General features: G+C 53.3%; 54 protein-coding genes and 4 tRNA genes (1 of these 58 running past the window's edge). 37 read left to right on the top strand and 21 right to left on the bottom strand.

The features are described 5' to 3' along the window. The 6 genes from wecG to OGY15_RS14215 all read left to right on the top strand — a co-directional run. Positions 1 to 438: the 3' portion of a lipopolysaccharide N-acetylmannosaminouronosyltransferase gene (gene wecG, locus OGY15_RS14240; protein ID WP_286539708.1), read on the top strand. It extends 303 nt beyond the left edge of the window; only the last 438 of its 741 coding nucleotides appear in the window; its start codon lies beyond the left edge, outside the window; the stop codon is at positions 436 to 438. A 277-nt stretch (positions 439 to 715) separates the two neighbouring features. Beyond that, positions 716 to 2,101 (top strand): bifunctional threonine/serine APC transporter ThrP, encoded by a 1,386-nt coding sequence (gene thrP, locus OGY15_RS14235; RefSeq protein ID WP_286539705.1) that lies wholly within the window; start codon positions 716 to 718, stop codon positions 2,099 to 2,101. A gap of 102 nt (positions 2,102 to 2,203) precedes the next feature. Continuing rightward, a tRNA-Arg gene (locus OGY15_RS14230) sits at positions 2,204 to 2,280 on the top strand. 56 nt (positions 2,281 to 2,336) lie between these two features. Then, a tRNA-His gene (locus OGY15_RS14225) sits at positions 2,337 to 2,412 on the top strand. A 20-nt stretch (positions 2,413 to 2,432) separates the two neighbouring features. Further along, a tRNA-Leu gene (locus OGY15_RS14220) sits at positions 2,433 to 2,518 on the top strand. 41 nt (positions 2,519 to 2,559) lie between these two features. Next, positions 2,560 to 2,636: transfer RNA gene (locus OGY15_RS14215), tRNA-Pro, on the top strand. A gap of 405 nt (positions 2,637 to 3,041) precedes the next feature. Here the strand turns inward: OGY15_RS14215 and hemY are convergent. Genes hemY through hemC form a run of 4 tightly spaced genes read right to left on the bottom strand, consistent with a single transcriptional unit; the run spans position 3,042 to position 7,113 of the window. Beyond that, positions 3,042 to 4,241 (bottom strand): protoheme IX biogenesis protein HemY, encoded by a 1,200-nt coding sequence (gene hemY, locus OGY15_RS14210; RefSeq protein ID WP_151217300.1) that lies wholly within the window; start codon positions 4,239 to 4,241, stop codon positions 3,042 to 3,044. A gap of 2 nt (positions 4,242 to 4,243) precedes the next feature. Further along, positions 4,244 to 5,413 (bottom strand): uroporphyrinogen-III C-methyltransferase, encoded by a 1,170-nt coding sequence (gene hemX, locus OGY15_RS14205; RefSeq protein ID WP_210905533.1) that lies wholly within the window; start codon positions 5,411 to 5,413, stop codon positions 4,244 to 4,246. Positions 5,414 to 5,434: 21 nt separating this feature from the next. Continuing rightward, positions 5,435 to 6,175, bottom strand: a complete 741-nt coding sequence (gene hemD / locus OGY15_RS14200) for a uroporphyrinogen-III synthase (RefSeq protein ID WP_151217251.1) — start codon at positions 6,173 to 6,175, stop codon at positions 5,435 to 5,437. Continuing rightward, positions 6,172 to 7,113: a hydroxymethylbilane synthase gene (hemC, locus tag OGY15_RS14195; protein ID WP_151217250.1), complete on the bottom strand. Its 942-nt coding sequence runs from the start codon at positions 7,111 to 7,113 to the stop codon at positions 6,172 to 6,174. The genes hemD and hemC overlap by 4 nt, the downstream gene beginning before the upstream one ends. A gap of 391 nt (positions 7,114 to 7,504) precedes the next feature. On the opposite strand from hemC, the gene cyaA reads away from it, so the two are divergent. After that, complete coding sequence (gene cyaA / locus OGY15_RS14190) at positions 7,505 to 10,051, top strand: class I adenylate cyclase (RefSeq protein WP_040230071.1); 2,547 nt, start codon at positions 7,505 to 7,507, stop codon at positions 10,049 to 10,051. A 40-nt stretch (positions 10,052 to 10,091) separates the two neighbouring features. Here cyaA and cyaY read toward each other — a convergent pair whose 3' ends face one another. Further along, positions 10,092 to 10,412 carry an iron donor protein CyaY gene (gene cyaY / locus OGY15_RS14185; RefSeq protein WP_151217248.1) on the bottom strand — a complete coding sequence of 107 codons (321 nt, stop codon included), beginning with the start codon at positions 10,410 to 10,412 and terminating at the stop codon, positions 10,092 to 10,094. A gap of 138 nt (positions 10,413 to 10,550) precedes the next feature. Between cyaY and lptM the strand changes: the two genes are divergently transcribed. The 8 genes from lptM to corA all read left to right on the top strand — a co-directional run bounded on the left by lptM (position 10,551) and on the right by corA (position 17,484). Next, positions 10,551 to 10,754: an LPS translocon maturation chaperone LptM gene (gene lptM / locus OGY15_RS14180; protein WP_003017937.1), complete on the top strand. Its 204-nt coding sequence runs from the start codon at positions 10,551 to 10,553 to the stop codon at positions 10,752 to 10,754. 48 nt (positions 10,755 to 10,802) lie between these two features. Next, positions 10,803 to 11,627: a diaminopimelate epimerase gene (dapF, locus tag OGY15_RS14175; RefSeq protein WP_151217298.1), complete on the top strand. Its 825-nt coding sequence runs from the start codon at positions 10,803 to 10,805 to the stop codon at positions 11,625 to 11,627. Continuing rightward, positions 11,624 to 12,331 carry a DUF484 domain-containing protein gene (locus OGY15_RS14170; protein ID WP_151217245.1) on the top strand — a complete coding sequence of 236 codons (708 nt, stop codon included), beginning with the start codon at positions 11,624 to 11,626 and terminating at the stop codon, positions 12,329 to 12,331. The genes dapF and OGY15_RS14170 overlap by 4 nt, the downstream gene beginning before the upstream one ends. Continuing rightward, on the top strand, positions 12,328 to 13,230 hold the full coding sequence (gene xerC / locus OGY15_RS14165) for a tyrosine recombinase XerC (RefSeq protein ID WP_114681699.1): 903 nt from the start codon (positions 12,328 to 12,330) through the stop codon (positions 13,228 to 13,230). The genes OGY15_RS14170 and xerC overlap by 4 nt, the downstream gene beginning before the upstream one ends. Further along, on the top strand, positions 13,230 to 13,946 hold the full coding sequence (gene yigB, locus OGY15_RS14160; protein WP_151217244.1) for a 5-amino-6-(5-phospho-D-ribitylamino)uracil phosphatase YigB: 717 nt from the start codon (positions 13,230 to 13,232) through the stop codon (positions 13,944 to 13,946). Before xerC ends, yigB begins: the two co-directional genes overlap by 1 nt. Before the next feature lie 64 nt (positions 13,947 to 14,010). Then, entirely contained in the window at positions 14,011 to 16,173 is a 2,163-nt protein-coding gene (gene uvrD / locus OGY15_RS14155; protein WP_003017922.1) for a DNA helicase II, read from the top strand. Between the two features lie 148 nt (positions 16,174 to 16,321). Next, positions 16,322 to 16,378, top strand: coding sequence for a YsgD/CorL family protein (gene ysgD, locus OGY15_RS14150; protein WP_212723238.1), 57 nt, complete (start codon positions 16,322 to 16,324; stop codon positions 16,376 to 16,378). A gap of 155 nt (positions 16,379 to 16,533) precedes the next feature. Next, positions 16,534 to 17,484: a magnesium/cobalt transporter CorA gene (gene corA, locus OGY15_RS14145; RefSeq protein WP_003017920.1), complete on the top strand. Its 951-nt coding sequence runs from the start codon at positions 16,534 to 16,536 to the stop codon at positions 17,482 to 17,484. Positions 17,485 to 17,525: 41 nt separating this feature from the next. On the opposite strand, the gene rarD is transcribed toward corA, so the two are convergent. Beyond that, complete coding sequence (rarD, locus tag OGY15_RS14140; RefSeq protein ID WP_210905530.1) at positions 17,526 to 18,419, bottom strand: EamA family transporter RarD; 894 nt, start codon at positions 18,417 to 18,419, stop codon at positions 17,526 to 17,528. A gap of 51 nt (positions 18,420 to 18,470) precedes the next feature. Then, a complete protein-coding gene (gene yigI / locus OGY15_RS14135; RefSeq protein WP_003017917.1) occupies positions 18,471 to 18,938 on the bottom strand; it encodes an acyl-CoA thioesterase YigI in 468 nt (155 codons plus the stop codon). 165 nt (positions 18,939 to 19,103) lie between these two features. Here yigI and pldA point away from each other — a divergent pair, with 165 nt between their 5' ends. The 3 genes from pldA to rhtC all read left to right on the top strand — a co-directional run bounded on the left by pldA (position 19,104) and on the right by rhtC (position 22,576). Further along, positions 19,104 to 19,973: a phospholipase A gene (gene pldA / locus OGY15_RS14130; RefSeq protein WP_003017916.1), complete on the top strand. Its 870-nt coding sequence runs from the start codon at positions 19,104 to 19,106 to the stop codon at positions 19,971 to 19,973. 88 nt (positions 19,974 to 20,061) lie between these two features. Beyond that, positions 20,062 to 21,891, top strand: coding sequence for an ATP-dependent DNA helicase RecQ (gene recQ, locus OGY15_RS14125; RefSeq protein WP_151217238.1), 1,830 nt, complete (start codon positions 20,062 to 20,064; stop codon positions 21,889 to 21,891). Between the two features lie 64 nt (positions 21,892 to 21,955). Beyond that, a complete protein-coding gene (gene rhtC / locus OGY15_RS14120; RefSeq protein WP_151217236.1) occupies positions 21,956 to 22,576 on the top strand; it encodes a threonine export protein RhtC in 621 nt (206 codons plus the stop codon). 44 nt (positions 22,577 to 22,620) lie between these two features. On the opposite strand, the gene rhtB is transcribed toward rhtC, so the two are convergent. Further along, the gene (gene rhtB, locus OGY15_RS14115) at positions 22,621 to 23,241 is read right to left on the bottom strand and encodes a homoserine/homoserine lactone efflux protein (RefSeq protein ID WP_003828938.1); all 621 of its coding nucleotides are present in this window, start codon (positions 23,239 to 23,241) and stop codon (positions 22,621 to 22,623) included. A gap of 110 nt (positions 23,242 to 23,351) precedes the next feature. Here rhtB and pldB point away from each other — a divergent pair, with 110 nt between their 5' ends. The 3 genes from pldB (at position 23,352) to OGY15_RS14100 (ending at position 26,159) form a co-directional block, all read left to right on the top strand. Continuing rightward, positions 23,352 to 24,368 (top strand): lysophospholipase L2, encoded by a 1,017-nt coding sequence (gene pldB / locus OGY15_RS14110; protein WP_003017911.1) that lies wholly within the window; start codon positions 23,352 to 23,354, stop codon positions 24,366 to 24,368. 15 nt (positions 24,369 to 24,383) lie between these two features. Then, a complete protein-coding gene (yigL, locus tag OGY15_RS14105; RefSeq protein WP_151217234.1) occupies positions 24,384 to 25,184 on the top strand; it encodes a sugar/pyridoxal phosphate phosphatase YigL in 801 nt (266 codons plus the stop codon). A gap of 75 nt (positions 25,185 to 25,259) precedes the next feature. Next, positions 25,260 to 26,159, top strand: coding sequence for a carboxylate/amino acid/amine transporter (locus OGY15_RS14100; protein ID WP_003844634.1), 900 nt, complete (start codon positions 25,260 to 25,262; stop codon positions 26,157 to 26,159). Here OGY15_RS14100 and metR read toward each other — a convergent pair. Then, a complete protein-coding gene (gene metR, locus OGY15_RS14095) occupies positions 26,047 to 27,000 on the bottom strand; it encodes an HTH-type transcriptional regulator MetR (RefSeq protein WP_003841224.1) in 954 nt (317 codons plus the stop codon). The genes OGY15_RS14100 and metR overlap by 113 nt on opposite strands. A 117-nt stretch (positions 27,001 to 27,117) precedes the next feature. Between metR and metE the strand changes: the two genes are divergently transcribed. Further along, positions 27,118 to 29,379, top strand: coding sequence for a 5-methyltetrahydropteroyltriglutamate--homocysteine S-methyltransferase (metE, locus tag OGY15_RS14090; RefSeq protein ID WP_187260257.1), 2,262 nt, complete (start codon positions 27,118 to 27,120; stop codon positions 29,377 to 29,379). 37 nt (positions 29,380 to 29,416) lie between these two features. On the opposite strand, the gene OGY15_RS14085 is transcribed toward metE, so the two are convergent. The 9 genes from OGY15_RS14085 to OGY15_RS14045 all read right to left on the bottom strand — a co-directional run bounded on the left by OGY15_RS14085 (position 29,417) and on the right by OGY15_RS14045 (position 38,689). Further along, positions 29,417 to 30,310 (bottom strand): LysR substrate-binding domain-containing protein, encoded by an 894-nt coding sequence (locus tag OGY15_RS14085; protein WP_151217230.1) that lies wholly within the window; start codon positions 30,308 to 30,310, stop codon positions 29,417 to 29,419. 77 nt (positions 30,311 to 30,387) lie between these two features. Beyond that, positions 30,388 to 31,611: a cytosine permease gene (locus OGY15_RS14080; protein WP_200110929.1), complete on the bottom strand. Its 1,224-nt coding sequence runs from the start codon at positions 31,609 to 31,611 to the stop codon at positions 30,388 to 30,390. Positions 31,612 to 31,636: 25 nt separating this feature from the next. Then, positions 31,637 to 32,029 (bottom strand): allophanate hydrolase-related protein, encoded by a 393-nt coding sequence (locus OGY15_RS14075; RefSeq protein WP_252839013.1) that lies wholly within the window; start codon positions 32,027 to 32,029, stop codon positions 31,637 to 31,639. A 15-nt stretch (positions 32,030 to 32,044) separates the two neighbouring features. After that, a complete protein-coding gene (arcC, locus tag OGY15_RS14070) occupies positions 32,045 to 33,004 on the bottom strand; it encodes a carbamate kinase (protein WP_151225761.1) in 960 nt (319 codons plus the stop codon). Further along, entirely contained in the window at positions 33,001 to 34,422 is a 1,422-nt protein-coding gene (locus OGY15_RS14065) for a YlbE family protein (RefSeq protein ID WP_151225763.1), read from the bottom strand. Before OGY15_RS14065 ends, arcC begins: the two co-directional genes overlap by 4 nt. Then, complete coding sequence (gene fdrA / locus OGY15_RS14060) at positions 34,419 to 35,978, bottom strand: acyl-CoA synthetase FdrA (protein ID WP_151216373.1); 1,560 nt, start codon at positions 35,976 to 35,978, stop codon at positions 34,419 to 34,421. Before fdrA ends, OGY15_RS14065 begins: the two co-directional genes overlap by 4 nt. Before the next feature lie 90 nt (positions 35,979 to 36,068). Continuing rightward, complete coding sequence (locus OGY15_RS14055; protein WP_210905526.1) at positions 36,069 to 36,929, bottom strand: oxamate carbamoyltransferase subunit AllH family protein; 861 nt, start codon at positions 36,927 to 36,929, stop codon at positions 36,069 to 36,071. Between the two features lie 4 nt (positions 36,930 to 36,933). After that, positions 36,934 to 37,602 carry a cysteine hydrolase family protein gene (locus OGY15_RS14050; protein ID WP_151216371.1) on the bottom strand — a complete coding sequence of 223 codons (669 nt, stop codon included), beginning with the start codon at positions 37,600 to 37,602 and terminating at the stop codon, positions 36,934 to 36,936. A gap of 280 nt (positions 37,603 to 37,882) precedes the next feature. Then, positions 37,883 to 38,689: a dienelactone hydrolase family protein gene (locus tag OGY15_RS14045; RefSeq protein WP_286539694.1), complete on the bottom strand. Its 807-nt coding sequence runs from the start codon at positions 38,687 to 38,689 to the stop codon at positions 37,883 to 37,885. A 265-nt stretch (positions 38,690 to 38,954) separates the two neighbouring features. Here OGY15_RS14045 and udp point away from each other — a divergent pair, with 265 nt between their 5' ends. The 9 genes from udp to tatD all read left to right on the top strand — a co-directional run bounded on the left by udp (position 38,955) and on the right by tatD (position 46,897). Further along, positions 38,955 to 39,716: a uridine phosphorylase gene (gene udp / locus OGY15_RS14040; protein WP_057064426.1), complete on the top strand. Its 762-nt coding sequence runs from the start codon at positions 38,955 to 38,957 to the stop codon at positions 39,714 to 39,716. A gap of 159 nt (positions 39,717 to 39,875) precedes the next feature. After that, on the top strand, positions 39,876 to 41,288 hold the full coding sequence (gene rmuC / locus OGY15_RS14035) for a DNA recombination protein RmuC (protein WP_502872301.1): 1,413 nt from the start codon (positions 39,876 to 39,878) through the stop codon (positions 41,286 to 41,288). A gap of 94 nt (positions 41,289 to 41,382) precedes the next feature. After that, on the top strand, positions 41,383 to 42,138 hold the full coding sequence (gene ubiE, locus OGY15_RS14030) for a bifunctional demethylmenaquinone methyltransferase/2-methoxy-6-polyprenyl-1,4-benzoquinol methylase UbiE (RefSeq protein WP_003017897.1): 756 nt from the start codon (positions 41,383 to 41,385) through the stop codon (positions 42,136 to 42,138). Between the two features lie 13 nt (positions 42,139 to 42,151). Beyond that, the gene (gene ubiJ / locus OGY15_RS14025) at positions 42,152 to 42,757 is read left to right on the top strand and encodes a ubiquinone biosynthesis protein UbiJ (RefSeq protein ID WP_286539691.1); all 606 of its coding nucleotides are present in this window, start codon (positions 42,152 to 42,154) and stop codon (positions 42,755 to 42,757) included. Further along, positions 42,754 to 44,394 (top strand): ubiquinone biosynthesis regulatory protein kinase UbiB, encoded by a 1,641-nt coding sequence (gene ubiB, locus OGY15_RS14020; protein ID WP_151220035.1) that lies wholly within the window; start codon positions 42,754 to 42,756, stop codon positions 44,392 to 44,394. The genes ubiJ and ubiB overlap by 4 nt, the downstream gene beginning before the upstream one ends. A 78-nt stretch (positions 44,395 to 44,472) precedes the next feature. After that, complete coding sequence (tatA, locus tag OGY15_RS14015; RefSeq protein WP_003017888.1) at positions 44,473 to 44,727, top strand: Sec-independent protein translocase subunit TatA; 255 nt, start codon at positions 44,473 to 44,475, stop codon at positions 44,725 to 44,727. A gap of 3 nt (positions 44,728 to 44,730) precedes the next feature. Beyond that, the gene (gene tatB / locus OGY15_RS14010; protein WP_151220034.1) at positions 44,731 to 45,279 is read left to right on the top strand and encodes a Sec-independent protein translocase protein TatB; all 549 of its coding nucleotides are present in this window, start codon (positions 44,731 to 44,733) and stop codon (positions 45,277 to 45,279) included. 2 nt (positions 45,280 to 45,281) lie between these two features. Continuing rightward, a complete protein-coding gene (tatC, locus tag OGY15_RS14005; protein ID WP_003017884.1) occupies positions 45,282 to 46,073 on the top strand; it encodes a Sec-independent protein translocase subunit TatC in 792 nt (263 codons plus the stop codon). 41 nt (positions 46,074 to 46,114) lie between these two features. Next, a complete protein-coding gene (gene tatD, locus OGY15_RS14000; protein WP_151220033.1) occupies positions 46,115 to 46,897 on the top strand; it encodes a 3'-5' ssDNA/RNA exonuclease TatD in 783 nt (260 codons plus the stop codon). Positions 46,898 to 46,901: 4 nt separating this feature from the next. Here the strand turns inward: tatD and rfaH are convergent, their stop codons facing one another. Beyond that, positions 46,902 to 47,390: a transcription/translation regulatory transformer protein RfaH gene (rfaH, locus tag OGY15_RS13995; protein ID WP_151220032.1), complete on the bottom strand. Its 489-nt coding sequence runs from the start codon at positions 47,388 to 47,390 to the stop codon at positions 46,902 to 46,904. Positions 47,391 to 47,594: 204 nt separating this feature from the next. Here rfaH and ubiD point away from each other — a divergent pair, with 204 nt between their 5' ends. Both ubiD and fre read left to right on the top strand, forming a co-directional pair. Then, complete coding sequence (ubiD, locus tag OGY15_RS13990; RefSeq protein ID WP_187254155.1) at positions 47,595 to 49,088, top strand: 4-hydroxy-3-polyprenylbenzoate decarboxylase; 1,494 nt, start codon at positions 47,595 to 47,597, stop codon at positions 49,086 to 49,088. A 40-nt stretch (positions 49,089 to 49,128) separates the two neighbouring features. Next, positions 49,129 to 49,830, top strand: coding sequence for an NAD(P)H-flavin reductase (fre, locus tag OGY15_RS13985; RefSeq protein WP_151225768.1), 702 nt, complete (start codon positions 49,129 to 49,131; stop codon positions 49,828 to 49,830). Positions 49,831 to 50,014: 184 nt separating this feature from the next. Here fre and fadA read toward each other — a convergent pair whose 3' ends face one another. Continuing rightward, positions 50,015 to 51,178, bottom strand: a complete 1,164-nt coding sequence (gene fadA, locus OGY15_RS13980) for an acetyl-CoA C-acyltransferase FadA (RefSeq protein WP_151220031.1) — start codon at positions 51,176 to 51,178, stop codon at positions 50,015 to 50,017. 9 nt (positions 51,179 to 51,187) lie between these two features. Continuing rightward, the gene (fadB, locus tag OGY15_RS13975; RefSeq protein ID WP_286539680.1) at positions 51,188 to 53,377 is read right to left on the bottom strand and encodes a fatty acid oxidation complex subunit alpha FadB; all 2,190 of its coding nucleotides are present in this window, start codon (positions 53,375 to 53,377) and stop codon (positions 51,188 to 51,190) included. A gap of 189 nt (positions 53,378 to 53,566) precedes the next feature. Here fadB and pepQ point away from each other — a divergent pair, with 189 nt between their 5' ends. The 4 genes from pepQ to hemG are packed head-to-tail and all read left to right on the top strand — an operon-like array spanning position 53,567 to position 57,559. Next, a complete protein-coding gene (gene pepQ, locus OGY15_RS13970) occupies positions 53,567 to 54,898 on the top strand; it encodes a Xaa-Pro dipeptidase (RefSeq protein WP_286539678.1) in 1,332 nt (443 codons plus the stop codon). Continuing rightward, a complete protein-coding gene (locus OGY15_RS13965; RefSeq protein ID WP_151220028.1) occupies positions 54,898 to 55,512 on the top strand; it encodes an IMPACT family protein in 615 nt (204 codons plus the stop codon). The genes pepQ and OGY15_RS13965 overlap by 1 nt, the downstream gene beginning before the upstream one ends. A gap of 38 nt (positions 55,513 to 55,550) precedes the next feature. After that, positions 55,551 to 57,002: a Trk system potassium transporter TrkH gene (trkH, locus tag OGY15_RS13960; RefSeq protein ID WP_151220027.1), complete on the top strand. Its 1,452-nt coding sequence runs from the start codon at positions 55,551 to 55,553 to the stop codon at positions 57,000 to 57,002. Positions 57,003 to 57,013: 11 nt separating this feature from the next. Next, positions 57,014 to 57,559, top strand: a complete 546-nt coding sequence (gene hemG / locus OGY15_RS13955) for a menaquinone-dependent protoporphyrinogen IX dehydrogenase (protein WP_210905524.1) — start codon at positions 57,014 to 57,016, stop codon at positions 57,557 to 57,559. The last annotated feature ends 112 nt before the right edge of the window (positions 57,560 to 57,671 follow it).

Genomic DNA, 57,671 nt, shown 5'->3' with positions numbered 1-57,671 from the left:
GCGCGAGCCGGGCAGGAGGGAACGCCGGTATTCCTGATTGGCGGTAAGCCTGACGTTCTGGCGCAAACAGAAGCCAAACTGCGTGCGCAGTGGCGCGTGAACATAGTGGGTAGCCAGGACGGGTATTTTACCCCGGAGCAGCGTCAGGCGTTGTTTGAGCGTATCCACACCAGCGGTGCGCAAATTGTGACGGTGGCGATGGGCTCGCCGAAACAAGAGATCTTTATGCGTGATTGCCGCAAGACTCACCCAGAAGCGCTGTATATGGGCGTGGGTGGTACCTACGACGTCTTTACCGGTCACGTTAAGCGCGCACCTAAAATTTGGCAGAATCTGGGTCTGGAGTGGCTGTATCGCTTACTGTCGCAGCCAAGCCGCATCACTCGTCAACTGCGCTTATTGCGTTATCTCCGCTGGCACTATACCGGCAACCTCTGACACCTTCTCTTCTCTGATAAGTAGCGTTTTCTACTAATTACGCTACTTATTCACCACATTATCGCTGCTTTATCGCACAATTCATCTATTTTTTGAATGCTTTAATTGCCATTTAAGCGATTTTAGGAAACCATTCGCAACAATCATTCCAGTGCCGTGGAGTTTTGACACCAACCGCTAAGCGGTCGGTGTCGTGTGGCCTGTTATGGCATAACAAGATGTACCCATAACGAGAACCGGTAATACCGGACAGCATGCAAACACAACAAGAGGATTTATGGCCGAGAACAAACCTGAGCTACAGCGTGGGCTGGAGGCTCGTCACATCGAATTAATTGCCCTTGGGGGCACTATTGGCGTCGGACTCTTTATGGGGGCTGCCAGTACCCTGAAATGGGCGGGGCCGTCGGTTCTGCTGGCATACATCGTGGCCGGGCTGTTCGTCTTTTTCATTATGCGTTCTATGGGGGAGATGTTATTCCTCGAGCCGGTTGCCGGTTCATTCGCTGTTTACGCCCATCGTTATATGAGCCCCTTCTTTGGTTATCTCACCGCCTGGTCATATTGGTTTATGTGGATGGCAGTGGGGATATCAGAGATTACCGCCATCGGGGTGTACGTCCAGTTCTGGTTCCCGGAAATGGCGCAATGGATACCCGCACTGATTGCTGTTGGACTGGTTGCGTTGGCAAACCTCGCCGCAGTTCGCTTGTATGGTGAAATTGAATTCTGGTTTGCCATGATCAAAGTGACCACCATCATTGTGATGATCGTCATTGGGTTAGGGGTGATTTTCTTCGGGTTTGGCAACGGTGGTCAGGCGATCGGTTTTGGCAACCTGACCGAGCATGGTGGCTTCTTTGCTGGTGGTTGGAAGGGCTTCCTGACGGCATTGTGTATTGTCGTGGCTTCTTACCAGGGCGTGGAGCTGATCGGCATTACTGCAGGTGAAGCGAAGAATCCACAGGTCACGCTGCGTAGCGCAGTAGGTAAAGTGCTGTGGCGTATCCTGATTTTCTACGTTGGGGCGATTTTTGTTATCGTCACTATTTTCCCGTGGAACGAGATTGGCAGCAACGGCAGTCCGTTTGTTCTCACCTTTGCCAAGATTGGTATTACCGCCGCGGCAGGGATTATTAACTTTGTGGTTCTGACGGCGGCGCTGTCGGGTTGTAACAGCGGGATGTACAGCTGCGGGCGCATGCTCTACGCACTGGCAAAGAATCGTCAGCTCCCCGCCGCTGTTGGAAAAGTTTCTCGCCATGGCGTACCGGTTGCCGGCGTAGCCATTTCTATCGCGATACTGCTGATTGGTTCGTGCCTGAACTACATTATTCCCAACCCGCAGCGCGTATTCGTTTATGTTTATAGCGCCAGCGTGCTACCGGGGATGGTGCCGTGGTTTGTGATCCTGATAAGCCAGCTGCGGTTCCGCCAGGCCCATAAAGCGGCGATCGCCAGTCATCCTTTCCGTTCGATTCTGTTCCCGTGGGCGAATTATTTGACGATGGCGTTCCTGATTTGCGTATTAATCGGCATGTACTTTAATGAAGATACCCGAATGTCACTGTTTGTTGGCATTGGCTTCTTACTGGCGGTGACACTCATTTATAAGGTTTTTGGCCTGAATCGTCATGGCTCAGCCCAAAAATTGCAGGAATAAGCGACAAAACGCACAAACCATGACCAAACGATAATTTATTTTAAAAAACCACTAGACAGCAGACCGAGACCTCCGTAATATCCAGCCCCGCAACGGCGCTAAGCGCCCGTAGCTCAGCTGGATAGAGCGCTGCCCTCCGGAGGCAGAGGTCTCAGGTTCGAATCCTGTCGGGCGCACCATTTAGTAAGGTGCCGGAGCTGCGGTGGTTTTAATACCGCGTAAAAGATTTGCAGTGGTGGCTATAGCTCAGTTGGTAGAGCCCTGGATTGTGATTCCAGTTGTCGTGGGTTCGAATCCCATTAGCCACCCCATTAATTTAAAGTTGTGAAATGCGAAGGTGGCGGAATTGGTAGACGCGCTAGCTTCAGGTGTTAGTGTCCTTAGGATGTGGGGGTTCGAGTCCCCCCCCTCGCACCACGACTTAAAGAATTGAACTAAAAATTCAAAAAGCAGTAAAACGGCGAGTAGCGCAGCTTGGTAGCGCAACTGGTTTGGGACCAGTGGGTCGGAGGTTCGAATCCTCTCTCGCCGACCAATTTTGAACCCCGCTTCGGCGGGGTTTTTTGTTTTCTGATTTTCCTTTCTCAGTCGTTATTCCCAAGAATTACCTGCTGTCTTAAAAAGTCCGAATACCTGGTTTTTGCAGTGCAATCGTGGCACGCGTTGTGCAATAATATACGGGTAGATGCTCATTCCATCTCTTATGTTCGCCATCTGGCCTCATAAACTCAGGAATGATGCAGAGCCGTTTACGGTGCTTATCGTCCACAGACAGATGTCGCGTAGCCTCATCAAACACCATGGACATAACGTTGAGTGAAGCACCCATTTATGTTGTCATACAGACCTGTTTAACGCCTGCTCCAAAAGAGCGGGCGTTTTTTTATTTATGCATCATTGAAAATGCCCGGTAGGCGAAGCGTCACCGGGCAATGGGGAATTACTGCGGGGGATTGTTGTTCTGCAGCGTCAGCATCAGGCCATCACGGCGCATGGTGGCGGCTTCTTCCGGTTGATGCAGTCTGTCCAGCGCGTCAGCAAGCCAGGCGTAGTCATAGGCATCCGGGCGCTGTTTGAGGGCTGCACGGAAGGCTAGCGTGGCTTCCTGCCATTCGCCATGCTTCATGAGCGACTGCCCCAGCGTGCTCCATAGCAACGGGCGATCGCCCACGGCTTTAATCTGCTGGCGCAACACTTTCTCTATCTGTTCCGGGTTATTGGTTTTCAGACGCGGGATCGGCAGCACCAGGCGATCGTCGTACTGACGTTTCAGGCCATCAATAATGACCTGCTGCGCCGTGTCGTGATCGTCACACTCAATCAGATGTTCAGCCATCGCTACCTGCAGGGCAACCTGATGACGGGTTTTACGGTTCTGATTTTTCCACCATGCGCGTAGCCCCTCGCTGCCCTGATCGGCGCGAACCTGATCCATCAGGCCAACCCATGCCTGCTGTTCCAGCATAGCGCGATGTTCGTCATCGCCCACGTGCGCTTTTGCCATGGATGGAATGATATCCAGTAACGAACTCCATGCGCCGGTACGAATGTAGGCCTGTTCAGCCAGACGCAGCACTTCCGGATGACGAGGTGTCACTTCCAGCAGTTTGTCTACGCTGTGGCGCGCGGCATGATTTTCATTACGCGCCAGCTGCAGGCGAACGCGAGCGATTTCAACCGGGATCGTATCATTGCCTGCCAGTTCGGCGGCACGCTCAAGGTGTTGGTTGGCACGCGCTTCGTCACCGCGCTGCTGAGCCGCTTCTGCCGCCAGCAGGTAATTCACTACCGGCTGTTCTGCATGATCGGCATTTTTCGACATCAGCTTCTCAACCTGCTGATAGTCACCTTCCGCCAGCTTGAGCAGCGCCTGTTCGGTCTGCTTACGGGCGCGACGACGTTTACGACCGACAAACCATCCGCGGGTATGCGCACCTGTGCGGAAAATTCGGCGCAGCAGCCATTCAATTGCAAACAGGACGACCATGGCGACGATCAGGATGATCGCCAGTCCCGTCACGCTGGTTTCGATATTGTAATTATCCGTCTGGATCAATACGTAGCCCTGATGACCGGCAATCATCGGACCAACAACGATCCCGGCAATCAGCAGCACAAAGAGCAATAATACTTTTAGCATCATTATTCTCCTTGCGGCGCAGTCGCCGGAGCGTCTGTTGCAGGCGCAGGTACAACTGGCGCTGTGGCAGGTTGCGCCAGTAAATTACGTACGCGGGTCTGCATTAGCTTGTCGAGAAGAGCCTGGCTCTGCAGTGTTTCCGGGACATCCATACTGATGCTTTGTTGGCTCAGCTGGTCTACCTCTTCAAGGAAAGCTTTGGTCGTTGCATCATCGGTGTCGTAGTAGGCGCGCACCCAGGTAGAGACGTTTTCCAGCGCCTGACGCCAGGTTTCTTCCTGATGACGCGGCACAGCCTGGGCGGCCACTAACAGGCGTGAACGGATGTTTTCACGTAAATAAACGTCCTGGTTCGGTGCCAGCAGCGGGACGGCGGTTTCATCACGACGGCGAACGGTGATAAAGCTATCCATAAAGTTCTGCCAGCTTTTTTGCAGATTGATACGCCATTCGCTGATCGAGCTGGAAAGCTCGTTGCTGTCGGAGTCCATCGGCGAATCATCGGTGTCATTGTCGGCCAGACGCAGGTTATCAATCTGGTTTGCGAGCTGATTTACTTTGAGGATAATGCCGTCATAGTCGACCTGAGTCACCGCGGAGAGGCTAGCGATATCATCGGTAATCGCGCGGCGGGCGGTAATCAGGCTCGGGTCGTTCATATCCGCCAGGCTGGCATCTGCGCTTTTCAGCAGCGCCGCGGCGGTGGTCACGTCCTGATCGCTCCATAATTTGCGACCGGCCAGTTTCACCAGGAAATCAGCCTGCGCCAGTAACCATGTTCCGGCATCGCTGCTGGAGATAGTGGCGACTTTTTGCTGGACTTCGTCAAGCTGTTTGACCAGAGCGGCCTGCTGGCGAGAGGCTTCATCCAGCTGCGTGGCCTGCTGTTTAATAATGCCTTCCAGCTCAGCTTTTTGGCTTTCCTGCGCTTTTTGCAGCGCCGTCAGTTGGTTTGCCAGCGCGTCGCTGGTTGCTGTCTGTGTTGTTGCCTGTTGTTTCCCCCAGCCGTACAGCCCAACGCCTGCTGCCAGCGCGATTGCAATCGCCACGGCGCTCAGAATCAGCGCCGTGCTGTTCTTACTCTTTTTTTCAGTATTGACTGGCTGTGACGTGGTTTCCACGGCCTCCCTGGTCTCTTCAACCACGGCGGAGGATTTTTCTTGTTCCGTCATTATGGCATCCCATTATGAGAGTTATTGTAATGCGCGTAACAGCGCATCGTTGTCGGCGTTATCAGCGACCTTAATATCTTGCCAGCCCAGTTCCCGGGCGAGGTGCGCCAGACGCTCACTGACGACCAGCAGCCGACAGCGTAGTAACCAGTGCTCACGATACCATTGCGGAATGAGCGACCAGAGCTGTTGTAGCATCTCTCCGCTGGTGACAACCAGCGTGGTCACGCCACGAGATTGCCAGCGCATCGCTTCTTCCGCGCCATCGTAGTGTTTTGCACTGCGTTGATAACATTCACAAAAATCGACATCAGCTCCACGTGCCGTCAGGGTTTCACCTATCAGCTCGCGACCACCGTTGCCGCGTAAAATAAGCGCGCGTTTTCCCGCAATATTTTGTAATTCAGGTAATTGTAGCAAGACTTCGCTAATTTCCCGATCCAGAGGGTAGTGAATATTGCAGCTGCTAACGGTATGCAGTGCCAGCGCCGTTGTGCGGCCAATAGCAAAATAATGCGGAAGGGAGGGCCAACTTTTCCCTTGCTGCTGAAGCTCGGCATCAGCAAAGGTGACGGCGTGCTGTGAGAGTGCGAAGACCAGATCGTTTTCCGTCAGCGCTGACAGTCGGGAAGCAAGCATCGCCAGTTCCCGACCCGGTGAAAACTCGATGAGCGGAAAACTCCAGGCCACCTGCCCCAGTGTGCGCAGACGGCTCACTAACTCTTCCCCAGCGGGAGACGGGCGGGTGACCAGAATACTCATGCGGGGGCTTCTCCGTTGTAAACTTCAGCCAAAATGGCACGCGCACCGTTCTCCAGTAGCTCTTCAGCCAGAGAGATGCCCATCTGTTCAGCATCCTGCGCGGCACCGCGACGTTCTCCACATACCATCTGCGAACCATCAGGTGCGCCAACCAGCGCCCGCAGCCAAATCTCACCGTTAATGACCTCGGCATAACTGCCGATAGGTACCTGACATCCTCCTTCCAGGCGGGTGTTCATGGCGCGTTCGGCTTTGACGCGTAGCGCTGTCTCTTCATGATTGAGCGGCGCTAACAGCGCCTGAGTGCGCATATCATCCAGTCGACATTCTATGCCAACTGCGCCTTGCCCGACAGCTGGCAGAGAGACTTCCGGCGGCAGAGCGGTACGGACGCGCGACTCAAGACCTAAACGTTTTAATCCGGCGACCGCCAGAATAATCGCGTCATAATCACCGTTATCCAGTTTGCCGAGACGTGTGCCTACGTTACCGCGCAACGAACGGATGATGAGGTCCGGACGGCGTTTGGCCAACTGGCACTGACGGCGCAAACTGGATGTCCCGACGATGCTGCCAGCCGGGAGTTCATCCAGCGTGTTGTACTTATTGGAGACGAAAGCATCACGCGGATCTTCTCGCTCGCAAATGGTGACCAGTCCAAGACCGTCAGGGAATTCAACCGGCACATCCTTCATGGAGTGCACGGCGATATCGGCGCGTTTTTCCAGCAGCGCGACTTCCAGCTCTTTAACAAACAGCCCTTTCCCCCCGACCTTCGCCAGCGGAGTATCAAGGATCACATCGCCACGGGTTACCATAGGAACCAGTTCCACGATCAGACCGGGGTGGTTTGCCATTAAGGCGTCTTTGACATAATGTGCCTGCCAGAGCGCAAGGGGGCTTTGGCGTGTGGCAATTCTCAAAACATTGTCTAACATGCTTGTTACCGTCATTATCAATCATTGACCATCCTAACATCCTTATCAAAGGGATGTCAGCGTTACGCTCAAACGTAAGTGAGAGGAAAAGGCGCTGCATCATCACTGTCAGTGAAGAATGACGAGAAAAACCTCCCGACCGTATGAAGGAATTTACACGTAACGAACGGTGCTACACTTGTATGTAGCGCATCTTTCTTTACGGTCAATGAGCAAGGTGTTAAATTGATCACGTTTTAGACCATTTTTTCATCTGTAACTAATAAAAGTGCAGGTGAAAAAGGTAACGGTTATTTTTGACATACGGTTTATCCGGATTGATGACGAGGGTGGTAAGCGTTTGCGCCGCCGCTATCGACGCCATGACGGATGCAACATCAGGCGATACGTCTTGTACCTCTATATTGAGACTCTGAAACAGAGACTGGATGCCATAAATCAACTGCGTGTGGATCGCGCGCTTGCTGCCATGGGACCTGCTTTCCAGCAGGTATACAGTCTGCTGCCGACATTATTGCACTACCACCATCCGCTGATGCCGGGTTACCTTGATGGTAACGTTCCCAAAGGCATATGCCTTTACACGCCTGATGAAACCCAACGCCACTACCTGAACGAGTTGGAACTGTACCGCGGCATGTCGCCGCAGGACCCGCCGAAGGGCGAACTGCCGATCACCGGCGTTTACTCGATGGGCAGTACCTCTTCGGTAGGGCAAAGCTGTTCGTCTGACCTTGATATCTGGGTCTGCCATCAATCCTGGCTGGATAGCGAAGAGCGCCAACTGCTGCAGCGTAAATGTAGCCTGCTGGAAAGCTGGGCGGCCTCGCTGGGCGTGGAAGTCAGTTTCTTCCTGATTGACGAAAACCGTTTCCGTCACAATGAAAGCGGCAGTCTGGGTGGGGAAGACTGTGGCTCGACGCAGCATATCCTGTTGCTGGATGAATTCTATCGCACCGCTGTGCGCCTCGCGGGTAAACGTATTCTGTGGAATATGGTACCGGGCGACGAAGAAGAGCATTACGACGATTACGTCATGACGCTCTACGCACAAGGGGTGCTAACGCCAAACGAATGGCTGGATCTCGGCGGGCTCAGTTCGCTCTCTGCCGAAGAGTATTTCGGCGCCAGCCTTTGGCAGTTGTACAAGAGTATCGACTCTCCGTACAAAGCAGTGCTGAAAACGCTGCTGCTGGAGGCGTATTCCTGGGAATACCCCAATCCACGCCTGTTGGCGAAAGATATTAAACAGCGCTTGCACGATGGTGAGATCGTCTCATTTGGTCTCGACCCTTACTGCATGATGCTGGAGCGTGTAACCGAATACCTTACGGCGATCGAAGACCCGACACGTCTGGATTTAGTGCGTCGATGTTTCTACTTAAAAGTGTGTGAGAAACTGAGCCGTGAGCGCGCCTGCGTGGGCTGGCGCCGTGAAGTATTAAGTCAATTAGTGACAGAGTGGGGCTGGGATGATGCCCGTCTGACCATGCTGGATAACCGCGCTAACTGGAAGATTGACCAGGTGCGTGAAGCGCATAACGAACTGCTCGATGCGATGATGCAGAGCTATCGTAACCTGATCCGCTTTGCACGGCGTAATAACCTCAGCGTCAGCGCCAGCCCGCAAGATATCGGCGTGCTGACCCGTAAGCTGTATGCCGCGTTTGAAGCGTTGCCGGGTAAAGTCACGCTGGTGAACCCGCAGATATCTCCAGACCTCTCGGAACCGAATCTGACCTTTATCCATGTGCCTCCGGGTCGTGCCAACCGTTCGGGGTGGTATCTTTACAACCGAGCGCCGAACATGGACTCGATCATCAGCCATCAGCCACTGGAATATAACCGCTATCTCAACAAGCTGGTGGCGTGGGCCTGGTTTAATGGCCTGCTGACCTCGCGTACGCATCTATTTATTAAGGGTAACGGCATCGTTGATTTGCCGAAGCTGCAGGAAATGGTCGCCGATGTGTCGCACCACTTCCCGCTGCGTTTACCAGCGCCAACGCCGAAAGCGCTTTATAGTCCGTGCGAAATTCGGCATCTGGCAATTATCGTTAACCTCGAATATGACCCGACGGCGGCATTTCGCAATCAGGTGGTGCATTTTGATTTCCGTAAGCTGGACGTCTTCAGTTTTGGCGAAGAGCAAAATTGCCTGGTCGGTAGCGTAGACCTGCTGTATCGCAACTCGTGGAATGAGGTGCGTACGCTGCACTTCAACGGCGAGCAGGCGATGATTGAAGCGTTAAAAACGATTCTGGGCAAAATGCATCAGGATGCCGCGCCGCCGGATAGCGTCGAGGTCTTCTGCTATAGCCAGCATCTGCGCGGGTTAATTCGTACTCGCGTACAGCAACTGGTGTCTGAGTGCATCGAATTACGCCTCTCCAGTACCCGTCAGGAAACTGGACGCTTCAAAGCGCTGCGTGTTTCCGGTCAGACGTGGGGGCTGTTCTTCGAACGTCTGAACGTCTCGGTACAGAAGCTGGAAAACGCGATTGAATTCTATGGTGCGATTTCACATAACAAACTGCACGGACTTTCCGTTCAGGTTGAGACTAACCATGTGAAACTTCCGTCGGTAGTGGACGGGTTTGCCAGCGAAGGGATCATTCAGTTCTTTTTCGAAGAAACGGGTGATGAGCAGGGCTTTAATATCTACATTCTGGACGAGAGTAACCGGGCCGAGGTGTATCACCACTGCGAAGGCAGCAAAGAGGAACTGGTACGCGACGTCAGCCGTTTCTACTCATCGTCGCACGATCGCTTCACCTATGGCTCAAGCTTTATCAACTTTAACCTGCCGCAGTTCTACCAGATTGTGAAAACCGACGGGCGCGCGCAGGTAATTCCGTTCCGTACCCAGCCGATTAGCGCTGTTCCGCCCGTCAATCAGGACAACGACGCGCCGCAGTTGCAGCAGTATTTTTCCTGAACATGATGCCGGATAAGCGAAGCGCATCCGGCAATCACACTTAGCGGAAGCTCACTTCTTCACCTGCCTGCTGTGTTGCCGCCTGTTCCAGCAGATCCCAGAACGTTTCGCCGCTACGATCGCAGATCCACTCGTCGCCTTTCAGGTCAAAGTGGTAGCCGCCCTGCTTGGTTGCCAGCCACACCTGGTGCAGCGGCTCCTGACGGTTAATAATAATTTTGCTGCCGTTTTCGAAGCTGAGGGTCAGCACGCCGCCGTTGATTTCACAATCGATATCGCTGTCGCCGTCCCAGTCGTCCAGACGCTCTTCAATGGTCATCCACAGGGTGTCAGCAAGGCGATGAAATTCACTGTCGTTCATTTTCTTATCCTGTTTTTCGTGATGACGGCAGTATAACCTGAAACAAAACGCGTTGCAGATTACAGGCTAACTCTTGCTTTTACGCCTTCTCCTGCGATGATAGAAAACAGAAAGCATGAACTTTACAGGCAATCCATAATGAAAAACGTGTTAAAGCCACTCGCTGTCATTTTTACTCTGTTCAGCCTGACGGGCTGTGGGCTCAAAGGCCCGCTGTATTTCCCGCCAGCAGATAAAACCGCGCCGCCTCCGACCAAGAGCGTTCAGCCGCAATCGCAATCCACCACGCCTGAGAAAAACGATCGTGGGATTAGTGACGGGCCTTCCCAGGTGAATTACTGACGGCAGGAATAGATTTACATTTCTGTACCCGCGTGAACGGAGTGAATGATGCAATTCTCTAAAATGCATGGCCTTGGCAACGATTTTATGGTCGTCGACGCGGTAACGCAGAATGTCTTTTTCTCACCAGAGCTGATCCGCCGCCTGTCCGACAGGCATCTCGGCGTTGGATTTGATCAACTGCTGGTGGTTGAACCTCCGTATGATCCGGAGCTGGATTTCCACTACCGTATTTTTAATGCCGACGGCAGTGAAGTGTCACAATGTGGCAATGGCGCCCGCTGTTTTGCCCGCTTTGTTCGCCTGAAAGGGCTGACCAATAAGCGCGATATTCGCGTCAGTACCGCCAATGGTCGTATGGTATTAACCGTAACCGACGACGAGCTGGTGCAGGTGAATATGGGAGAACCCAATTTTGAACCCTCGCAGGTTCCGTTTCGCGCCAATAAAGCAGAGAAGACCTATATTATGCGCGCGGCCGAACAGACAGTATTGTGCGGCGTGGTTTCAATGGGGAACCCGCACTGCGTGATTCAGGTTGATGATGTTGATACGGCCACAGTAGAAACACTGGGACCGGTTCTGGAAAGCCACGAGCGCTTCCCTGAACGCGCCAATATTGGCTTTATGCAGGTGGTGAAGCGCGAGCATATCCGACTGCGGGTTTATGAGCGTGGAGCGGGTGAAACGCAGGCCTGCGGTAGCGGGGCGTGCGCCGCTGTTGCGGTTGGTATTCAGCAGGGTCTGCTGGCAGAAGAGGTGAGGGTGGAATTACCGGGCGGTCGACTTGATATCGCCTGGAAAGGTCCGGGTCATCCGCTGTATATGACAGGCCCGGCGGCACATGTCTACGACGGATTTATTCACTTATGAAGCAACCAGGGGAAGAACTACAGGAAACGCTCATGGAGCTCGACGATCGGGCGGTCGTCGATTACCTGCAACGTAATCCTGAGTTTTTTATCCGTAATGCCCAGGCAGTTGAGGCGATGCGTGTTCCGCACCCGGTGCGCGGCACGGTCTCTTTAGTGGAATGGCATATGGCACGGGCGCGTAATCATATTAACGTGCTGGAAGAGAACATGGCGCTGTTGATGGAACAGGCCAACGCCAATGAAAGCCTGTTCTATCGTCTGTTAAATCTGCAAGGACGTCTGGTGGCGGCCAGCAGCCTTGACGATATGCTGATGCGATTTCATCGCTGGGCGCGTGAGTTAGGGCTGGCAGGAGCGACGGTTCGTCTGTTCCCGGATCGCTGGCGACTAGGCGCGCCCTCAAAATTCACCCATCTGGCATTAAGCCGTCAGGCTTTTGAACCGCTGCGAATTCAGCGTCTGGGCCAGTCTCGGCATTATCTTGGGCCGCTCAATGGCCCCGAGTTGCTGGTGATGATGCCGGAGGCGAAAGCGATAGGCTCAGTCGCGATGTCGATGCTCGGGCAAGATGGCTCCCTTGGCGTGATGCTGTTCAGCAGTCGTGACGTTAATCATTACCAGCAGGGACAAGGTACGCAGTTATTGCAGGAAATCTCGTTGATGTTGCCGGAACTGCTGGAGCGCTGGATTGAACGCATATGACCGATTCACCCCTTTCTCAGGATGTGGCGCGCTTTTTGCGCTATCTGGGCGTTGAGCGCCAGCTTAGCCCGATCACATTGCTTAATTATCAGCGCCAGCTTGATGCCATCATCGCGTTAGCCGGAGAAACCGGTTTGCAAAGCTGGCAACAATGTGACGCTGCTATGGTGCGAAGCTTTGCCGTGCGCAGTCGTCGTAAAGGGCTGGGACCGGCGAGCCTGGCGTTGCGACTTTCCGCGCTACGCAGTTTTTTCGACTGGCTGGTTAATCAGGGCGAGCTGAAAGCCAATCCGGCAAAAAGCGTTTCCGCACCCAAAGCACCGCGTCATCTGCCTAAAAATATCGATGTCGACGACGTTAATCGCCTGCTGGATATCGATCTCAACGATCCCCTCGCCGTGCGCGACCGCGCGATGCTGGAAGTGATGTACGGCGCCGGGCTGCGTTTATCTGAACTGGTTGGGCTGGATATTAAACATCTCGATCTCGACACCGGCGAAGTATGGGTGATGGGCAAGGGCAGTAAAGAGCGTCGACTGCCGATTGGCCGCAATGCGGTGGCGTGGATTGAGCACTGGCTGGATCTGCGCGGACTCTTTGGCTGCGATGACGATGCGTTATTTCTGTCAAAACTGGGCAAACGCATCTCTGCACGGAACGTGCAGAAACGTTTTGCTGAATGGGGTATCAAGCAGGGGCTGAACAGCCATGTACATCCCCACAAGCTACGCCATTCATTTGCGACGCATATGCTGGAGTCGAGCGGCGATCTGCGTGGTGTGCAGGAATTATTAGGCCATGCCAATCTCTCCACGACCCAAATCTATACCCATCTTGATTTTCAACACCTGGCTTCAGTGTACGATGCGGCGCATCCGCGCGCCAAACGGGGGAAATAATGCGTTTTTACCGGCCTTTGGGGCGCATTTCTGCGCTCACCTTTGACCTTGATGACACCCTTTACGATAACCGTCCCGTTATCACACGCACCGAGCAGGAAGCGCTCGCGTTTGTACAGAATTATCATCCGGCGCTGAGTTCGCTGCAAAATAGCGACCTCCAGCGCTTACGTCAGGCCGTTCGCGACGCTGAGCCGGAAATCTACCACGACGTTACTCAATGGCGCCACCGCGCCGTAGAACGCGCTATGCTGGAGGCGGGGTTGTCAGAGGCCGAAGCCAGAATGGGAGCGAATGCGGCGATGATGAATTTCGCCAAATGGCGTAGCCGTATTGATGTCCCGCAGGCGACACATGACACGCTGAAGGCGCTGGCCCGAAAATGGCCGCTGGTGGCGATTACCAACGGTAACGCGCAGCCGGAATTGTTTGGCCTGGGCGATTATTTTGAGTTTGTGCTGCGCGCCGGTCCCGACGGGCGATCAAAACCGTTCAGCGACATGTACGCGCTGGCGGCGGAAAAACTGAACATGCCCGTGGGTGACATTCTGCACGTGGGCGATGACCTGACGACAGACGTCGCGGGAGCCATCCGTTGCGGTATGCAGGCTTGCTGGATCAAACCGGAAAATGCCGACCTGATGCACATCGCTGACAGCCGTTTGCTGCCGCATATCGAAATTTCACAGTTGGCATCTCTAACCTCGCTGATATAATCACCAACAACTCTGTATAAATTCCCAGGGGTCCGGCTGGGCCCTGTTGATTCCGGCGGTGCCAATGGACGTTTCTTACCTGCTCGATAGCCTCAATGACGAACAGCGCCAGGCTGTGGCCGCGCCACGCAGCAACATGTTGGTTCTGGCAGGCGCGGGGAGTGGTAAAACGCGCGTGCTGGTGCACCGCATCGCCTGGTTACTGACGGTAGAGAACAACTCGCCGTACTCCATTATGGCGGTCACCTTTACCAACAAAGCGGCGGCGGAAATGCGCCACCGTATTGGTCAGATCATGGGAACCAGCCAGGGCGGTATGTGGGTGGGTACGTTCCACGGTCTGGCGCACCGTCTGCTGCGCGCGCACCATATGGATGCCAACCTGCCGCAGGATTTCCAGATCCTCGACAGCGAAGACCAACTGCGTCTGCTCAAGCGCCTGATCAAGGCGATGAACCTGGATGAGAAGCAGTGGCCGCCGCGTCAGGCGATGTGGTTTATCAATAGTCAGAAAGACGAAGGGCTGCGCCCGCACCATCTGCAGAGCTATGGCAACCCGGTTGAGCAAACCTGGCAGAAAGTGTATCAGGCTTACCAGGAAGCGTGTGATCGCGCCGGGCTGGTGGATTTCGCCGAGCTGCTACTGCGTGCCCATGAACTGTGGCTCAACAAACCGCATATCCTGCAGCACTACCGCGAACGCTTTACCAATATCCTGGTGGATGAGTTCCAGGATACCAACAACATTCAGTACGCCTGGATCCGCCTGCTGGCGGGCGACACCGGCAAAGTGATGATCGTGGGCGATGACGACCAGTCGATCTACGGCTGGCGCGGAGCGCAGGTGGAAAATATCCAGCGCTTCCTCACCGATTTCCCGGGCGCAGAAACCATTCGCCTGGAGCAGAATTACCGCTCGACCAACAATATCCTCAGCGCGGCTAACGCCCTGATTGAAAACAACAATGGGCGTCTGGGTAAAAAGCTGTGGACCGACGGCGTCGACGGTGAACCGATCTCGCTATACTGCGCGTTCAACGAACTCGATGAAGCGCGCTTTGTCGTTAACCGCATCAAAACCTGGCAGGACAACGGCGGTGCGCTTGAACAATGCGCTATTCTGTACCGCAGCAACGCCCAGTCGCGCGTGCTGGAAGAGGCGTTGTTACAAGCCAGTATGCCGTATCGTATTTATGGCGGGATGCGCTTCTTTGAACGCCAGGAAATCAAAGATGCACTCTCCTACCTGCGCCTGATCGCCAATCGCAATGACGATGCGGCGTTTGAGCGCGTGGTGAATACACCGACGCGCGGGATTGGCGATCGTACGCTGGATGTGGTGCGCCAGACCTCACGTGACCGCCAGCTAACGCTGTGGCAGGCCTGTCGTGAACTGTTGCAGGAAAAAGCCCTTGCGGGTCGTGCCGCCAGCGCCTTACAGCGTTTTATGGAGCTGATTGACGCTCTGGCGCAGGAGACCGCCGATATGCCGCTGCACGTGCAGACTGACCGGGTGATTAAAGACTCCGGGCTGCGCATGATGTACGAGCAGGAAAAAGGCGAGAAGGGCCAGACGCGTATCGAAAACTTAGACGAACTGGTGACGGCAACGCGTCAGTTTAGTTACAACGAAGAAGACGAAGACCTGATGCCGCTGCAGGCGTTCCTGTCTCACGCCGCGCTGGAAGCGGGCGAAGGACAGGCGGATACCTGGCAGGACGCGGTACAGCTGATGACCCTGCACTCGGCGAAAGGTCTGGAGTTCCCTCAGGTGTTTATCGTCGGCATGGAAGAAGGCATGTTCCCCAGCCAGATGTCGCTGGACGAAGGCGGACGTCTCGAAGAGGAACGCCGACTGGCCTACGTCGGCGTGACCCGTGCGATGCAAAAGCTGACGCTAACCTACGCTGAAACGCGTCGTTTGTATGGCAAAGAGGTTTACCATCGTCCGTCACGCTTTATTGGTGAACTGCCGGAAGCGTGCGTTGAAGAGGTACGTTTGCGCGCCACGGTCAGCCGTCCGGTGAGCCATCAGCGGATGGGCACGCCAATGGCGGAAAACGACACTGGCTATAAGCTTGGCCAGCGCGTGCGCCACGCCAAGTTTGGCGAGGGCACCATTGTCAATCTGGAAGGCAGCGGTGAGCACAGTCGTTTGCAGGTCGCGTTCCAGGGGCAGGGGATCAAATGGCTGGTGGCAGCCTATGCCCGACTGGAAACGGTATAACTTTCAGAAAAATATCATTATTTTGTAACGATCTGCTAGCCTTACTGATGAGCAGGTAATTTATCCAGGCTAGCGTTTCGTTGCGTGTTGACGTCAAAATTTTGCTGGCGTAACATGCGCGCACGATTACGCTAAGAGGACATTCGCCTTGGACACACCCAGTAGATACTGGCTCATTATCCTGTCATCCAGGATCAACTCCTAAGGCTATCCCTTTTTGCTGATAGCCTTCGCGGTTGTCAGCGACCTTCTGTTTTTTTCCCGTCGCGCTGAGTCAGGCTGTTTAATGGTCTGAAACCCAATTTGTTTCTGTGTGCCCTCCGAACTGTCCGATAATTTTTTGCATTGGGAGTCCCGGTCATGCTGAGCGCATTTCAACTGGAAAACAATCGTTTAACTCGCCTTGAGGCAGACGAGATCGAGCACCTGGCCAGTTCGGTTTGGGTCGATTTAGTCGAGCCGGATGACGAAGAACGAAACCGTGTGCAAAAGGACTTGGGCCAGAATCTGGCTACGCGCCCTGAACTGGAAGACATCGAAGCATCCGCGCGTTTTTTTGAAGACGAAGACGGTTTGCACATTCACTCCTTCTTCTTTTATGAAGACGCCGACGATCACGCGGGTAACTCAACCGTCGCATTTACTATTCGCGAAGGTCGACTGTTTACCCTGCGCGAGCGCGAATTACCGGCCTTTCGCCTGTACCGCATGCGTGCGCGTAACCAGGCGATGGTGGATGGCAACGCCTACGAGCTGTTGCTCGACTTGTTCGAAACAAAAATTGAACAGCTGGCGGATGAGATCGAAAATATCTACAGCGACCTGGAAAAACTCAGCCGTGTGATCATGGAAGGGCGTCAGGGCGATGAATATGACGAAGCGCTGTCGACGCTGGCGGAACTTGAAGATATCGGCTGGAAGGTACGCTTGTGTCTGATGGATACCCAACGCGCACTGAACTTCCTGGTACGTAAAGCGCGGTTGCCGGGTAGCCAGCTGGAACAGGCGCGTGAGATCCTGCGCGATATCGAATCTCTGCTGCCGCACAACGAATCGCTGTTCCAGAAGGTTAACTTCCTGATGCAGGCGGCGATGGGCTTTATCAACATTGAGCAGAACCGCATCATCAAGATCTTCTCGGTGGTCTCTGTGGTGTTCCTGCCGCCGACGCTGGTAGCTTCAAGTTATGGGATGAACTTTGAGTTCATGCCGGAACTGCACTGGAGCTTCGGGTATCCGGGGGCGATTGTCTTTATGATGCTCGCCGGTCTGGCGCCGTATCTGTACTTTAAGCGCAAAAACTGGCTGTAAGGGCTGTGCCGGATAAGGCGCAGCCGCCATCCGGCACTTCTTCAGCTCCGGCGCGCCCGTCGTTGCGTATAAATCGCATCCATTACGAAAATCGCCAGTGCGACCCAGATAAACGCGAAGGTGACCATCTTGTCCGCACCCGGGGCTTCACCGTAGAACGTTACCGCCAGCAGGAACATCAGCGTAGGGCCAATGTACTGGAAGAAACCCAGCGTCGACAGACGCAGGCGGGTTGCGGCGCCGGTAAAGCACAGCAGCGGAATGGTGGTCACGACACCCGCAGCAATCAGCAGCAGATTGAGCGACATTGGGTTTTGCCCCATATGGCTGGTTGGGCTGTCGGCAATGCCAAACAGATAGATGGCCGCGATGGGTAAAAGCCACAGCGTTTCGATCAGCATGCCGGTTTGTGCTTCGACGGCAATCTTCTTGCGCACCAGACCATAAAAAGCAAAGCTGAACGCCAGTCCCAGCGCAATTATTGGCAGCGATCCGAAGGTCCACAGCTGTACCAGTACGCCACAGGCGGCTAATAGTACCGCCAGCCACTGCATGCGACGGAAGCGCTCGCCGAGGAAAAGCATTCCCAGCACAATATTCACCAGCGGGTTAATAAAATAGCCGAGGCTGGCTTCCAGCATATGGTGATTATTGACTGCCCAAATGAACAGCAGCCAGTTTCCGCCAATGAGCACTGCAGAGAGCGCCAGCAGGAATATCTTCTTTGGCGTTTGGAGTAATGTTTTGACACCCGACCACTGGCGGCTGATGCTCATCAGCACCACCATGAAGAAAAATGACCAGATGACGCGGTGCGTCAGGATTTCATCCGCCGGGACATAGTAAATCAGCTTGAAGTAGGCAGGTGCGATACCCCAAATAAAATAAGCAGCAAGAGCGAGTAACACGCCCTGCCGCGTTTGTTTAGCATCCATCGGGAAAACTCATTGCAGAAATGTAACAGCAGTTTACCTTTTTTTGGCTGCTTACCCCACCATATAAGTGGCGGTTGCGCTGGCAATATAAAGCTGTTCTTCGTTATGCAGTTCCACGCGCGCCACGGCGACTTTATTACCCGCCCGCAGCAGGCTGCTGGTGGCGGTAAAGCGATTCCCTCTCCCCGGGCGCAGGTAATCAACGCGCAAATCGATGGTTCCCATGCGTGACATCCGCTGACGTAATTCGTCTTCACTGATCGTCTCATGGCGGGTTAGCGTACTGCCAACGCACACCAGTCCGGCGGCGACGTCCAGCGCCGAGGCGATCACGCCGCCATGCAAAATGCTTTGCGCCCAGTTGCCGACCATCATCGGTTGGTTATTAAAGGCTAATTGAGCGAATTCTTTCTCATAGCGTTCAAGCTCCAGTCCCAGTGCCCGGTTAAACGGCATATGATAGACGAACATTTCACCCACTAACTTCAGCGCTTCCTCAGCAGTAAGTACGGCAGACATACGATCCCTACATCTTAATGGTTAATGAAATGTTGATATTATGCTTATTATTTGTTGTTTTCTACTTTTGGACGGGATAACTAACGAGGAACTCGCTAAGTATGTAGAATACTTGCCAGATAATTATACAATTCATCAATATTTTGGTTCAGGAGAACAGTACCGATGCGGGCGATTCTGGGATGGTTACTACCAGCAGTCATGCTGCCGTTGACCGCGTATGCGCAGGAAGCGACAGTGAAAGAGATTCATGATGCACCCGCGGTTCGCGGCAGTATTATCGCCAACATGCTGCAGGAGCATGACAATCCTTTCACGCTTTATCCTTATGACACCAACTATCTTATCTACACCAATACCAGCGACATGAACAAAGAAGCGATCAGCAGCTATAGCTGGTCCGAAAATGCGCGCAAAGATGAGGTTAAGTTTCAGCTAAGCCTGGCGTTTCCGCTCTGGCGCGGGATCTTAGGTCCGAACTCGGTACTTGGCGGCTCCTATACCCAGAAGTCCTGGTGGCAGCTTTCGAATAGCGAAGAGTCTTCCCCATTTCGCGAAACCAATTATGAACCGCAATTGTTCCTCGGTTTCGCCACCGACTATCGCTTCGCTGGTTGGACGCTCCGCGATGTCGAAATGGGTTATAACCATGACTCCAACGGTCGGTCTGACCCCACTTCACGTAGCTGGAATCGTCTTTACACGCGTTTGATGGCTGAAAACGGTAACTGGCTGGTGGAAGTTAAGCCGTGGTACGTCATCGGCAGCACCGACGATAACCCGGATATCACAAAATATATGGGCTACTATCAGCTCAAACTGGGTTATCACCTCGGTGACGCCGTCTTAAGTGCGAAAGGTCAGTACAACTGGAATACCGGCTACGGCGGTGCTGAGTTGGGTGTCAGTTACCCCATTACGAAGCATGTGCGCCTTTACACCCAGGTTTACAGCGGTTACGGCGAATCGCTGATTGACTATAACTTCAATCAGACCCGTGTTGGCGTGGGCGTGATGCTCAACGATATCTTCTGACAGGTATTGAGAGTATTTTAATCATTGCAGTTTCTCTCTCAGGCGCTGAAAATAGCGCCTGTTTTTATTTCAGGCTAATGGGGTTAATGTGGCGCAGGCGGAAGTGTTGAATCTGGAAATGGGCGCTAAACAGGTTTTGCAAGAAACCTTTGGCTACCAACAGTTTCGCCCGGGTCAGGAAGAAATCATTGATACCGTGATCTCTGGTCGCGACTGCCTGGTCGTTATGCCGACCGGCGGCGGTAAATCCCTGTGCTATCAGATTCCCGCATTATTGCTCAACGGGCTCACCGTTGTTGTTTCTCCGCTGATTTCTCTGATGAAAGATCAGGTCGATCAACTGCTGGCCAACGGCGTGGCGGCAGCATGCCTTAACTCCACTCAAAGTCGCGAGCAGCAGCTTGAGGTGATGGCAGGCTGTCGCAGCGGACAGATTCGCCTGTTGTACATTGCGCCTGAGCGCCTGATGCTGGATAACTTCCTTGAAAACCTGGCGCACTGGAACCCGGTGCTGCTGGCGGTAGATGAAGCGCACTGTATTTCGCAATGGGGACATGATTTCCGCCCGGAATACGCGGCGCTGGGACAGTTGCGTCAACGTTTCCCAACCCTGCCGTTTGTGGCGCTGACCGCGACCGCGGACGAAACCACCCGGCTGGACATTGTGCGTCTGCTGGGCCTCAACGACCCGTTAATTCAGATCAGCAGCTTCGACCGCCCAAATATTCGCTACATGCTGATGGAGAAGTTTAAGCCGCTCGATCAACTGATGCGCTATGTGCAAGAGCAGCGCGGTAAGTCCGGCATTATCTACTGTAACAGCCGTGCTAAAGTTGAAGACACCGCCGCGCGCCTGCAAAGCCGGGGCATCAGTGCCGGGGCTTATCATGCCGGGCTGGAAAATACCGTACGCGCCGACGTGCAGGAGAAATTCCAGCGCGATGATCTGCAAATTGTGGTGGCAACCGTGGCGTTCGGCATGGGGATCAACAAACCCAACGTACGTTTCGTGGTGCATTTCGATATTCCACGTAACATCGAGTCTTACTACCAGGAAACCGGTCGCGCCGGGCGTGATGGCCTGCCTGCGGAAGCAATGTTGTTTTACGATCCGGCAGATATGGCGTGGCTACGCCGTTGTCTCGAAGAGAAACCCGCCGGACAACTGCTGGATATCGAACGGCATAAACTCAATGCGATGGGGGCGTTTGCCGAGGCGCAAACCTGTCGTCGTCTGGTGCTGCTGAACTATTTTGGCGAAGGGCGTCAGGAGCCGTGTGGTAACTGCGATATTTGTCTCGATCCGCCAAAGCAGTACGACGGACTCATGGATGCGCGTAAAGCGCTGTCGACCATCTACCGTGTGAATCAACGTTTTGGTATGGGTTATGTCGTCGAGGTTCTGCGTGGGGCGAATAACCAGCGTATTCGCGAGCTGGCCCATGACAAGCTGCCGGTCTACGGCATTGGTCGTGAGCAAAGCCATGAACACTGGGTCAGCGTTATTCGCCAGCTTATTCATCTTGGTCTGGTGACGCAGAATATTGCCCATCACTCGGCATTACAGTTAACCGAAGCCGCGCGTCCGGTGCTACGCGGTGACGTTCCACTACAGCTTGCCGTGCCGCGTATTGTGGCGCTGAAACCGCGCGCAATGCAGAAATCCTTTGGCGGTAATTACGATCGCAAACTGTTCGCCAAACTGCGTAAGCTGCGTAAAGCCATTGCTGATGAAGAGAATATCCCGCCTTACGTGGTGTTCAACGACGCCACACTGATTGAAATGGCCGAACAAATGCCGGTTTCACCGAGCGAAATGCTGAGCGTTAATGGCGTGGGAATGCGTAAACTTGAGCGTTTTGGCAAAGAGTTTATGGCACTTATCCGCGCACATGTGGATGGTGACGACGAAGAGTAGTCAGCCGGGCAAAAAAGTGCCAGGATGGTGACTCACTGAACTATTCCCCCGCGAGTCATTTTTTATGTTAACGCTATTTTTCACCGTTGCGTTGGTGCACATCGTTGCGCTGATGAGTCCCGGCCCCGATTTTTTCTTTGTCTCTCAAACGGCCGTTAGCCGTTCGCGCAAAGAAGCGATGATGGGCGTGCTGGGTATTACCTGTGGCGTCATGGTCTGGGCTGGCGTGGCGCTGCTCGGCCTGCATCTGATTATTGAAAAAATGGCCTGGCTACATACCATTATTATGGTCGGCGGGGGTCTGTATCTGTGCTGGATGGGGTATCAGATGCTGCGCGGCGCGTTTAAAAAACAGGACGTGGCTCCTTCCAATCCGCAGGTTGAGCTGGCGCAGAGCGGACGCAGCTTCTTGAAAGGTCTGCTGACCAATCTGGCGAATCCTAAAGCCATTATCTATTTTGGCTCTGTCTTCTCATTATTCGTTGGCGACAACGTGGGAACGGGCGCGCGTTGGGGAATTTTTGCCCTGATCATCGTGGAAACGTTGGCGTGGTTTACTGTGGTTGCCAGCCTGTTTGCGCTGCCGAAAATGCGTCGTGGCTATCAGCGCCTGGCGAAGTGGATTGACGGTTTTGCTGGCGCGCTGTTCGCGGGCTTCGGTATCCACCTGATCATTTCGCGCTGAGTTCGTTCCAGACCGGATAAGCGTTAGCGGGTCCGGTCCTGTAATCAGGCATGCCTTGCCGATGCCAGCAGGGCGCCTATCAGCATAAATAGCGAACCAAACACTTTGTTCAGCGCCTTCATTTGCTTTGGCCCTTTAATCCATCCTGCAATGCGCGTAGCCAGCGTCGCGTAACCGATCATCACAATGATATCGACCACGATGGTCGTAACGCCAAGCACCACATACTGCATCAGCTGCGGTTCCTGCGGCAGAATAAACTGCGGGAACAGAGCAGCAAGAAAAACAATGCTCTTGGGATTGGTCAGATTCACAAAGACCGCGCGTTTGAACAGGCGACTGCGCGATTGCGTATTTGCCATGGTGTTCAGATCGATAGCGCCCGCTGCCCGCCATTGTTGAATGCCCAGCCAAATCAGATAGGCTGCTCCCGCCCACTTCAGCACCTCAAACGCGATCACCGAACGAGAAAATAGCGTTCCCAGCCCCACGCCAACCAAAACGATATGAATGCCCAGCCCGGTCTGTAAACCCGCAATCGACGCGCTGGCACCGCGATAACCGTGACTGATGGCAGTGGTCATGGTGTTGATTGCGCCTGAACCTGGAGACAAGCTCAAAATAATAGAGGTCAGCAGGTAGGCGAACCACCATTCAAAGGTCATGAGAAACTCCCGGATTGTCTATTTTTATGCCACAATACGCTACTGTCGTTAGGTTGTGTCAGCGACGGTGAAAAAAACGATTTTACTTGGTCAGCGAGGCTGGATACCCGATGTTTCAGCAGCAAAAAGACTGGGAAACAAGAGAAAACGCGTTTGCTGCTTTTTCCATGGGGCCACTGACAGATTTCTGGCGTCAGCGGGAAGAAGCGGAATTTACGGGTGTGGATGATATCCCCGTACATTTTGTTCGTTTTCATGCAGAAAAAAACGATCGCGTCATCGTCGTCTGTCCTGGACGCATTGAAAGCTACGTGAAATACGCTGAACTGGCGTATGACCTGTTTCATTCTGGTTTTGACGTGCTCATTATCGACCACCGTGGCCAGGGGCGCTCCGGGCGCATGCTGTCGGATCCGCATCGCGGTCATGTCGATAACTTTAATGACTATGTCGACGATTTAACCGCCTTCTGGCAGCAGGAAGTGCTACCCGGTCCGTGGAGAAAGCGCTATATACTGGCGCATTCGATGGGCGGTGCGATTGCCACATTGTTCCTGCAGCGCCACCCGAATCAGTGTGATGCCATCGCGCTTTGCGCGCCGATGTTTGGTATTGTGATGCGCTTTCCCGACTGGATGGTGCGCCACATTCTGGACTGGGCTGAAGGGCATCCACGGATCCGCGAAGGCTATGCGATGGGCACCGGGCGCTGGCGGGCGCTACCCTTCGGCATGAATGCGTTAACTCATAGTCGACAGCGCTATCGGCGCAATCTACGTTTCTATGCTGATGAGCCGCGGCTACGTGTAGGCGGCCCGACCTACCATTGGGTACGTGAAGGTATTCTGGCAGGCGAACAGGTTCTGGCTGGTGCGGGAGATGACGCGACGCCGACCCTACTAATTCAGGCCGAAGAAGAGCGTGTGGTGGATAACCGCATGCACGATCGTTTTTGTGAACTCCGCGCCGCGGCGGGCCATCCTGTAGAAGGAGGTCAGCCGCTTGTCATAAAAGGCGCGTACCATGAGATCCTTTTTGAAAAGGACGCAATGCGCTCAGTCGCGCTTAACGCTATTGTCGAATTTTTCGACAAGCATAACTCATCCAGCGGAACCCGCTTTGCCTAGAGGTTTAATTTTCTTATGTATCAGGTTGTTGCGTCTGATTTAGACGGTACGCTGCTTTCCCCCGACCATACTTTGTCCCCTTATGCCAAAGAGACGCTGAAATTACTGACTGCTCGTGGCGTTAACTTCGTGTTTGCGACTGGCCGTCATCATGTTGATGTGGGACAAATTCGCGATAACCTCGGTATTAAAACCTACATGATCACCTCCAACGGTGCGCGGGTGCATGATTCTGATGGAAATCTGGTGTTTTCTCATAACCTGGATCGCGACATTGCCAGCGACCTGTTTGGCGTAGTGAATGCAAATCCGGACATCGTGACCAACGTTTATCGTGATGATGAGTGGTTTATGAACCGCCATCGCCCCGACGAAATGCGCTTTTTCAAAGAAGCGGTGTTTAACTATTCCCTGTTTGAACCTGCGCTACTGGAGCCGGAAGGCGTCAGCAAAGTTTTCTTCACCACCGATTCTCACGAAAGATTGCTGCCGCTGGAGCAGGCGATTAACGCCCGCTGGGGCGATCGCGTCAACGTTAGCTTCTCTACGCTTACCTGTCTGGAAGTCATGGCGGGCGGCGTATCGAAAGGTCATGCGCTGGAAGCGGTAGCGAAAGCGATGGGCTACAACCTGAAAGACTGTATCGCTTTTGGCGACGGGATGAACGACGCGGAAATGCTCTCCATGGCGGGCAAAGGCTGCATCATGGGCAACGCCCACCAGCGTCTGAAGGATCTGCATCCGGAACTGGAAGTCATCGGACTCAACGCCGACGATGCCGTGCCACACTATCTGCGCGATCTCTTTTTAAAGTAATTGTTCTTTAGTTGACCAGTTGTCAACTAAACTCTCCGCTACAATGGATGTTCCCTGTTCTAAGAGACATCCATTGTGGCGCTACTCATCATTACCACTATTTTGTGGGCCTTTTCCTTCAGCCTGTTTGGCGAGTACCTTGCTGGTCATGTCGATAGCTATTTTGCAGTGCTGGTGCGCGTTGGACTCGCGGCGCTGGTGTTCCTGCCGTTTTTACGTACCCGTGGGCATAGCGTAAAAACAATCGCGCTGTATATGCTGGTGGGGGCCATGCAGCTTGGCATTATGTATATGCTGAGTTTTCACGCCTACCTGTATCTGACGGTTTCAGAGCTGTTGCTTTTCACCGTACTGACGCCGCTCTACATCACGCTGATTTATGACCTGATGAGCGGGCGGCGTCTGCGTTGGAGCTACGCTTTCAGTGCGTTACTGGCGGTGATTGGCGCGGGGATTATTCGTTACGATCAGGTAACCAGCCACTTCTGGACTGGCCTGCTGCTGGTGCAGCTTTCCAACATTAGTTTTGCCATCGGTATGGTGGGCTATAAGCGTCTGATGGAAACCCGCCCAATGCCACAGCATAACGCTTTTGCCTGGTTTTACATGGGGGCCTTTATGGTGGCTGTCGTGGCCTGGTTCATGCTGGGCAATGCGCAGAAAATGCCTACCACTACGCTACAGTGGGGTATCCTGGTATTTCTTGGCGTGGCGGCGTCCGGCATTGGTTACTTTATGTGGAACTACGGTGCGACCCAAGTGGATGCAGGTACGTTGGGCATCATGAACAATATGCATGTGCCAGCCGGGCTGTTGGTCAACCTGGCTATCTGGCATCAACAGCCTCACTGGCCAAGCTTCATCATTGGCGCGGCTGTGATAGTGGCCTCACTGTGGGTACATCGAAAGTGGGTCGTTCCGCACTCCGCACAAACGGCAGATGATCGCAGGCGTGATTCCGCGCTGAGCGAATAAACGCTTCCGTGACCGGCTGCCGCTGCTCGCCATCACGCACGGCGGCGTACAGTCGGCTCCACAATCCATCGCCCAGGGTTTTGGTCACCACCAGGCCCTGGCGTTCAAAACTCTCCACCACCCAGTGTGGTAACGCGGCGATACCCATTCTGGCGGCAACCATTTGAATCAGCAGCAGGGTGTTATCCACGCTCTTCAGCGACGGGCTCACGCCCGCAGGCTGTAAGAAATGCCGCCAGACATCCAGTCTACTCCGTTGCACCGGGTAAATAAGCAGCGTCTCGCTGGCTAAATCTTCCGGTGTGATTTGCGTTTTGCTGGCTAACGGATGATCCGGCGCCAGTACCAGGCGGACTTCAAAATCGAACATCGGTGAGTAGTGCAGTCCACTGCGCGGCAGAATGTCGGAAGTTAATACCAGATCCAGCTCATCTTGCTGTAGCGCCGGTTGCGGATCAAACGTTACACCGGATTTAAAGTCCATCTCCACCTGCGGCCAGTTGGCACGAAAATTCTCCAGCGCGGGCGTCAGCCACTGGATACAGCTGTGGCATTCAATGGCGATTCGCAGCCGGGTTTGCTGCGGTTCGTTGCAGGCCTGCAGTGCCCGGCCAATTTGCGGCAACACCTGATTTGCCAGCTGCAGCAAAATTTCGCCCTGCGGCGTAAAGCGCAGCGGCTGGCTTTTACGGATAAAGAGTCGAAAGCCAAGGCGCTGCTCCAGATCGCTGAACTGGTGAGAAAGGGCGGATTGGGTCTGATGCAACGTCGCTGCGGCGGCTGCCAGCGAACCACTATTCCGCAACGCCTGGAGCGTTTTCAGGTGTTTAATCTCGATCATGAAAGTCCTTCACTTCGGCATGAACAAATTGCGCTTGAGGAATATACAGTACTTGCGAAATATAGCGGTGTAAACATCTGGATGGCTAAAACCTGCAAATTAAATAAGAGGCATATAATGACAATACTTAATCACACCCTCGGTTTCCCTCGTGTTGGCCTTCGTCGCGAGTTGAAGAAAGCGCAAGAAAGTTACTGGGCGGGAAATTCCTCCCGTGAAGAATTGCTGGCCGTTGGCCGCGAGCTGCGTGCCCGCCATTGGGATCAGCAGAAGCTGGCGGGTGTTGACCTGCTGCCGGTAGGTGATTTTGCCTGGTACGACCATGTTCTGACCACCAGCCTGCTGCTCGGCAACGTTCCGGCTCGTCATCAGAACAAAGACGGTTCGGTTGATATTGATACCTTATTCCGCATTGGCCGTGGCCGCGCACCGACCGGTGAGCCAGCGGCGGCGGCAGAAATGACTAAATGGTTTAACACCAACTATCACTACATGGTACCGGAGTTCACCAAAGGTCAGCAGTTCAAACTGACCTGGACGCAACTGCTGGATGAAGTAGACGAAGCGCTGGCGCTTGGCCATAAGGTGAAACCTGTGCTGCTGGGGCCGGTAACTTACCTGTGGCTGGGGAAAGTGAAGGGCGAACAGTTTGATCGCCTGAGTCTGTTGAACGATATTCTGCCGGTTTACCAGCAGGTGCTGGCGGAGCTGGCAAAACGGGGTATTGAGTGGGTGCAAATCGATGAACCGGCTCTGGTGCTGGAGTTGCCGCAAGCGTGGCTGGATGCCTTTAAACCGGCTTATGACGCCCTGCAAGGCCAGGTGAAGCTGCTGCTGACCACCTATTTTGAAGGCGTCACGCCGAATCTGGATACCATTACCGCGCTGCCGGTACAGGGGCTGCACGTTGACTTCGTGCATGGTAAAGATGATGTCGCCGAGCTGCACAAGCGTCTGCCTGCCGACTGGCTGCTGTCAGCGGGTCTGGTGAATGGGCGCAACGTATGGCGCGCCGATCTCAGTGAGAAATATGCGCAAATTAAAGATATCGTCGGAAAACGTAATCTGTGGGTGGCCTCTTCCTGCTCACTGCTGCATAGCCCCATCGATCTCAGTGTGGAAACCCGCCTTGATGCGGAAGTGAAGAGCTGGTTTGCTTTCGCCCTGCAAAAATGCGGCGAACTGGCGCTGCTGCGCGATGCGCTAAACAGTGGTGATACGGCGGCAATTGTGGCGTGGAGCGCACCGATTCAGGCTCGTCGTCACTCTACCCGCGTCCACAACGCTGCAGTGGAAAAACGTCTGGCGGCGATCACCGCCCAGGACAGCCAGCGCGCCAACGCTTACCCGGTTCGCGCCGAGGCACAGCGTGCCCGTTTTAATCTGCCGGCATGGCCGACCACGACTATTGGCTCATTCCCGCAAACCACGGAAATTCGCGGCCTGCGTCTGGACTTCAAAAAAGGCAACCTGGATGCCGGTAACTATCGCACAGGGATCGCGGAACATATCAAACAGGCGATCGCCGAACAGGAGCGCCTGGGTCTCGACGTGCTGGTACACGGTGAAGCCGAACGTAACGACATGGTGGAATACTTTGGTGAGCATCTGGACGGGTTTGTCTTTACCCAGAACGGTTGGGTGCAGAGCTATGGCTCCCGTTGCGTGAAGCCGCCGGTGGTGATTGGCGACGTCAGCCGCCCGGAAGCGATCACCGTGGAGTGGGCGAAGTATGCCCAGTCGCTGACCGACAAACCGGTAAAAGGTATGCTGACCGGTCCGGTGACCATTCTCTGTTGGTCATTCCCGCGTGAAGACGTGACGCGTGAAACCATCGCGAAGCAGATTGCGCTAGCATTGCGTGATGAAGTCGCGGATCTGGAAGCGGCGGGGATTGGTATTATTCAGATTGACGAACCGGCACTGCGTGAAGGTTTACCGCTGCGTCGCAGCGACTGGGCGGCGTATCTGGAGTGGGGCGTGGAAGCCTTCCGCATTAACGCGGCAGTGGCGAAGGATGAAACCCAGATCCACACCCACATGTGTTACTGCGAGTTCAACGACATCATGGATTCCATTGCGGCGCTGGACGCGGACGTGATCACTATTGAGACTTCACGTTCTGATATGGAGCTGCTGGAATCGTTTGAAGAGTTCGACTATCCGAACGAAATCGGGCCGGGCGTCTACGACATTCACTCGCCGAACGTCCCGAGCGTGGAGTGGATTGAAGCCCTGCTGAAGAAAGCCGAGCAGCGTATTCCGGCAGAGCGTCTGTGGGTGAACCCGGACTGCGGCCTGAAAACGCGCGGCTGGCCGGAAACCCGTGCTGCGCTGGCCAACATGGTTAAAGCGGCGCAGAATCTGCGTCAGGCTTAACCTCTACAGCGGAGGCAAAAGCCTCCGCTCTTCCCTGTTAACTGGCATAAAGCGCCGGTTTCTTTAAATAGTCGATGCACCACTGGCACACTTTCCCCATGCCATCCGAACGGGCTGCCAGGAATAATTTTGTCGCATGTTTATGCTCGCGCATCGGTTTTTTCAACAGTTTGCCACTATTTAACAGCGGGAGCGCTAAATGGTGCGGGATATAGCCAATGCCGACATTTTGTTCGATAAGTGCAATGGCGGTAGCAAAGTCTGGTACGAACAGCGGTTTTTGTCCCTCCAGTAACCATGCTTGTAACGGCGTAAAATTTACGGATGTATCACGAATACACACTGCGGTGTACTGGCGAAGTTCTGCGTTTTCCAGCGGATGGCGCTCACTGGCGAGCGGATGTCGCGGGCTGACGACAAAATCCCATTCAAGCTGGCCAATAGGTTCACTGACAATACCTTCAGTACTGGGGACGGCATGTGGCGCGCCAATCACCAGATCGGCACGTCTGCTGTAGAGCGCGTCCCAACAACCGTTGTATACCTCAAGGCAGACCGTCAGAGTTGTCGAGGAGAATTGTCGTTCGAAATCGTGGATAAACGCCACCAACAAAGGGGCGGGAATAATATTGTTCACCGCAATTGTTAATTCGCGCTCGACGCCATCATGGATCAGAGCGGTGTTACGCTTAAGCGCCTCCATATCACCGAGAATGGTCTTGCTATGTTCAATAAAATAGCGGCCAGCAGGTGTGATTTCGATATATCGACCTTTGCGAGTAAACAGCGCTACCCCCAGGCTTTCTTCCGCTTTTTTAATGGTGTAACTGATGGCTGAAGGCACCTTATTTAATTGTTCTGCGGCGATGCTGATGCTCTGATGCCTGGCGACCAGATGAATAACACGAAGGGTTTCGTCAGAGATGAACATAAGGTTTCCTGGTTGGCAGAGATCGGCTAAACCGATCCCGGTTCAGCCGTAATGTTAATGCCAATTATACCCAGGAACTAATGATGTTGGCCCAGTCGACTTAACAGTATATAAGCGATACAAGCTACAACAATCGAATCCACCGAAGGAATACTGGTTAGAGTGAAGAGGCCTTTTACCGTCATAAAACCTACAGCGGCGCCAAGGATCCATGCAACAAACGTCAGTACCTTAATCTGTGGCTCTTGCGTCAGCACCAATTCCTGATAACCATTTCGGCGATAGAGGAAAAAGTCGGCAATATAAATACCTGCTACAGGCGGCGTCGCGATACCGAGGAACAGTAGGAAGGGAATGAACCACGCCATAATATCCAGACTTCCGACTATCGCAGAGAGTACACCCAGGGCGATAGTAATTTGCCATTTAGGGAACCGGGTTAACAGTGTTGAAACCACTAACGTACCCTGAAACATATTTCCGGCATTCCCTGTTACACAGGCAAAGATCAGCAGCAGCGCGCCTGGCAATACGGCGCCAAATATTGTCATGGCTCCCAGCAGAGAACCCTGACCGCTGAGGGCGCTGGGCGTTGCGCCAGCCCAGTAAAGTAGCGGATAGGCAATTAGGAACGTCACAGCCGCAGAGATGAGAGCATGTTTGCGATTATGCACAAAGCTGCCGAAATCAGGTAGCGTAGCGACAAGTACGATAATGGTGCCGACGACGGTCGAGACAGCGACACCTGTATTCATGCTGACAACTTCCGCTGGCGCGGTGACTTCGCTGTGTGTCGCAATATAGAGGATATAGCACAGTACTAAGGCGATGATCGGCACCGCGACCTGTGCGACTTTACCCAATACGGCAAAGCCAAATGCCGTAGATGCGACGAATACCACGCAACCCGCTATCACCAGCAGAGGGACAGGAAGCGTTATGCCGTGCTGTAACAGTAAGTCATGGACAGAGTGACCAAACATATTTGCAGTCACGGCAATCCAGCCAAAAAGACTGATTGCCATCAGGATATTGATAGCAATGGCCCCTTTTTCACCGAAAGCGTACTTAACAATACCGTATGTCGGCAGACGGGCTTTTTCGCCAACGCTGATCGTGATGGCGGCAAGGATGGTAAGGATTAACCCACCCAACAGCACTACAGTAACCAGACTGCTACTGGAGAGTTGGTTGCCAAGACTTGAGGACGACAGCAAAACCGGTGTTACTGCGATCCCCAACAGAATCATGGCAATTCTCAAGCCTGATGCAGTATTCATACTCTCTTCTGTTTTACGCATATCCTGTTCCCTCTGTTAATGCGCATTACACGGTATGAAAATGACCGGTGTATTTGCGCCAGCTTCCTAATTCGGTAATTTCCCGTTGCCCTTCTGTCAGCCAGTTTTCCGCCAGTACACCCAAAACTTCACTGCCATCTTCGAGTTTGACTTTGCCGATTGCCAGTCCGGCTGGCTCACTCATCAGCAGTTCAGCAAAACTGGCCAGTGGTAATTGCCAAATTTCCAGAGCCACGTGAGTACCACCTTGGGCAACGCGGATCATCCCCGGATGTTGGTCGTTAATGCTCCACAAACGGTAGTGCGCATCAGTGCGGTCTTCGCGGATAAAGACACCGCCTGCATTTTGCATATTTTTATTGAGTTCCAGGCCGCGCATCAGGGTTCCGTTGACGGCCAGTAGGGTTGTTGTAGTCATCTTATTCTCCTAAAGCTAAAGGGTTATCCATGTGCCGTTTTGATGGTCCAGTGCAGATTTGATCGCCTGCGGGCTGGTGATCAGACCGCTGGCGTTCTTGCCCTGTTGTCGGCTGGCATTCATGAAATCGAGAATTGCTTCGACTTTGGGCTGCATGCTGCCGACGCCAAACTGACCTTCCTGCAGGAGCTTTTCGGCTTGCGCGATGCTGAGCGTTTCCAGCCATTGCTGCTGTGGTGTGCCGAAGTTAATCGCCACTTTTTCCACGCCAGTCGGGATAACCAGCAAGTCCGCTCCCAGTTGGCTGGCAAGCAGCGCGGAAGCGAGATCTTTATCTATCACCGCCTCAACCCCCTGCAACTGGTGATGCGCATCGCGTATGACAGGGATCCCGCCACCGCCGCAGGCGATAACGATATAGCCCTGCCGCACTAACTGCGCGATAGTGTCTCGTTCAATGATTTCCAGAGGCCTTGGCGACGGTACGGTACGTCGCCAGCCTCGTCCGGCATCCTCCATCATCGTCCAGCCAAGCTGTTGCTGGCGTTCACGTGCAGTGTGTTCGTCCAGAAATGCACCGATGGGTTTACTTGGGTTAGCAAAAGCGTCGTCGTGCTGGCTGACCCGTGTTTGCGTGATGAGTGCCACAACCGGCTTATGGAGGCTGCGGCGCGCAAGTTCGTTATGCAGCGCTTTCTGAAACATATAGCCGATCGCGCCCTGAGTATCGCCGACCGCATAATCCAGCGGGACCGGCGAGACTTCACTGCTAGCTAACTCGGATCGACGTAAAATAAAGCCCACTTGTGGGCCATTGCCATGAGTCAGTACCAGGTCCCATCCAGCTTCGACCATATCGGTAATGTGCTTCACGCTTTCCATGACGGCCTCGTACTGATCGGAGATACTATTACGCCGATCGTCCTGAATCAGCGCGTTGCCGCCAACGGCAACGACAGCCAGAGGTTTATTCACGGTTTTTCTCCTTGTGCGACGATCCGCGCCAGCGCGGCAATGGCATCAACAAAACAGCGCATTGGCGCGGTCGTGATCCCTGCGCCAATCTGACCGACACCTGCCTGTTTATGGGCGATCCCCGTATTGATGACCGGTAAAATCCCCCTGTCGGCCACCTTACGTGCATCGATTCCCGCCGCCGTCGGAGCAAAATTGAGTGCTGGCAGAGTAAATGCCGGATTGCCGCCCAGGGTGATTGCCTGCATGCGTCTGCTGTTGTTGGTGGCATCTGCAGGTGTTCCGCCAACAAATTTCACAATTGCTGGGGAAGAAGCCATGGCAAAACCACCCACGCCCGCGGTTTCGGTAATAGCGCTGTCGCCAAGATCGGCGGCGGCATCGTCTACTCCATAGCCGGGGAAAAATAACCCTTCAACCGCATTGGCCGGAGCCTGGAACCACTGGTCGCCTGTACCCGAAAGACGAATACCAAAATTCACGCCGTTGCGGGCCATAACGGTAACCATGGAACTGAAAGGAACATTGGTTGCCGCGTCCATCATTGCTTTGCAGGCCGCCATCGAGAGATTAAGAAAGAAGTGATCATTGCTGGTAATGAAGGTGACCGTTCGCTGCAACTGCTCCGCAGGTAAATTACTGGACAACAGCGCAGGCAGTAGGCGTTTGATGAGCAGGCCGGTCGCGGCGGCGTTACGGTTGTGAACCTCGTCACCCATATGCAGCGCCTGGGCCATGAGTGGTTTTAGCTCCAGTTCGCCAAGACGAATGACAGCCGCTTTCAGTGCCGGTGCCAGCTCGTCACGCATCCAGTACAAGCGATTGAGTACCTCATCGTTGTTCGCTCCGAAGCGTAAAACCTTACCCAGCCCTTCATTAAAATTGCTGAACGTACGCTGACCGTTAGTCTTGTTCTCGATGACCCACAGCGGCATCGACGGACTGATAATTCCCGCCATTGGTCCAACAGCGTGATAATGGTGGCACGGTTCAAGTTCGATATCTCCCGCCAGAATCTGGCACTCCGCCTCTTCATGGCTGGTGGCCCACCCTTCAAAGAGCATTGCGCCGATGATTGCGCCTTTTACCGGCCCACACATGTTTTCCCAGCTAATGGGGGGGCCGGAGTGAAGAATACGTTTACTTTTAGCCATTTCTGGAATTGCTTCATGAGCCTGCATAACATCGACCAGTACCGGTTGGGCGCTGAGATAGCGCTCCATGGCGATTTTATTCGCCTGTTCAACCAGCGGATGGTGTATTAAAGAGGCCAGCTCCAGTCCGGCATTCACATCTCCCTGTGCGGGCGGCTGCCAGCTCAACGCTATTGCTTCACCGCCGACTTTCTGAATATTGTTGGCGAAACTCTGTAATCCGGCGTTTACCACTTTCAGCGGCTGATTAAACAAGGTATTCATGCAATTACTTCCTTCTTCTCAATCTGAATCTGCGCCACGATGCTGGCCCATTGCGCAGCCTGGGCATTACAGTCAGCGATAATGACGCCAGCATCACGCAAAGCGCTGACCTGGCGACTTCTTTGCTGGGGATCGCTTTCGGTACCGCAAACGTGAGCAATCATCAGTGGTGCCTGCTGTTGATCAATCTGTGTGAGTTGTTCGAGTAATTCAGCAGCAGGTGCTTCAGACGCACCGTATCCCAACACCAAATCGAACAGAACGACGGCGGTCTGCGGATCGTTAAGTTCAGCGAGCAGACGTTGATTGCGTAATGTCGGGTCGATCATGGGATGTGGCTTACCTCGGGTAAAATCGTCATCACCCATATCTATCAGCGTGTGGTTATGGCTTTGCCAGATATTGGCAAGCGTTTGGTTACCCGACACCGGCGTGTTTGATGCGGCGGTAAAACCGTTTTGCTGACAGATGAGCTGCGCTTCGTAGCAGAATGTTCCTCCTGCAAAAACACCGCGGATAGCCTGACGAGTTGGAGCCAAACGCTGGCAGGCTTGTTGCAGTGCAGTAAGGTCTGACGGTGAAGGCTGATAGCGAGTTTCCGTTAGTGGGCGTTTGTTTAGCAACGCGACGGCAAGGTCTGCTGCGCCAGCAAGGGTTGTCGCTGCGGTTACGTTTGGTCGCGTAACGGTTTGTGGGTCGGCTCCCAGGAAATTGACGACGACCGGCTTGCCGGCAGACTGCGCCAGTTGCAGAATACGTTCAGCTACCACTGATGACGGTGGTTTGGAAATCAATACGATGACGTGGGTGTCGTCATCATCCATGAGTGCTTGCAGCCCAAACAGCATCGAAATCCCGCCGATGTCTTCGCTCAGATCGTGGCCGCCAGTACCGAGCGCCTGAGAGATACCTGCACCCAGTTGGTCAATACGACAGGTGACTTCCTGTAATCCCGTGCCGGAGGCTCCCACCACGCCGATATGACCGCGGTTTACTACATTCGCGAAACCCAATGGAATGCCGTTAATAATGGCGGTTCCGCAATCGGGCCCCATGACGATACGGTTACGATCACGAGCGAGGTTTTTTATCGCTTTTTCTTGCTCAATGCTGACGTTATCGCTGAACATCATCACATTCAGACCAAGATTCAGCGCTTTAATGGCTTCCGCCGCGGCGTAGTCACCAGGGACCGAAATCAGCGCCAGATTGGCATCAGGCACTTTCTCCAGCGCCATTTCTATACTCACTATATCCGGTGTTTTTACACCCTCGTCACCTTCATCTTCCGGTTTACTGGTCAGGCGTTGTTCTGCGATATCCAGCGCTTCGGCGCAGATATCCTCCTCTCCCATTACCGCTATGACCAGGTCGTTTGGCCCTGCTTTGACGTTGTCGCCAAGCCCGGCGTGACTAAGCTGCTCAAGATTTGTTGATGTTCCCATCACCACGGAAGCCTGCTGAATGCCTGGTAACGCGCTGATTTGCGCCGAAATCTGCATCAGGGATACGGAATCCTGATAGAGGTTTCTGAAAATTTTATTCTTTACTTTCATTGTGTTATGTCCGTCGTTTATCACCCGATAACAGATTTCGGGTACAGCGATTCCGCGTAGCGATCTGCGCTACGAGAGCATTTCATTTATTCAATGGTGTGCGTACAGCGTTCTCATGCCGTGAAGCAAACCGGCCAGGCAGTCGACGCCCGATGTCGCCCCAAATTGCATGACCTGTTCTGCACAGGCGATAATCGTTGTTGTAGGCGCGTCAGCATTAAGCTGTTTGAGCAACTCGCAAATCGGTTGCGAAAAATGACCTTGTAGCGCGCCGTGTAAATAATGCTGGCTGATGTCAGTTGTGTACGGTAGTTGCCGTTCAATAGCCTGTTGCAATCTGGTGTAGTGAGCCTCAAGACCGGGACAGAGTTTCCACTGCCAAAGCGCCGCCAGATAACCCAGTAGATAGTCATCGCCATCCGGCGTTAGCCCTTTGCCGTAACCGATTAACCGGGGGACCTGTTCTTCAAGTTGCTCCGGCGACTCTTGTGGCCTTAACCCCCGTTGGCGAATATTTCCCTGCCATTGCAGTGCGCTTTCTACCTCATGTTCCAGGCAAAACAGCAGCAGTTGAGAATCCAGCGTCCTGTAGTGCCGTTGGGGCCACAAACAGGTTTTCGGATCCAGCGATTCACATCGGAGTTGGGGCTGCCATACTGCGGCTGCGTTCAGGTCCACACGAAAACGCTGGGCTATTAATACGCCATCGGCTAACCGAATTGTCCCGGTTCCTGTGATCTCCCGCCGCCAGTCCCACCATTCTGGCAGCATGATCCGTGCCGCATCCGCCAGGTTTTGATACTTCTCTGCACACAGCAGCGTGAGGTGCCGTCCTTCTTCTGAGCGCAGATTCAGAGCATGCTGAAATGCACTGTGAACCCGCAGAATGTGTCGTCCTTTCACCGGAAAGAGATACCCTAGCGAAAGCGCAGAAAGTGCCGCCGGCGTCATGACGTTAGCCTTTCAACCCTGCGATAATGGCATCAGCGTGACTGACCCAACCAAAAATCGCGCCCTGGGCTTTGATCATCTCCAGCGCATATTTCTGGAACTCTGGAAAGTAGGAACCCACACAATCTTCAGGAATGATGCATTCATAGCCCCGATCGTTGGCTTCTCGTACCGTCGTCGTCACGCATACTTCAGTCGTGACGCCGCAGACAATTAACGTTTTGATCCCGTGATTTTGTAAAATCAGATGTAAATCAGTCTGGTAGAACGCACCTTTACCTGGTTTGTCGATAACCGGTTCACCCGAGACCGGGTACAGTTCAGGGATAATGTCGTGACCGGCTTCGCCCCGAACCAAAATGCGTCCCATAGGGCCTGTTTCGCCAATGAAAGTTTTACCGCCGCGGGTGAGTTTCGCCGCCGGGCAATCGCTAAGATCGGCGCGGTGCCCTTCGCGAGTATGAATCACAAGTAAGCCTTTATCGCGCGCAGCCGCTAATACCTTTTTACATGGCTCAATTGCGCTTCGAACCAACGAGACATCGTTACCTAATGCTTCACCAAAACCACCTGCCTCAACAAAGTCACGTTGCATATCGATCATCACCAGTGCGGTGGTATGCGGATCAAAAGGCAGAGCAAAAGGTTGGGCCTGGAAAGTCTGTTGCGTCATGATCAATCTCCTGTTCACAGAATAAGCAATTCGCTGGGTCTGTTACTGAGTATTCAGGAGAATAGCGATGTTAAACAGAAAAATAGTTTGGCGCTAAGCAACGAAAATTTTGCATTTGATGGGGGAGGAGTACGTCAAATGTGAAGGCGATCATAGCGCCTTCTTTAACAGCAAAAAAATTGATGCAGCGAGACTGTATAATTAAAAAAATTGTCGCAAGAATGTGACGCAATACACTTATTTTTTCTGAGGGATACCCTGGCCGAAGCCAGGGTTGTCCTTATTTTTTACTGCTGTACTGGGTAAACCACTCCAGCATTCTCTGCCAGCCATCCTTAGCGGACTCTTCGTGATAGCTCGGGCGATAATCGGCGTTAAACGCATGTCCGGCATCGGGATAGACCACGATTTCCGCTTTAGCATTGGCGGCGCGTAGCGCCTGACGCATTGTTTCAACGGTATCTTGTGGAATACTGGTGTCCTGGCCGCCATAAAGCCCCAGAACGGGAGCGTTAAGATCGGTCGCGATATCAACGGGATGTTTCGGCGAGTTGAGGGTTTTATCGCCCACCAGTTTGCCGTACCACGCCACCGCCGCTTTTAACTGTGGATTATGTGCGGCATACAGCCAGGTAATGCGCCCGCCCCAGCAGAATCCGGTAATCATCAGTTGATGCGCATCACCTCCGTTGCGGGAGGCCCAGCTGGCGACGTGATCCAAATCGGCCAGTACCTGAGAGTCAGGTACTTTGGCGACAAGGCCGCTGAGCAGCGTGGGAATGTCGGCAAAGTCATTGGGATCGCCTTCGCGAAAATAGAGCTCTGGAGCGATAGCCAGATACCCTTCCAGAGCCAGACGGCGGCAAACGTCACGAATGTGTTCATGAATGCCAAAAATCTCCTGCACGACAATAACCACGGGCAGCGGGCCATCGGTTTGCTTTGGTCGTGCGTGATACGCTGGCATATCATCGCCTTGTGAAGGTATGGATGTTACTCCGGCGATAATTGCGTTATCTGGAGTGTGAACCGTGGTAGACGTTGGTGGAGATACAGCAGGTGCAAAGCCAGATTGTCGTGTTGTCATGGTATTCTCCGTACCCTTAAATATTCAGCCAAAAAGCGCATTGTTAACTATAGACACATGCAACGAACCACATTGCCTTAAACGGGCTATCTTTTGTGCAGGGGTTCCTTACATCGCATCGTTTATGTGATTCAAGTCACTATTTGATGGTAATTGAATGCAATTGATTTACATCATAGTGATGACTGTCACGAAAATATGTTCATGCCTTCGGTAAAGTGTGTTTTTGCTTCTTCTGACAAAACCGATTCACAGAGGAGTTTTTATGTCTAAGTCTGATGTTTTTCATCTCGGCCTCACTAAGAGCGATTTACAAGGGGCTACGCTTGCTATCGTCCCTGGCGACCCGGAGCGTGTGGAAAAGATCGCCGCGCTGATGGATAAGCCGGTTAAGCTGGCATCTCATCGCGAGTTCACTACCTGGCGTGCTGAGCTGGATGGTAAAGCCGTGATCGTTTGCTCTACCGGTATCGGTGGCCCGTCAACCTCTATTGCCGTAGAAGAACTGGCACAGCTGGGCATTCGTACCTTCCTGCGTATCGGTACGACTGGCGCTATCCAGCCACATATCAACGTGGGTGATGTCCTGGTCACCACGGCTTCTGTCCGTCTGGATGGAGCAAGCCTGCACTTCGCGCCCATGGAGTTCCCGGCTGTTGCGGACTTCGAGTGCACCACCGCGCTGGTGGAAGCGGCGAAATCAATCGGCGCCACCACCCACATTGGCGTTACTGCGTCTTCTGATACCTTCTACCCGGGCCAGGAGCGTTATGACACCTTCTCTGGTCGCGTAGTGAGCCGTTTTAAAGGCTCTATGGAAGAGTGGCAGTCTATGGGCGTCATGAACTACGAAATGGAATCCGCCACGCTGCTGACCATGTGCGCTAGCCAGGGTCTGCGTGCCGGTATGGTTGCGGGTGTTATCGTGAACCGTACTCAGCAAGAGATCCCTAATGCGGAAACGATGAAACAAACAGAAAGCCACGCGGTGAAAATCGTGGTGGAAGCTGCGCGTCGTTTACTGTAATTCTCCCGTCTATTCAAAAAGGCCGACGCGTTCGGCCTTTTTATTTTGCGTAGTGCCTCGCAGGAAATTCCTTTTAAACTGGACGTTTATACAGCACAATTCTATTTTGTGCCGGTAAGTCGTAGCTGTAAGGGGGGCGTTGTGGATATTTCAATTGTGATGAGTGCCGTGCTGGCATTAGCCGCAGGACTGCTGGTCGGGTGGCTGGCAACAAAAGCGCACGCCGACAGGATCCGTGCCGATCTCATCGAAGAACGACGTGAACTGGATATCGCGCTAAGCGCCGCCCGGCAACAACTCTCACAGGAAGCCCACTGGCGTGATGAGTGCGAACTGCTTAATAACGAATTGCGCAGCCTGCACAGTATCAACACCTCTCTGGAAGCCGATCTCCGTGAAGTCACTACCCGGCTGGAAGCAACGCAACAGCATGCGGAAGATAAGATCCGTCAGATGATCAACAGCGAACAGCGCCTGAGCGAGCAGTTTGAAAATCTGGCGAACCGTATTTTCGAGCACAGCAATCGCCGCGTAGATGAGCAAAATCGCCAAAGCCTGAACAGCCTGCTGGCACCGCTTCGCGAACAACTGGACGGTTTTCGACGCCAGGTTCAGGACAGCTTTGGCAAAGAGGCGCAGGAACGCCATACTCTGGCGCACGAAATTCGTAATCTCCAACAACTGAATGCGCAGATGGCACAGGAAGCGGTAAACCTGACGCGGGCATTAAAAGGTGATAACAAAACGCAGGGGAACTGGGGCGAGGTCGTACTCACGCGGGTGCTTGAGGCTTCCGGTCTGCGCGAAGGCTATGAATACGAAACCCAGGTCAGCATCGAAAACGACGCCCGTTCACGGATGCAGCCAGATGTTATTGTTCGATTACCGCAGGGCAAAGATGTGGTGATTGATGCGAAAATGACGCTGGTCGCCTATGAACGCTATTTTAACGCTGAAGATGAATCCACCCGCGAGAGCGCGCTACAGGAGCACATCGCCTCGGTGCGAAACCACATTCGTCTGTTGGGCCGCAAAGACTATCAGCAGCTTCCTGGATTACGTACGCTTGACTATGTGCTGATGTTTATCCCCGTTGAGCCAGCTTTTTTACTGGCGCTCGACAGGCAGCCCGAACTGATTACCGAAGCGCTTAGAAATAACATTATGCTGGTCAGTCCCACCACGCTGTTGGTGGCATTGCGTACGATTGCCAATCTGTGGCGCTACGAGCATCAGAGCCGTAATGCGCAACAAATTGCCGATCGGGCCAGCAAACTTTATGACAAGATGCGGTTGTTTGTGGATGATATGTCGGCAATTGGTCAAAGCCTGGATAAAGCCCAGGACAACTACCGACAGGCGATGAAAAAACTCTCTTCAGGCCGTGGAAACGTCCTGTCGCAGGCCGAAGCGTTTCGCAGTTTAGGAGTGGAAATTAAGCGCGAGATTAATCCTGAGCTGGCTGAACAAGCCACTACGCAGGATGAAGAGTACCGCTTGCGCTCGGTCCCTGAAACGCAACAAGATGAGCCTTACTCCGATGATGAAGCGGTAAATCAGCAATCAAGCTAGTCCATTTGGGGTAGTTGAACCCGGCAGAAGGGTAGGGCAAATTGGCCCAATCTGTTACACTTCTCGAACATTTTTTGAATGAGCAGGCACTGAGATGGTGGATAATTCACAAGAAACGACGCACTTTGGCTTTCAGACCGTCGCTAAAGAGCAGAAAGCTGACATGGTGGCCCACGTTTTTCATTCTGTGGCCTCTAAATATGACGTTATGAATGACTTAATGTCATTCGGCATTCATCGTTTGTGGAAGCGCTTCACCATTGACTGCAGTGGCGTGCGTCGCGGACAAACCGTTCTCGATTTGGCTGGCGGTACCGGCGATCTGACGGCGAAATTCTCTCGCATGGTAGGCGAAACCGGCAAAGTTGTGCTGGCGGATATCAATGACTCGATGCTCAAAATGGGTCGTGAAAAGCTGCGCAATATCGGTGTAGTGGGGAACGTTGAGTACGTTCAGGCGAATGCGGAAGCATTACCTTTCCCTGACAACACGTTTGACTGCATCACCATCTCTTTCGGTCTGCGCAACGTGACGGATAAAGACAAAGCATTACGCTCAATGTATCGCGTGTTGAAGCCGGGCGGGCGTCTACTGGTGCTGGAGTTCTCTAAGCCGATTATCGAACCGCTGAGCAAAGCCTACGACGCGTACTCTTTCCACGTTCTACCGCGTATTGGCTCAATGGTAGCAAGCGATGCAGACAGTTATCGCTATTTGGCGGAGTCAATCCGCATGCATCCCGATCAGGACACCTTAAAAGCAATGATGCAAGATGCCGGGTTCGAAAGCGTTGATTACTACAACCTGACGGCAGGTGTCGTTGCGCTGCATCGTGGTTACAAGTTCTGACAGGAGATTGGGGATGCCTTTAAAACCCTTAGTGACCGCAGGCGTTGAAAATCTGCTCAACACCTTTCTGTACCGTTCCCCTGCGCTCAAGTCAGCCAGAACGCGTTTACAGGGAAAAGTGCTACGTGTTGATCACAAAGGATTTTCAACACCATTAGTTCTGGTGTTCAGTGAGCGCCAGGTCGATGTGCTGGGGGCATGGGAAGGCGAAGCCGATTGCACCGTAATCACACATGCCAGCGTGTTACCGAAACTACGCGATCGGCAGCAACTCACCACGCTTATTCGCAGCGGTGAGCTGGAAGTCCAGGGCGATATTCAGGTCGTACAGAACTTTGTTGCGTTGGCCGATCTGGCGGAGTTTGATCCCGCTGAACTGTTAGCGCCCTATACTGGCGATATCGTCGCGGAAGGGGTTAGCAAAGTGTTGCGTGGTGGAACGAAGTTCCTGTGCCGCAACATTCAACGCCAGCAGCGCTATGTTGCTGAAGCGCTCACCGAAGAGTGGCGCATGGCTCCTGGTCCGCTTGAGGTTGCATGGTTTGCAGAAGAAACGGCAGCCGTTGAGCGCGCGGTCGAATCTCTGGCAACACGGCTGGAAAAACTGGAGGCCAAATGACGCCAGGTGAAGTACGGCGCCTTTATTTCATCATTCGCACTTTTTTAAGTTATGGCCTTGATGAACTCATCCCTAAAATGCGTATCACGCTGCCGCTCCGGCTGTGGCGTTACTCGCTGTTCTGGATGCCCAACCGACACAAAGATAAACCACTGGGAGAAAGGCTGAGACTGGCTTTACAGGAACTTGGCCCGGTGTGGATCAAGTTTGGGCAAATGCTCTCAACCCGTCGTGATCTTTTCCCTCCTCACATCGCCGATCAGCTAGCGCTACTGCAGGATCGGGTTGCGCCATTCGATGGGCAACGCGCGAAAGAACAAATCGAAGAAGCGATGGGCGGACTGCCCGTCGAAGAATGGTTTGATGATTTTGAGATCACGCCGCTGGCATCTGCATCTATTGCTCAGGTTCACACCGCACGGCTGAAATCGAATGGCAAAGAGGTGGTGATCAAAGTTATTCGCCCGGACATCCTGCCGGTAATCAAAGCGGATTTAAAACTGATCTATCGCCTTGCTCGTTGGGTTCCTCGCCTGCTGCCTGATGGTCGTCGCCTGCGGCCAACAGAAGTGGTCCGTGAATATGAAAAGACGTTGATTGATGAACTGAATTTGCTGCGCGAGTCAGCGAACGCGATTCAGCTGCGACGTAATTTTGAAGACAGCCCGATGTTGTACATCCCGGAAGTGTACTCCGACTATTGCAGTCAGAACATGATGGTGATGGAGCGCATTTACGGTATTCCCGTTTCAGATGTCGCCACGCTTGAGAAGAACGGCACCAATATGAAGTTGCTGGCTGAACGCGGTGTTCAGGTCTTCTTTACTCAGGTTTTCCGTGACAGCTTTTTCCATGCGGACATGCACCCTGGGAATATTTTCGTAAGTTATGAGCACCCTGAAAACCCGAAATACATTGGTATTGATTGTGGGATAGTGGGTTCTTTAAACAAAGAAGATAAGCGCTACCTGGCTGAAAACTTCATCGCGTTCTTTAACCGTGACTACCGCAAAGTTGCTGAACTGCACGTGGATTCTGGCTGGGTTCCGCCGGATACCAACGTTGAAGAGTTCGAATTTGCCATTCGTACCGTGTGTGAGCCGATTTTTGAAAAGCCGTTGGCGGAAATTTCCTTTGGTCATGTGCTGTTGAATCTGTTCAACACTGCGCGCCGATTCAACATGGAAGTTCAGCCTCAACTGGTATTGCTTCAGAAGACGCTGCTGTATGTTGAAGGTGTCGGACGACAGCTCTATCCGCAGCTAGATTTATGGAAAACGGCTAAGCCATTCCTCGAATCCTGGATCAAAGATCAGGTCGGTATTCCGGCACTTGTCAGGGCATTTAAAGAAAAAGCACCGTTCTGGGTCGAAAAAATGCCAGAAATACCTGAACTGGTGTATGACAGTTTGCGCCAGGGCAAATATTTACAGCACAGTGTTGATAAGATTGCCCGCGAGCTTCACGCGAATCATGTACGTCAGGGACAATCCCGTTATTTATTGGGCATTGGCGCAACATTGTTGCTAAGTGGAACATTCCTGCTGGTAAGCCGTCCTGAGTGGGGGCTTATGCCGGGCTGGTTGATGGCAGGCGGTGTCCTGGCCTGGTTAATCGGCTGGCGCAAAATGCGCTGAATTTTTCATCGCCCAAGGCAGGCCGTGTAACGTATACTACGGCCTTATTAATTCATCATCTATGACAGAGGAACATGTATGGGTGGTATCAGTATTTGGCAGTTGTTGATCATTGCCGTCATCGTTGTACTGCTATTTGGCACCAAGAAACTCGGCTCCATCGGTTCCGATCTTGGCGCATCGATTAAAGGCTTCAAAAAAGCGATGGGTGATGATGAGCCTAAGCAAGATAAAACCAGCCAGGACGCTGATTTTACAGCTAAATCCATCACCGATAAGCAGGGCGAAGTGAAAAAGGAAGACGCCAAAAGCCAAGATAAAGAGCAGGTATAATCCGTGTTTGATATCGGTTTTAGCGAACTGTTATTGGTGTTCGTGATCGGCCTCATCGTTCTGGGGCCGCAACGATTACCCGTAGCGGTAAAAACGGTTGCTGGCTGGGTGCGTGCTTTACGTTCCCTGGCAACTACTGTTCAGAATGAACTGACCCAGGAGCTTAAGCTTCAGGAGTTTCAGGACAGCCTGAAGAAAGTAGAGAAAGCGAGCCTGACAAATCTGACCCCGGAGCTGAAAGCCTCAATGGATGAGCTGCGTGAAGCGGCAGAATCGATGAAGCGTTCATACAGCGTGCACGATCCTGAGAAAGCGAGCGATGAAGCGCACACTATCCACAATCCGGTGGTGAAAGAAGGTGAAGCGCAGCGAGAAGGGGTCACCCCTGCCGCCGCTGAAAACCAGGCCAGTTCGCCGGAGCAAAAACCGGAATCCACGGGTGCTACAACGCCAGAGCCGACGGAAAACGCTTCCGCCACGTTGATGGATGCAGAAAAGAAAGCTGCCGCACCTGTTGTCGAATCCTCACCCTCGTCGAGTGATAAACCGTAAACATGTCTGTAGAAGATACCCAACCGCTCATCACGCATCTTATTGAGCTGCGTAAGCGACTCCTGAACTGCATTATTGCGGTAATCGTGATCTTTCTGGCGTTGGTTTATTTTGCCAACGACATTTACCATATGGTTGCAGCGCCGCTGATTAAACAGATGCCGCAGGGCGCAACGATGATTGCCACTGATGTGGCCTCGCCGTTCTTTACCCCGATCAAGTTGACCTTCATGGTGTCGCTGATCCTGTCAGCGCCAGTGATCCTCTACCAGGTGTGGGCATTCATTGCGCCAGCTTTGTATAAACATGAACGTCGCCTGGTGGTGCCACTGCTGGTTTCCAGTTCGTTATTGTTTTATATCGGCATGGCATTCGCCTACTTTGTCGTCTTCCCGTTGGCGTTTGGTTTTCTGGCCAACACGGCTCCGCAAGGTGTACAGGTATCGACGGACATTGCCAGCTATCTCAGCTTCGTCATGGCGCTGTTTATGGCTTTCGGTGTCTCTTTTGAGGTTCCGGTTGCCATCGTCCTGCTATGCTGGATGGGCATTACGACGCCTGACGATTTACGCAAGAAACGTCCTTACGTTGTAGTTGGGGCATTTGTCGTCGGGATGTTACTGACCCCGCCGGATGTTTTCTCGCAAACGCTGTTGGCGATACCGATGTACTGCCTGTTCGAGGTGGGTGTTTTCTTCTCCCGTTTCTATGTCGGTAAGCGACGTACGCGAGATGAGGACAACGAGGCTGAAGAAGCAAAAGAAGCCGAAGCCACTGAGAAAACTGAAGAATAAATTCAACCGCCCGTCAGGGCGGTTGTCATATGGGAGGAAGCATGTTTGATATTGGCGTTAATTTAACCAGTTCACAATTTGCGAAAGACCGGGATGAGGTCGTGGCGCGCGCCTTTGCTGCGGGCGTAAACGGTATGCTTCTGACCGGAACAAACCTGCACGAAAGTCAGCAAGCGTTAAAGCTGGCGCAACATTATCCGCATTGCTGGTCCACGGCTGGCGTGCATCCCCATAACAGCAGTCAATGGCAATCCTCAACGGAAGACGAGATTATCGCGCTGGCAAACCAGTCGAAGGTGGTTGCTATTGGTGAATGCGGCCTGGATTTCAATCGTAATTTCTCCACCCCGCAAGAGCAGGAGCGTGCGTTTGAGGCACAGCTTCGCATTGCCGCTGAACTGCAGATGCCGATTTTCATGCATTGTCGGGATGCGCATGCGCGTTTTCTGACATTACTGGAGCCGTGGCTGGATAGCCTCCCCGGCGCAGTGCTGCACTGTTTCACCGGCTCGCGTCAGGAGATGCAGGACTGCGTGGACCGAGGACTTTATATCGGTATTACCGGATGGGTCTGTGATGAGCGCCGGGGAATGGAACTACGGGAGCTGCTGCCGTTTATCCCGGTGGAAAGACTGCTGATAGAAACCGATGCGCCTTATCTACTTCCTCGCGACTTAATGCCGAAACCAGCCTCACGGCGCAATGAACCGGCGCACCTGCCACATATTCTTGAGCGTATTGCACACTGGCGCGGAGAAGATCCTCAATGGTTGTCAGCAACCATTGATGCTAACGTCAGAACGCTGTTCGAAGTGGCCTTCTAATGGCTTATATTTTTCGAAAGCCAGTATTTTTCACGCTCTGCTTAATCTCTTTATTCAGCAGGTTAAGCAGCAGCATGGAGCGCGCTTCGCCATCCGGCTCGGTGAAAATCGCCTTTAACCCCTCAAACGCCCCTTCAGTGATAATCACACTGTCCCCAGGCTGAGGGGTCTGAGGATCAACAATACCTTCAGGCTTGTAGATGGAAAGCTGGTGAATAACGGGAGAAGGGACGGTCGCTGGCGTTGCGCCGAAGCGTACGAAATGACTGACACCACGCGTGGCGTTGATGGTAGTGGTGTGGATCACTTCTGGGTCGAACTCGACAAACATGTAATTAGGGAATAGCGGTTCACTGACCGTGGCACGTTTACCGCGCACCATTTTTTCCAGGGTGATCATAGGCGTCAGGCAGTTCACCGCCTGCCTTTCCAGGTGTTCCTGGGCTCGCTGAAGTTGCCCACGTTTGCAGTACAGTAAATACCAGGCTTGCATAATAACTCTTATCCGCTTGTTCTGAGCGCCAGCATAGCAAAAGCCATGAGTTAAGTTAATTATACCTGTCTCAAAGCAGGCTGAAACCCAATGGGTATATACTCCCAGAGCTTAAATGCATCGCCAGAGTTCACGCTAATTTAACAAAAATACAGCATCACAATGATGAACGCCGTATAATGAAGCGCTTACGAAGAGGCCACAATGGACGCCATGAAATATCACGATTTACGCGACTTCCTGACGCTGCTTGAACAGCAGGGCGAGCTCAAACGCATTTCGCTTGAGGTGGATCCCCACCTGGAAATCACTGAAATTGCCGACCGCACCCTGCGTGCCGGTGGGCCTGCGTTACTGTTTGAGAATCCTAAAGGCTATTCAATGCCGGTGTTGTGTAACCTGTTTGGCACACCGAAGCGTGTTGCGATGGGTATGGGGCAAGAAGATGTCTCGGCATTACGGGAAGTCGGTAAACTGTTGGCGTTTTTGAAAGAGCCAGAGCCACCGAAAGGATTCCGCGACCTGTTTGATAAGCTGCCGCAGTTTAAGCAGGTGCTGAACATGCCGACTAAGCGGTTGCGCGGTGCGCCTTGTCAGCAAAAGGTCTTCTCCGGCGATGACGTTGATTTAAATCGTATTCCGATTATGACCTGCTGGCCGGAAGATGCGGCGCCGCTGATTACCTGGGGGCTAACCGTAACGCGCGGCCCGCATAAAGAGCGGCAGAATCTGGGTATCTATCGCCAGCAGTTGATTGGCAAAAACAAGCTCATTATGCGCTGGCTGTCCCACCGCGGCGGAGCGCTCGATTATCAGGAATGGTGCGCGGCGCATCCTGGTGAGCGCTTCCCGGTTTCAGTTGCGCTGGGTGCAGACCCTGCGACCATTCTGGGGGCCGTCACGCCCGTCCCAGATACATTATCCGAGTATGCATTTGCCGGGCTGTTACGTGGTACCAAGACCGAAGTGGTCAAATGTATTTCCAACGATTTGGAAGTACCCGCCAGCGCTGAAATTGTGCTCGAAGGGTATATCGAGCCGGGTGAGTTGGCCCCGGAAGGGCCGTATGGCGATCATACCGGGTATTACAACGAAGTAGATAGCTTCCCGGTCTTTACCGTGACGCATGTTACCCAGCGTGAAGATGCTATTTATCACTCTACCTATACCGGACGTCCGCCTGATGAGCCAGCAGTGCTCGGCGTGGCGTTGAACGAAGTATTTGTTCCTATTCTGCAAAAGCAGTTCCCGGAAATCGTCGATTTTTACCTGCCTCCGGAAGGCTGTTCATACCGTCTGGCAGTGGTGACGATGAAAAAACAGTACGCTGGCCATGCTAAACGCGTCATGATGGGTGTTTGGTCGTTTTTGCGCCAGTTTATGTACACCAAATTTGTTATTGTCTGCGATGATGACGTCAACGCACGTGACTGGAATGATGTGATTTGGGCAATTACTACCCGTATGGACCCTGCCCGGGATACGGTACTGGTAGAGAATACGCCAATTGATTACCTGGACTTTGCCTCGCCGGTTTCCGGCCTTGGTTCAAAAATGGGGCTGGATGCCACAAATAAATGGCCGGGCGAAACCCAACGTGAATGGGGACGTCCGATTAAAAAAGATCCTGAAGTGACTGCGCGTATTGACGCTATTTGGGATGAACTGGCCATCTTTAATGACGGCAAAAGCGCCTGAGGCGCGATCATTTTGCCTATTGATCCGACAGAGAGAGCGCATGACAACCTTAAGCTGTAAAGTGACCTCGGTAGAAGCTATCACTGACACCGTATATCGCGTTCGTTTAGTGCCTGACGCGGCGTTTTCCTTTCGTGCTGGCCAGTATTTAATGGTCGTGATGGACGAAAGGGATAAGCGTCCGTTCTCCATGGCATCAACGCCGGACGAGAAAGGATTCATTGAGCTGCACGTTGGCGCTTCTGAGCTAAATCTTTATGCCATGGCCGTGATGGACCGCATTCTGAAAGACCGGGAGATCAAGGTCGATATTCCGCATGGCGAAGCCTGGCTGCGTGATGAAGACGAGCGCCCGTTGATCCTGATCGCAGGCGGCACGGGGTTTTCTTACGTGCGTTCCATTCTGCTCACCGCGCTGGCGCGTAATCCCAACCGCGATATCACCATTTACTGGGGTGGGCGCGAAGAGAAACATCTCTACGATCTCTCTGAGCTGGAAGCGTTGTCAGTTAATCACCCGAACCTGCGCGTTGAGCCGGTGGTGGAACAGCCTGAAGACGGCTGGCGTGGTCGTACGGGCACCGTGTTAACGGCAGTATTGCAGGATTACGGTACTCTGGCGGAACACGATATCTACATTGCTGGTCGTTTTGAGATGGCCAAAATCGCGCGCGATCTGTTCTGCAATGAACGCAGTGCGCGTGAAGACCGTCTGTTTGGCGATGCTTTTGCATTCATTTAGTAATAAAAAACCCGCCCCTGACAGGCGGGAAGAACGGCAACTAAACCTTTCCCCGTCATAATTCACACTGCTTCTTTGTTGGCTGCCTTTTCTCACCCCGGTCACATAGTTATCTATGTTCCCGGGGATTCGCTCAGTTGCCGCCGCGATGCAGCGCGAATTATTTAGGGGAATTTATCTTTGATTAAACTCGCTCAAATACCGTTGCGATGCCCTGCCCTAACCCGATACACATCGTCGCCAGACCAAACTGCACGTCTTTGCGTTCCATCAGGTTGAGCAGGGTGGTGCTAATACGCGCACCGGAACATCCCAGTGGGTGGCCCAGGGCGATTGCGCCGCCGTTGAGGTTGATCTTCTCGTCTATCTGCTCCATCAGCCCCAGATCTTTAATACACGGCAGGATCTGGGCGGCAAAGGCTTCGTTCATTTCAAACAAGCCGATGTCGCTGGTGGAGAGTCCCGCTTTTTTCAGCGCCAGTTTTGAGGCCGGAACCGGACCGTAACCCATGATTGAGGGGTCGCAGCCGACAACAGCCATCGAACGAATACGGGCACGCGGCGTCAGACCCAGCTCACGGGCGCGGCTTTCGCTCATCACCAGCATTGCCGCTGCGCCGTCGGAGAGCGCGGAGGAGGTACCCGCAGTGACCGTTCCGCTCACCGGATCGAACGCCGGACGCAGGGTGGACAGCGCTTCAACGGTTGTCTCCGGGCGAATAACCTCATCGTAGTTAAACTGCTTCAGCACGCCGTCTGCGTCATGACCACCGGTTGGGATGATTTCATTCTTAAAGGCGCCGGACTGTGTGGCGGCCCAGGCGCGGGCGTGTGAACGTGCGGCGAAGGCGTCCTGCATTTCACGACTGATGCCGTGCATGCGCGAAAGCATTTCTGCGGTCAGGCCCATCATCCCCGCAGCTTTTGCTACGTTGCGGCTCATGCCTGGGTGAAAATCAACGCCGTGGCTCATTGGTACATGGCCCATATGCTCCACGCCACCAATCAGGCACGCCTGTGCATCGCCGGTCATGATCATACGTGCCGCGTCGTGCAGCGCCTGCATTGATGAACCGCACAGGCGGTTCACGGTGACCGCCGGAACGGAGTGCGGGATTTCCGCCAGCAGCGAGGCGTTACGGGCGATGTTGAAACCCTGCTCCAGCGTTTGCTGCACACAGCCCCAGTAAATGTCATCCAGCGCGGTTGGATCCAGTGCCGGATTACGAGCCAGCAGGCTACGCATTAAATGTGCGGAGAGATCTTCTGCCCGCACGTTACGAAACGCCCCCCCTTTTGAACGGCCCATCGGGGTACGGATCGCATCAACAATTACAACCTGTTCCATTGTGACTCCTTAAGCCGTTTTCAGGCTGCCAACCGGGCGGGCAGGCTCAACCTGGGGATAATACGGTTCGTTATGGCGCGCCTTATCACGCAGACCAGCCGGAACTTCATACAGCGCTCCGAGGTGCTGATATTGCTGGGCCATATCGAGATACTTCGCGCTGCCGAGCGTATCCAGCCAGCGGAACGCGCCGCCGTGGAACGGAGGGAAGCCCAGGCCATACACCAGTGCCATATCGGCTTCTGCCGGACTGGCGATAATGCCTTCTTCCAGACAACGCACCACTTCGTTGACCATTGGGATCATCATGCGGGCGATAATCTCTTCATCACTGAAGTCGCGTTTAGGCTGGCTGATATCTGCCAGCAAACCATCAACGGTGGCATCTTCTTCTTTCTTCGGCTTGCCTTTGTTGTCTTCTTTATAGCGCCAGAATCCAAGACCGTTTTTCTGCCCGAAACGGTTAGCATCAAACAGGGCGTCTATCGCGTCGCGATAATCTTTCTGCATCCGTTGTGGGAAACCTGCAGACATTACCGCCTGCGCGTGATGTGCAGTATCAATACCCACCACGTCCAGCAGGTAAGCCGGACCCATTGGCCAGCCAAACTGTTTTTCCATGATTTTGTCGACTTTGCGGAAATCCGCTCCGTCGCGCAGCAGCTGGCTGAAACCGGCAAAATACGGGAACAGCACGCGGTTCACGAAGAAACCGGGGCAGTCGTTGACCACAATTGGCGTTTTGCCCATCTGGCTTGCCCATGCGACAACTTTGGCGATGGTTTCATCCGAGCTTTTCTCGCCGCGAATGATCTCAACCAGTGGCATGCGGTGTACTGGGTTAAAGAAGTGCATCCCACAGAAGTTTTCCGGGCGCTTGAGCGCGCTGGCCAGTTCGTTGATTGGGATGGTGGAGGTATTCGAAGCCAGTACCGTATCCGGGCGAACTTTGTCTTCAGTCTCCGCCAGCACCGCTTTTTTCACTTTCGGATTTTCCACGACCGCTTCAACTACCACATCCACACGTTCGAAACCGCTGTAGTCGAGGGTAGGATGAATGGTGGAAATTACGCCCGCCATTTTCAGACCGTCAATTTTGCCGCGTTCAAGCTGTTTGTTCAGTAGCTTGGCTGCTTCGGTCATACCGAGCGTTAATGATTTGTCATTGATATCTTTCATCACAACCGGCACGCCTTTCCAGGCTGACTGGTACGCGATGCCGCCGCCCATAATACCTGCGCCCAGCACTGCCGCTTGCTTTGGCGCATCAATATTTTTGGTGAGTTTTTTGGCTTTGGCTTTCACGAACTGATCGTTCAGGAAGATCCCAACCAGCGCGCGAGCTTCACTGGTGTGCGCCAGTGGCACAAAGCTTTTATTTTCCAGATTCAGCGCTTCTTCACGACCAAAACGGGCCGCTGCTTCAATGGTTTTCACTGCGGTAATCGGTGCGGGATAGTGCTTACCTGCCGTCTGCGCCACCATACCTTTAGCGATGGTAAAGCTCATGGCCGCTTCAATTTTGCTGAGCTTCAACGGCTCAAGCTTCGGCTGACGTTTGGCTTTCCAGTCGAGATCGCCATTAATTGCCTGTCGTAATACCGCAATCGCGCCATCAAGCAGTTTGTCTTGCTTCACTACGCCATCGACCAGGCCGATTTTCAGCGCCTGCTCAGCGCCAACATCTTTACCCGCAGCAATAATTTCCAGAGCGCTGTCTGCGCCCAGCATACGTGGCATACGTGCGGAGCCGCCAAAGCCCGGCATGATACCCAACTTAGTTTCCGGCAGGCCGATGCGCAGGTCTGGTGTTGCCAGGCGATAATCGGTTGCCAGGACACACTCGCAACCGCCGCCCAGTGCGTAGCCGTTTACCGCTGAGAGGGTCGGAACAGGCAGATCTTCGAGGCGGTTAAAGACGCTGTTAGCAAAATGCAGCCACTGGCTCAACTGCTCTGCAGGCACGAGGAACAGTGAAAGGAATTCGGTGATATCGGCACCAACAATAAAGGCTGCTTTGTTAGAACGCAGCAGCAGCCCTTTTAAATTCGGTTGATTTTCCAGCACGTCAAGCGCATGGCCCAGGCTGGCAACGGTGGCCGTGTCGAGTTTATTGACCGAACCAGGGGCATCGAACACCAGTTCGGCGATGCCATCTTCCAGCCAGTCGAGGTACAGGGTGTCGCCTTTGTAAAGCATGTCAGTCTCCTGAATCCGCAAGGTGATCTGGTCATACCAGATGAATCGAAGTGTGTATTTTGTGTTAAAAAAATGCAAATGAATGATTAAAGAAATGACGATTTGATCACGCTCGGTAGAAATCACGCACTCACAAGGCGATGTGCTAAGATGCGGAGACTTGAGGTCAAAAAAACAGAAGGATAGAAAATGGAATCACTGGCCGCACTCTATAAAAATCATATCGTTACCCTACAAGAACGGACGCGCAACGCGCTGGAACGCTATAAGCTGGATGCGTTACTTATTCATTCAGGTGAGCTAATTAACGTCTTTCTCGACGATCATCCATATCCGTTTAAGGTCAATCCGCAGTTCAAAGCCTGGGTGCCTGTAACGCAGGTTCCTAACTGCTGGTTGTTGGTGGATGGTGTGAATAAGCCAAAGCTGTGGTTCTACCTGCCGGTTGATTACTGGCACAACGTTGAGCCGCTGCCGACCTCCTTCTGGACGGAAGAGATCGAGATCATCGCGCTGCCAAAAGCGGATGGTATTGGTAGCCAACTGCCTGCTGCTCGCGGCAATATCGGTTACATCGGTCCCGTTCCGGAACGCGCGCTGCAACTGGACATCGCGGCCAGTAACATCAACCCGAAAGGGGTGATCGACTACCTGCATTATTACCGTGCTTATAAAACGGATTACGAACTGGCCTGTATGCGCGAAGCGCAGAAAATGGCGGTGAATGGACACCGTGCCGCGGAAGAAGCGTTCCGTTCCGGAATGAGCGAGTTTGACATTAACCTCGCTTACCTGACGGCTACCGGTCATCGCGACACCGACGTGCCGTACAGCAATATCGTGGCGCTTAACGAGCATGCTTCGGTTTTACACTATACCAAGCTGGATCATCAGGCTCCGTCTGAAATCCGTAGCTTCCTGCTGGACGCAGGTGCGGAATATAACGGCTATGCGGCAGACCTGACGCGCACCTGGTCGGCGAAAAGCGACAACGACTATGCGCATCTGGTGAAGGATGTGAATGACGAGCAACTGGCGTTGATTGCCACGATGAAAGCGGGCGCCAGCTATGTGGACTACCACATTCAGTTCCATCAGCGCATCGCGAAACTGCTACGTAAGCATCAAATTATCACCGATATGAGTGAAGAAGCGATGGTTGAAAACGATCTTACCGGGCCGTTTATGCCGCACGGTATTGGTCACCCGCTGGGCCTGCAGGTACATGATGTTGCTGGCTTTATGCAGGATGACAGCGGTACCCACCTGGCTGCGCCGTCGAAGTATCCTTATCTGCGTTGCACCCGCGTTTTGCAACCGGGCATGGTTTTGACGATCGAACCGGGCATCTATTTTATTGAATCGCTGCTGGCACCGTGGCGTGAAGGGCAGTTCAGCAAACACTTCAATTGGCAGAAAATCGAAGCCCTGAAACCGTTCGGCGGTATTCGTATTGAGGACAACGTGGTGGTCCACGAAAACAATATCGAAAACATGACCCGGGATTTAAAACTGGCGTAATGGACAGTTGGTTAATCCCTGCGGCGCCGGTAAGCGTCGTTGAAGAGATCAAAAAAAGCCGCTTCATTACGCTGATCGCCCATACGGACGGTGTAGAAGCGGCAAAAGCGTTTGTTGAGTCAGTTAAAGCGGAACACCCGGATGCCCGTCATCATTGTATGGCGTGGGTGGCGGGTGCGCCCAATGACTCGCAACAGCTGGGATTTTCCGATGATGGCGAACCGGCGGGTACGGCAGGCAAACCGATGCTCGCACAGCTGATGGGGAGCGGCGTCGGTGAGATTACCGCGGTGGTGGTGCGCTACTACGGCGGTATCCTTCTGGGTACGGGGGGACTGGTAAAAGCCTATGGTGGTGGTGTGAATCAGGCGCTGCGGCAGTTAACGACACAGCGCAAGACGCCATTAACCGAATATACTTTGCAGTGTGAGTACGGTCAGTTGGCAGGTATTGAAGCTTTGTTGGGGCAGTTTGACGGTAAAGTCATTGCCAGTGATTACCAGGCTTTTGTTCGGCTCAGGGTGGCGCTTCCTTATGCCAAAGTGGATGGATTTTCGGCAAAACTGGCGGATTTTAGTCGTGGTTCATTGCAATTGTTAGCGATTGAAGAATAATCCCCACCTCATTTTAAAGAACTAAGGAAGCGGCAGAGATGCATTTTCGCGCCATCACCCGAATCGTTGGACTACTGGTCATCTTATTCTCGGGGACAATGATTATCCCCGGACTGGTAGCGCTCATTTATCGCGATGGGGCTGGGCGTGCATTTACCCAAACTTTCTTCGTTGCTCTGGCTATTGGCTCTATGCTGTGGTGGCCAAACCGTAAAGAGAAGGGCGAGCTGAAATCGCGCGAAGGATTTCTGATTGTTGTTTTATTTTGGACCGTGCTGGGGAGCGTGGGTGCGTTGCCATTCATTTTTTCGGAAAGTCCTAACCTCACGATAACCGACGCTTTTTTTGAATCCTTTTCCGGATTAACTACCACAGGTGCGACGACGCTGGTGGGGCTTGATTCATTGCCACACGCGATTCTCTTTTATCGCCAGATGCTGCAATGGTTCGGCGGGATGGGGATCATCGTGCTGGCAGTGGCTATCCTGCCTATTCTTGGCGTGGGTGGCATGCAGCTCTATAGGGCAGAAATGCCCGGACCGCTGAAAGATAATAAAATGCGCCCGCGTATTGCCGAAACAGCAAAAACGCTGTGGCTTATCTATGTATTACTGACGGTGGCCTGCGCGCTGGCGCTATGGTTTGCCGGGATGCCCGCGTTTGATGCCATTGGGCACAGCTTTGCCACAATTGCTATCGGCGGCTTTTCCACACACGATGCCAGCGTGGGATATTTCGACAGTCCCACGATTAATACGATTATTGCTATCTTCTTGCTGATCTCCGGCTGTAACTATGGTCTGCACTTCTCTTTATTAAGCGGGCGTAGTCTGAAGGTCTACTGGCGCGATCCGGAATTCCGTATGTTCATCGGCGTACAGTTGACGCTGGTGGTTGTCTGTACGCTGGTGTTGTGGATACATAATACCTATGGGTCGGCGCTCACGACCATCAACCAGGCTTTTTTCCAGGTAGTGTCGATGGCGACGACTGCCGGATTTACTACAGATAGTATTGCCCGCTGGCCGCTGTTCCTACCGGTGCTGTTGCTGTGTTCTGCGTTTATCGGCGGGTGTGCCGGGTCGACGGGCGGTGGCTTGAAGGTGATTCGTATCCTGCTGCTGTTTAAACAGGGTAACCGTGAATTGAAACGACTGGTACACCCGAATGCGGTTTACAGTATCAAGCTGGGGAATCGTGCGTTGCCGGAGCGAATTCTTGAAGCCGTATGGGGATTCTTCTCTGCTTATGCGCTGGTCTTTATTATCAGTATGCTGGCGATTATTGCGACCGGCGTAGATGACTTCTCTGCGTTTGCCTCTGTGGTCGCGACGCTGAATAACCTGGGGCCCGGGCTGGGGGTTGTTGCCGACAACTTTGCCAGTATGAACCCCGTAGCGAAGTGGATCCTGATTGCCAATATGCTGTTTGGTCGTCTGGAGGTCTTTACTCTGCTGGTACTTTTTACACCTACCTTCTGGCGTGAATAATGGAGTAACACGTGAAAACACTGATTCTTTTTTCTTCCCGGGACGGACAAACGCGCGAAATCGCCGAGTATCTGGCTTCTGAGCTCAAAGAGCTGGGTGTTTGGGCGGATGTGCTTAATTTGCATCGTACCGCGGAGCCCGACTGGCAAAATTATGACAGCGTGGTGATTGGCGCCTCGATTCGCTATGGTCATTACCATGCTGCTTTCCAGGAATTTGTGAAAAAGCATGCCACGCGATTGAATGCGATGCCGAGTGCGTTCTACTCCGTTAACCTGGTTGCCCGTAAACCGGAAAAACGTACGCCTCAAACTAACAGCTATGCGCGCAAGTTCCTGATGAGTTCGCCGTGGCGGCCAGATCGTAGCGCAGTTATTGCCGGTGCTTTGCGGTATCCCCGTTATCGCTGGTATGACCGCGTTATGATCCAACTGATAATGAAGATGTCAGGCGGTGAAACGGATGCGAATAAAGAAGTGGTGTATACCGATTGGGAACAGGTTGCGGGTTTCGCGCGGGAAATCGCTCAGTTAACCCACAAAACGGTGTCAAAATAAACGTAAAGTATAAAAAATAATCACTCGGAAAATTATTTTAAATTTCCCCTTGTCAGCCTGAAATAACTCCCTATAATGCGCCTCCACTGACACGGAACAACGGATTACAAGC

Source organism: Citrobacter sp. Cu231 (assembly GCF_030332265.1).
GTDB lineage: Bacteria > Pseudomonadota > Gammaproteobacteria > Enterobacterales > Enterobacteriaceae > Citrobacter > Citrobacter meridianamericanus.
The sequence above is the reverse complement of the archived record's forward strand: the minus strand, read 5'-3'. Positions and strand labels throughout refer to the sequence as shown.

Coding starts and splice junctions, on each gene's coding strand:
- OGY15_RS14045 (WP_286539694.1), bottom strand. CDS start 38,689: ATGACAACACGACAATCTGGCTTTGCACCTGCTGTATCTCCACCAACG.
- OGY15_RS14050 (WP_151216371.1), bottom strand. CDS start 37,602: ATGACGCAACAGACTTTCCAGGCCCAACCTTTTGCTCTGCCTTTTGAT.
- ubiJ (WP_286539691.1), top strand. CDS start 42,152: ATGCCTTTAAAACCCTTAGTGACCGCAGGCGTTGAAAATCTGCTCAAC.
- OGY15_RS14065 (WP_151225763.1), bottom strand. CDS start 34,422: ATGAATACCTTGTTTAATCAGCCGCTGAAAGTGGTAAACGCCGGATTA.
- corA (WP_003017920.1), top strand. CDS start 16,534: ATGCTGAGCGCATTTCAACTGGAAAACAATCGTTTAACTCGCCTTGAG.
- fadA (WP_151220031.1), bottom strand. CDS start 51,178: ATGGAACAGGTTGTAATTGTTGATGCGATCCGTACCCCGATGGGCCGT.
- tatC (WP_003017884.1), top strand. CDS start 45,282: ATGTCTGTAGAAGATACCCAACCGCTCATCACGCATCTTATTGAGCTG.
- dapF (WP_151217298.1), top strand. CDS start 10,803: ATGCAATTCTCTAAAATGCATGGCCTTGGCAACGATTTTATGGTCGTC.
- hemC (WP_151217250.1), bottom strand. CDS start 7,113: ATGTTAGACAATGTTTTGAGAATTGCCACACGCCAAAGCCCCCTTGCG.
- rmuC (WP_502872301.1), top strand. CDS start 39,876: ATGAGTGCCGTGCTGGCATTAGCCGCAGGACTGCTGGTCGGGTGGCTG.
- metR (WP_003841224.1), bottom strand. CDS start 27,000: ATGATCGAGATTAAACACCTGAAAACGCTCCAGGCGTTGCGGAATAGT.
- hemD (WP_151217251.1), bottom strand. CDS start 6,175: ATGAGTATTCTGGTCACCCGCCCGTCTCCCGCTGGGGAAGAGTTAGTG.
- trkH (WP_151220027.1), top strand. CDS start 55,551: ATGCATTTTCGCGCCATCACCCGAATCGTTGGACTACTGGTCATCTTA.
- fadB (WP_286539680.1), bottom strand. CDS start 53,377: ATGCTTTACAAAGGCGACACCCTGTACCTCGACTGGCTGGAAGATGGC.
- cyaY (WP_151217248.1), bottom strand. CDS start 10,412: ATGAACGACAGTGAATTTCATCGCCTTGCTGACACCCTGTGGATGACC.
- ubiE (WP_003017897.1), top strand. CDS start 41,383: ATGGTGGATAATTCACAAGAAACGACGCACTTTGGCTTTCAGACCGTC.
- yigL (WP_151217234.1), top strand. CDS start 24,384: ATGTATCAGGTTGTTGCGTCTGATTTAGACGGTACGCTGCTTTCCCCC.
- udp (WP_057064426.1), top strand. CDS start 38,955: ATGTCTAAGTCTGATGTTTTTCATCTCGGCCTCACTAAGAGCGATTTA.
- metE (WP_187260257.1), top strand. CDS start 27,118: ATGACAATACTTAATCACACCCTCGGTTTCCCTCGTGTTGGCCTTCGT.
- OGY15_RS14170 (WP_151217245.1), top strand. CDS start 11,624: ATGAAGCAACCAGGGGAAGAACTACAGGAAACGCTCATGGAGCTCGAC.
- rarD (WP_210905530.1), bottom strand. CDS start 18,419: ATGGATGCTAAACAAACGCGGCAGGGCGTGTTACTCGCTCTTGCTGCT.
- hemY (WP_151217300.1), bottom strand. CDS start 4,241: ATGCTAAAAGTATTATTGCTCTTTGTGCTGCTGATTGCCGGGATCGTT.
- tatA (WP_003017888.1), top strand. CDS start 44,473: ATGGGTGGTATCAGTATTTGGCAGTTGTTGATCATTGCCGTCATCGTT.
- OGY15_RS14055 (WP_210905526.1), bottom strand. CDS start 36,929: ATGACGCCGGCGGCACTTTCTGCGCTTTCGCTAGGGTATCTCTTTCCG.
- OGY15_RS14085 (WP_151217230.1), bottom strand. CDS start 30,310: ATGTTCATCTCTGACGAAACCCTTCGTGTTATTCATCTGGTCGCCAGG.
- OGY15_RS14080 (WP_200110929.1), bottom strand. CDS start 31,611: ATGCGTAAAACAGAAGAGAGTATGAATACTGCATCAGGCTTGAGAATT.
- OGY15_RS13965 (WP_151220028.1), top strand. CDS start 54,898: ATGGACAGTTGGTTAATCCCTGCGGCGCCGGTAAGCGTCGTTGAAGAG.
- xerC (WP_114681699.1), top strand. CDS start 12,328: ATGACCGATTCACCCCTTTCTCAGGATGTGGCGCGCTTTTTGCGCTAT.
- fdrA (WP_151216373.1), bottom strand. CDS start 35,978: ATGAAAGTAAAGAATAAAATTTTCAGAAACCTCTATCAGGATTCCGTA.
- pldA (WP_003017916.1), top strand. CDS start 19,104: ATGCGGGCGATTCTGGGATGGTTACTACCAGCAGTCATGCTGCCGTTG.
- rhtB (WP_003828938.1), bottom strand. CDS start 23,241: ATGACCTTTGAATGGTGGTTCGCCTACCTGCTGACCTCTATTATTTTG.
- pepQ (WP_286539678.1), top strand. CDS start 53,567: ATGGAATCACTGGCCGCACTCTATAAAAATCATATCGTTACCCTACAA.
- yigI (WP_003017917.1), bottom strand. CDS start 18,938: ATGTCTGCCGTACTTACTGCTGAGGAAGCGCTGAAGTTAGTGGGTGAA.
- hemX (WP_210905533.1), bottom strand. CDS start 5,413: ATGACGGAACAAGAAAAATCCTCCGCCGTGGTTGAAGAGACCAGGGAG.
- ubiD (WP_187254155.1), top strand. CDS start 47,595: ATGGACGCCATGAAATATCACGATTTACGCGACTTCCTGACGCTGCTT.
- fre (WP_151225768.1), top strand. CDS start 49,129: ATGACAACCTTAAGCTGTAAAGTGACCTCGGTAGAAGCTATCACTGAC.
- lptM (WP_003017937.1), top strand. CDS start 10,551: ATGAAAAACGTGTTAAAGCCACTCGCTGTCATTTTTACTCTGTTCAGC.
- yigB (WP_151217244.1), top strand. CDS start 13,230: ATGCGTTTTTACCGGCCTTTGGGGCGCATTTCTGCGCTCACCTTTGAC.
- OGY15_RS14075 (WP_252839013.1), bottom strand. CDS start 32,029: ATGACTACAACAACCCTACTGGCCGTCAACGGAACCCTGATGCGCGGC.
- uvrD (WP_003017922.1), top strand. CDS start 14,011: ATGGACGTTTCTTACCTGCTCGATAGCCTCAATGACGAACAGCGCCAG.
- thrP (WP_286539705.1), top strand. CDS start 716: ATGGCCGAGAACAAACCTGAGCTACAGCGTGGGCTGGAGGCTCGTCAC.
- rhtC (WP_151217236.1), top strand. CDS start 21,956: ATGTTAACGCTATTTTTCACCGTTGCGTTGGTGCACATCGTTGCGCTG.
- pldB (WP_003017911.1), top strand. CDS start 23,352: ATGTTTCAGCAGCAAAAAGACTGGGAAACAAGAGAAAACGCGTTTGCT.
- rfaH (WP_151220032.1), bottom strand. CDS start 47,390: ATGCAAGCCTGGTATTTACTGTACTGCAAACGTGGGCAACTTCAGCGA.
- tatD (WP_151220033.1), top strand. CDS start 46,115: ATGTTTGATATTGGCGTTAATTTAACCAGTTCACAATTTGCGAAAGAC.
- ubiB (WP_151220035.1), top strand. CDS start 42,754: ATGACGCCAGGTGAAGTACGGCGCCTTTATTTCATCATTCGCACTTTT.